Source organism: Deltaproteobacteria bacterium, assembly GCA_020848745.1.
GTDB lineage: Bacteria > Desulfobacterota > Binatia > UTPRO1 > UTPRO1 > UTPRO1.
The window spans coordinates 1-56,125 of record JADLHM010000021.1 but is presented as its reverse complement, the minus strand read 5'-3'; the positions used below and the strand labels follow the sequence as shown (position 1 = coordinate 56,125).

Sequence of the window (56,125 nt, the reverse complement as noted above, 5' to 3'; positions counted from 1 at the left end):
AGAACGTGCAGGAGCGATCCGCGCCGTTCGCCTCCGCCGCCGTCCACGAGGTTCAAATTGCTGCGCGTCGTCTGGTCGAGGATGAGGGTGTCGTGCGGCCGCACGAGCTCCGGCGCGCGGAGGTGGTCGAGCTTGCCGCGGTATGTGGCGCGGAGGTACGCGCGCAATCCCCCGAGCGCCGCCCGACCGCCCGCGCCGACGGCGCTGGCGCCCTCCGCGCTCGCCGCGACCCAGGCACCCCCCTCCTCGGCATCGAACCATTCCGTCGGGACGAGGCTCTGGAATACGCCGGGCGCCTGGGCGGTCAGCCGAGGCAGCACCGCTTGCAGCTCGGGGGCGACGACGAGCTCCTTGGCGCCGAGCCGCGCGAGCTCCTCGGCCGCCGCGTCGAGCGCGTCGTCGGCGGCGACGCGCGTCGGTGCGTCGGTCGTCGCGCCGCGTTCGCGTCCCGCGGCCGGCGAGAACTCCATGACGCGCACCTCGCCCGTCGAAAGGTCGCAGGCCGCGAGCCCGAGGCCGTCGCCGGCCCGCGCGACGACGGCGAGGAAGCTCGCGCTCCGCGGGTCGAGGCTCTCCTCCTCGAGCACCGTGCCCGGCGTGATGACGCGCACGACGTCGCGGTCGACGAGACCCTTGGCGCCACGCGGGTCCTCGACCTGCTCGCAGATCGCCACCTTCAGCCCGGCGGCGAGGAGCTTCTGGATGTAACCGTCGACCGCATGGAAGGGCACGCCGCAGAGGGGGATCGGGTTCGGGTCGTGCTTGTTGCGCGCGGTGAGGGTGATGTCGAGGATGGCCGAGGCGCGCTCCGCGTCCTCGAAGAACATCTCGTAGAAGTCGCCGAGCCGGAACATCAATACGGCGTCCCGGTGCTGCTCCTTCAACCGCAGGTACTGCGCCAGCATCGGCGTGAGCTTCACGCCCGTTCCTTCCACGACCGCCACGCCGACTCCCCTCTCAGACCTTCTTGCGCTTGTGGCTGAGGTAGTCGACGAGGAGGTACTCGCCGAGGCGATCCGGGCGCGTGTAGAGAGCGCGCCCCCGGTTGATGCGGGTCATGCGCTCGACGAACGCCCGCAGGCTCGGGCTGTCGTCGAGCATGAAGGTGTTGATCGTGATGCCGAGCCGCGTCACCCGCTCGACTTCCTTCAGGGTTTCCTGGGCGGCGCGCATGCTGATGCCGCCGAAGCTGAGCGGCCACTCGCAGAAGAGCCGGCCTTTCTGGAAGTACGCCGTCGGTTGGCCGTCCGTGATGACGATGAAGTGCTGATTCGTGCTGCGGTGGCGCGCCAGGAGCTCGGCGCCGAGCCGCAGGCCGTCCTGGAGGTTGGTGAACGGGTCCCCCATGTTCCAGCTCGCCTCGGGGAGATCCTTGAGCTTCAGCTCGACGGCGCGGGTGAAGAAGCCGACGATCGCGAAGTAGTCGCGTGGGTAGCGCGAACGGATGAGGCTCTCCATCGCGAGGGCCACCTTCTTGGCGGCGGCGAAGCGGCCTTCCCAGCTCATCGACCAGCTCATGTCCAGGAGCAGCACCGTGGAGGTGCTGGTCGCGTCGTCGGCGTCGTAGACCCGGAAGTCGTTCGGCGCGAGGCGGAGCGGCGCGCCCGGCCCGCGCGCGAGGGCCTGCTTGAGCGTGCCGACGAGATCGAGGTTCAGGGGGTCGCCGTGCTGGTAGGGCTTGCTCACCTCGGGGCGAAGCGCGGCGGCGCCGCGCGTCTCGTTCGGATGGGAGCCGGGCCGGTCGCGCAGCAGCCCCTGGTAGATGTCGCGGAGCGCCAGCTGGCCGATCTTGCGGACGCCCTTCGGCGAGAGCGCCATCTGGCCCTCGCGGTTCATCAGATACCCGGAGTCCTGCAGCATCGCCATCATCTGGCGGAGGTTCTCGAAGTCCTGCGCGGCCTCGGCGCCGAGGAGCCCCCGCAGGCCGTCGAGGTCGACGCTCGGGAGGTCGGCGTTCATCAGGCTCTGCTCGATCTCCCGCAGGCGCTCGAGCTCGCGCAGCATCTCGAGGGCGCGTTCGTAGTCGAGCGAGTCCGCACCCTGGAACGCCTCGCCGTGCTTGCGCTGGAAGTCCTCGAGGCGGCGGATGTTGTCGAGCTCCTCGAGGAGGTTCTGGAACTCCCCGGCGGCCTGCTCGTCCTCGAAGGCATAGTCGATGAGCTTCGTGATGGCGGCGGAGAGCCCGGGGGGCAGGTCCGCGAGGAATGCCTCCTTGGCGGCGAGCTCCGGGCGGTCCGGACGGCGCTCGGCGAGGGTGTCGCGCTCGAGGTCGAGCAGCTCGTCGAGCTTGCGGCGCATCTCGTCGAGCGCATGGTCGATGTCGTGGTCGCGGTGGCGCTCGCGGATCTGCTTGCGCACCTGCTCGAGGAGCTCGTCGAGCCCGAGCACGCGCATGCCGGAGAGGTCGGCACCCTGGCGGAGGAGCCAATCGAGGGCCTGGCGGATGTCGTCGGTGTAGGAGAGGTACTCGCCGAGCTTGGCGAAGATCTCGTCGGGGTCGAGGCGGATTCGCTGGCGTCCGTCCCAGCGCGTGTAGCGGACGGTCCGCATGGGTCAGCTTTTGTAGACCGCTCGCCCGCCGGCCCGCTCCTTGTTGAGCTTGCGGTGCACATGGAGCCCTTCGAGAACGAGTTCGCTCGCCGCCGCCATGAGCGCCGGGCTTTCGAAGGGCCCGAGCGCGGTGATCGCCTCGCGGAGACCCGGGATGCCGCGGATGCCTTCGAGATAGTCGGCGGCGGGCATGCGGTCGGACACCTCGACCCCTCCCCCGCCCTCGAAGTACTCGACGACCCGCTTCAGCCCTTCGACCGACATGGCCCGATCGAATACCTTGAGCACCGCGCGGTTGGTGAGCCGGTCGATCAGGTCGCTCGCCTTCTTCTCCTCGCCCGCGTACTCGAGCTCGATCTTGCCGGCGGTCGAGGAGAGCACGGCGTGCAGGTCGGTGAGCCGCGGCACGATCTCGCGTTCGCCGCACCGGACGGCGCGCTTCTCGGCGTTCGCGATGACGCTCTCGTAGTTGTTGATGGTGACGCGGACGCTCACGCCCGACGCCTGGTTGATCTCGTTCGAGTCGCGCGCCTCCAGCGTGATCTGCGCGAGGAGCTCCTTGATGAACCCCGGCACCCGCACTTCGCGGCCTGCTCGCGGCCGCGCCGGAACCTCTTGGTCCATGATGGCGATCTCGTCCTCGATCCGCGTCGGGTAGTGGGTGCGGATCTGGGCGTCGAAGCGGTCCTTCAACGGCGTGATGATCCGGCCGCGGCTCGTGTAGTCCTCGGGGTTCGCGCTCGCGATGATCACCACGTCGAGCGGCAGGCGGATCTTGTAACCTTTGATCTGGACGTCTTTCTCCTCCATCACGTTGAAGAGGCCGACCTGCACCTTCTCGGTGAGGTCGGGGAGCTCGTTGATGGCGAAGATACCGCGATGGGTCCGCGGCACGAGTCCGTAGTGGATGGTTTCCTCGTCGGCCAGGTAACGTCCTTCCGCGACCTTGATCGGGTCGATTTCCCCGATCAGGTCCGCCATGGAGACGTCGGGGGTCGCGAGCTTTTCGCTGTAGCGCCGATCGCGCGGCAGCCACACGATGGGCAGCGCCTCGCCCTCGGCGGCGACCCGTTGCCGGCATGGGCCGCAGAGCGGCGCGAACGGGTCGTCGTTGATCTCGCAGCCGGCGACGGCCGGGATCTCGGCGTCGAGGAGCGCCAGTAACCCGCGCATGATCCGCGACTTGCCCTGCCCGCGTTCGCCGAGAAACACCATGTGGTGGCCGGCGAGAATCGCGTTCTCGATCTCCGGGACGACGGAGTCGTCGTAGCCGATGATGCCCGCGAGGATGGGCTCGCCGGCGGCGAGCTTCGCGAGCAGGTTGCGGCGCATCTCTTCGCGCACGGGGAGGGATTGGTATCCCGCTCGTCTCAGCTCGCCGACCGTACGCGCCTGCTCCATCAACCGTGTCCTCCGGGCCGAAAAGGCGCCGGCATTATACGCGCGGCGTCTTCGGAGAGTAAATCGAATCCGGGCGCGCGCGCCGTGAGACGCGCGCTCGGAACGGCCCTTGCTGGCCCTCGGGACCATTGCAACAATGCTCGACGCAATGTCCCTCCACTGGCAGCGGATCACCGTGCCCTTCGACTATCCCGTCTATTTCACGCGGGACGTGCTGGCGGCGGCGAACGGTGATCTCGTGGAGGCGATCGCGCGGCGCGAGCCAGAGCGGCGCCATCGCCTATTGGCCGTGATCGACGACGGCGTGGCGCGGGCATGGCCCGGCATCGTGGGGCGCGTCGCGGCGTACGTCGCCGCGCATGCCGAGCGGCTGACCCTCGCGGCGGAGCCGCTCGTCGTCGCGGGCGGCGAGCGCGTCAAGAACGAGCACGGGGAGCTCGGTCGGCTGCACGCGCGCCTGCATGCCCTCGGCATCGACCGGCAGAGCGTCGTCGTGGCGATCGGCGGCGGCGCGGTGCTCGACATGGCGGGGTACGCGGCGGCGACCGCGCACCGGGGGGTCCGCGTCGTGCGCGTTCCGACCACGGTTCTCGCGCAGGCGGACTCCGGCGTCAACGTGAAGAACGGGATCAATGCTTTCGGCAGCAAGAACTTCCTCGGGACGTTCGCCCCGCCCTTCGCGGTCCTGAACGACCGGGAGTGGCTCGCCACCCTCGAGCGGCGCGACGTCGTCGCGGGCATGGCGGAGGCGGCGAAGGTCGCGGTCGTCCGCGACGCCGGGTTCTTCGCGTGGCTCGAAGCGGCCGTCGACGACCTCGCCGGCGGTGTTCTGGATCGCGTCGCGGCGCTCGTCGAGCGGAGCGCCCGCCTCCACCTGGCGCACATCGCGGGCTCCGGCGATCCTTTCGAGCTCGGCAGCGCGCGTCCGCTGGATTTCGGGCACTGGGCGGCGCACAAGCTCGAGATGCTGACCGCTCATCGGCTGCGACACGGGGAGGCGGTCGCGATCGGCATGGCGCTCGACACGTGCTACGCGGCCGAGATCGGCATGCTGGCGACGAGCGCGCGTGATCGCATCGTACGCCTGCTCCGCGCCCTCGGACTTCCGACGTACGACCGGGCGCTCCGCCTGTGCGGCGCGGGCGAGCGGCCTCGCATTCTCGACGGGCTCGCGGAGTTCCGCGAGCACCTCGGCGGCGAGCTCACGGTCACGCTGCTCACGGACATCGGGCGCGGCGTCGAGGTGCACGAGATGCGCGAGGACCTGATCGGCCGCGCCGTGGACCTGCTCGCACACGGAGCGCTCGCCTCGTGAAGCTCGCCATCCCCGGCGAGCCGCACCTCACGTACTGCACCAACATCCATCCCGGCGAGACCTGGCCGGAGGTGCGCGCGAACCTGGAGCGCCACGTGACCTCGGTGAAGCGTGCAGTCGCCGCCGACCGCTCGTTCGGCATCGGCCTTCGCCTCTCCGCGGCCGCCGCGGACGCGCTCGCGGAGCCGGCGGAGCTCGCGGCGCTGCGGAACTGGCTTGCCGCCGAGGGGATGTACGTCTTCACGGTGAACGGCTTTCCCTACGGCGCGTTTCACGGCACGCGCGTGAAGGAGCGCGTGTACGAGCCGGATTGGCGCGACGAGCGGCGCGTCGCCTACTCGGATCGGCTGGCGACGCTGCTCGCGGCGCTCCTGCCGGAGGATCACGGCCGCTATGGCAGCGTCAGTACGGTTCCCGGAGCCTTTCGACCGAGCGCACCGGGTGCGGCGGATCGCGCCGCGATCGCCGACGCTCTCGTGCGCCACGTCGCGCGGCTCGTCGCGCTCGAGGCGGAGACGGGACGGTGGGTGCGGCTCGCGCTCGAGCCCGAGCCGTGGTGCCTCCTCGAGACGGTCGAGGACGCCGTCGGGTTCTTTCACGCGCACCTCTGGACGGCCGCGGCCGCCGCGCGCCTCGCCGCGCACACGGGGAGAACGCCGGCGGCGAGCGCTGACCTGCTGCGCCGTCATCTCGGTCTCTGCTTCGACGCCTGCCACATGGCGGTCGAGTTCGCCGATCCCGAGGCGGCGATCGATCGGCTGCGCGCGGCGGAGATCGATCTCGTGAAGGTGCAGGTGAGCGCCGGGATGACGGCGACGCTCGGGGGCGACGCGGACGGAGCGACGCGCACCGCGCTGGCGGCGTTCGCGGACGACATCTACCTGCACCAGGTCGTGGAGCGGCGCGGCGCCGAGCTCCGCCGATTTCTCGACCTGCCCGACGCGCTCGCCGCGCCGCCGGCCGATCCGGGCCCGCGCGAATGGCGGGTCCATTTCCACGTGCCCCTCTTCCGCGAGAACCTGGGAGTGCTCCGCAGTACGCGGGCGTGGGCCGCGGCGCTCCTCCGCCGCCTGGCCGCCGACGGCTACGCGGGACACCTCGAGATCGAGACCTACACCTGGGACGTCCTGCCCCCGGGGTTCCGCGACGTATCGGTCGCGACGGCGGTCGCACGCGAACTCTGCTGGACCATGGATCGGCTCGGAGCATGACGCTCGCCGTGGCGCTCCGTCTCGGGCGGGTCTCGAACCTGCCGACGGTCTGGACGAACGTCCTCGCCGCGGCGGCGCTCGCCGGGGTGTCGCTCGCGAGCCCGGCGCTCGGCGCGGTCGTTCTCGCCTGCTCGGTCTTCTACGTCGGCGGCATGTTCCTGAACGACGCCTTCGACCGGGAGAGCGATGCGCGCGAGCGACCGGAGCGGCCCATCCCGGCGGGGCTCGTCCCGGCACACGAGGTGTTCGGCGCGGGATACGGCCTCCTCGCGACGGGGCTCGCGATCATCGCCGTCACGGGCACGGCGGCTCTCGGCACGGCGCTGCCGGGCGTCGCCGCCGCCGTGGCGCTCGCCGCCGGGATCGTACTTTACGACGTCCGGCACAAGGGCAACCCGCTGGCGCCGCTGCTCATGGGAGTCTGTCGAGTGCTCGTCTACGTGACGACGGCGGCCACGCTCACGGGCACCGTCGGCGTCGCGGTCGTCGGCTGGGCGGTCGTGCTGTTCGCGTATCTGGTCGGCCTCACCGCCGTCGCGCGTCACGCGACGCTCGGCGCGCGGCCGGGACTCGTCGCGCGGCTGATCGCGGGAATCGCGCTCGTGGACGGCCTCGCCATCGCGGGCACGGGTCAGCTCGGAGCGGCGGCGGCGTGCGTCGTCGCGTTCGGGCTGACGCTCGCGCTGCAGCGCTGGGTCTCTGGCACCTGACGGTCGACGTGATAGCGAGAGCCATGCCCGACGATCTCGACCGACGACTCCGCGCCACGCTCGCGGACGGCTCCGACGACGCACGCTTTGCCGCGGCCCTTCGGATGATTCAGGAAGACTTCGGTGCGGAGATCGGTACGATCCATCGCCTCGACCCGGACGAGCACCTGCACCTCGTGGCCGCGAGCGCCGGCCTGCCCGCGCCCGTGCTCGCGGCGAGCCGCCGGATTCCGCTCGGCAAGGGCATCGCGGGTGAAGCGGCGCAGACGGCGAGGCCGGTGACGCTCTGCAATCTGCAGACGGACACGAGCGGCGTCGCGCGCCCGGGCGCCAGGGCGACCGGCGCCGGCGGATCGCTCTGCGTTCCGATCCTCGACGGCGCGCGCGTCGTCGGCACCCTCGGCATCGGCTGGATGCGCGAGCGCGCGATCGCCGACGAGGAGGCCGCCCGGCTGACCGCGCTCGGCCGCGTCCTCGGCGCGGCCTTCGTCGACGCGCACCGACCCGGAGTGTAGGCGCGCCGGTGCCGCGCCGCCCGCTCTACGTCGCCCCGGGATCGAAGACGTGGCGGAGGACGAGATCCTTCACGTCGGTTGCGGCCGGGCGCTCGGGAAGGAGGTCGGGCTCGCTCGTCATGACGAGCGGCCCGGCGTCGGGATCGCCGGGCAGCCGCCCGTGCGATCCCCGCACGAGCGTGGTGTCGAGCGGAATCACGTCGAGCAGATAGCGGAAGCCGGCCGCTTTCTTCGCGAGGGTCCAGCCCACCTTGAGCTGCGGTAGCCAGAGGGACGGATCGAGGAAGAGCTCGACGGGGTCGTATCCGGGCTTGCGATGGATGTCGACGGTGCGCGCGTAGTCGGGAGCGCGCGCGTCGTCGAGCCAGAAGTAGTAGCTGAACCAGCGGTCGGCCGCGGCGACCGCGACGAGCTCGCCGGAGCGCGGGTGGTCGAGGCCGGCGGCGCGCTTCCCGTCGGCGTCGAGCACGCGCTCCACGCCATCGAGGCCCGACAGCAGGCGCTCAACCTCGGAGACGCGCTCCGAGCGCCGGACGTAGACGTGGGCGAGCTGGTGATCCGCGACCGCGAAGGCCTCCGACGCGCCGGCGTCGAGCATGTCGTGGCCGAGCTCGTTCTTGATCGCCAGCAGCCCCGCGGCGCGGAGCGCGCGGTTCACGTGGATCGCGTCGCGCACCTCGGTGATGCCGTACTCGGAGAGCACGATCACGCGCGCGCCGTCGCGGCGGACATGCTCGATGAGCTCGCCGCAGACCGCGTCGATCTCGCGGAGGTCCTTCGCGACCCGCGGGTCGTCGGGTCCGAGGCGTTGCAGCACGTAGTCGAGGTGCGGCAGGTAGGCGAGGGTCAAGGTCGGCCGGCGAGTGTCGTAGACGTGGCGCGCGCAGTCGGCGATCCACCGGCTCGCCCCGATGTCGGTGCCCGGGCCCCAGAACGTGAAGAGCGGAAACGTACCGAGCTTCGCCTGCAGCTCGTCACGCAGCTCGATCGGCGTGCTGTAGACGTCGGGAAGCTTGCGCCCGTCGGCGGGATAGAGCGGCCGCGGCGTCACCGACCAGGTCGCGCTGCTGTACATGTTGTACCACCAGAACAGCTTGGCGCAGGTGAAGGCGGGGTCGCGCCGCGCCGCCGTCTCCCAGATCTTCTCGCCGGCGACGAGATGGTTCGACTGCCGCCAGAACCAGATCTCGGCGAGGTCGCGGAAGTACCAGCCGTTGGCGACGGCTCCGTGGTCGCGCGGCGGCGTACCCGTCACCATGCTCGATTGCACCGTGCACGTGACCGCCGGAAGCACGGTCGCGAGCGGCCGCATGCGGCCCGCGGCCGCGAACGCGGTGAGGTTCGGCGTGTCGTCGCCGAGGAGCGCCGGAGTCAGGCCGACGACGTTCAGAACGACGGTACGATGCATACGCGCCGACGCTCCGCGTGTTTCAGCCGCGGCGGACGGTGTTGCCCGCGAACGCGTCCGTCCTCCCGGCGCCGTCGTCGAGGACGAGTCGTCCGCTCTGCGCGAAGAACGCCACCGGGTTCCGCCACGCGATGGTCGCGATCGCGTCCTCGGGGATCCCCTGCGCGCGCATGACCGCCACCGTCTTCGGCACCTTGAGCGGATCGCTGATGCCCCAGTCGGCCGCGCTGTTGATGATGATGCGCTCGCTGCCGTATTGCCGCACCAGGGCCGCCATGCGCGGCTCGTCCATCTTGCTGTTCGGGTAGATGGAATGTCCGGCCCAGCAACCGGTGCGGAGCACGAGCGGCAGCGTCTCCTCGTTGTTGTGATCGATGAGGACGCGCTCCTCGGGAAAGCCGAGGTCACGGACGAGCGCCAGGCTGCGCTCGGTTCCGCGCTTCTTGTCGCGGTGGGGAGTGTGGACGAGCGCGGGAAGCTCGAAGCGGCGGGCGAGCTCGAGCTGCTCGGCGAACCAGTGGTCCTCGGCGGGCGTCTGCTCGTCGTAGCCCACCTCGCCGACGGCGACGACGCCGTCCTTCGCGAGATAGCGCGGCAGGAGCGCCACGACGCCGGCGGCGATGCGCTCGTCGTTCGCCTCCTTCGGGTTCAAGGCGAGCGTGCAGAAATGCCGGATTCCGAACTGGCTCGCGCGGAACGGCTCCCAGCCGACGAGCGCGGCGAAGTAGTCCTCGAAGGTGCCGACGTGGGTGCGCGGTTGCCCGAGCCAGAACGCGGGCTCGACGACGGCGGTGATGCCCGCCGCGGCCATCGCCTCGTAGTCGGCGGTGGTGCGCGACGTCATGTGGATGTGCGGGTCGAAGAGCTTCATGGCGCGCCGAGCAATGCGAGATCGGCCGGAACCGGGCGACCCGTGGCGCGGCGCTCGTCGGCGTAGGCGGCGGCCATGCGCGCGAGGTCGGCGGTTCGCCGCGTCTCGAGGTCCAGGATACGGGCCACGGCGACGCCCGTGAAGACGGCTTTCAGGGCCATCTGATTGAAGCTCGGCTCCGTGAAGCATGCCGCCGGATACGGGTTCTCGCAGGCGATCGCTTCGAAGATCGGCTGCGCGCTGGCGCGGCAGGCGTCGAGGGCGATGGCGCAGAAGCGGGGCGGATCGGGGAGGAGCGCGAGCACGCGGAGGACGGCCCGGCGCTCGCGGAGCGCGCCGGCGCGATAGAGGCCGTCGACCAAGCCCGGGTGCTCGGCCGCCGGGAGCGCGGCGACGCCCCGGAGGACGAGGAGCGCGCGCGCCGCCTCATCGAGGCCCCAGTCGGTGATCGACCACGTCCGACCGGCGCTGCTGACCGTCGTCCCGGCGCCGACGGCGTCGTCACCGAAGCGGCGTCCCGCGCCCGCGAACGCGATCTCGAAGGCGCCGCGGTCGAAGGGCGCGCCCGGTCCGAGCGAGGCGTCGGCGAGCCATGTCGCGAACGCTTCCGGTCGGCGTCGTTCCAGGAGGGCGGCGAGCGTTGCGGCCGGGTCGCTCACGCGTAGTGCGCCCGGATCCGCGCCAGCGTCGCTTCCAGGTGTTCGGACATCACCTTCACGTCACCGATCACCGGCATGAAGTTGGTGTCGCCGTTCCAGCGCGGCAAGAGGTGCCAGTGGCAATGGTCGGCGACGCCGGCGCCGGCGGCACGGCCGAGATTCATCCCGACGTTCATGCCCTCGGGAGCGAACGCGGCCCAGAGCGCCCGCGCCGCGCGCCGGACGGCGCGCATGAGGCCGGCGTACGCCGGGTCGGCGAGATCCTCCGGGAGCGCTACGTGCTCGCGGGGGGCCACCAGGAGGTGGCCATGACCGTAGGGGAACTTGTTGAGCATCGTGACGGCGTGCGCATCGCGCGCGACCACGAGCAGGCTTGTCTCGTCGTCGCCCGCGACGGCGGCGCAGAAGAAGCAGCCCGACGGCGCGGCGTTCTCGAGGTACTGCATCCGCCACGGGGCCCAGAGCCGCTCCATCGACGATCCGGGCGGGGCCGCTGGTCAGGCGCCCTGACTCGCCTCGCGCTCGCTCTCGGGCACCGGCTTGCCGTCGACGCGGAGCTTCAGTTCCTTGCCGACCTTGAAGAACGGCACCCGCTTCGCGGCGACGGGTACGACGGCGCCCGTCTTGGGGTTGCGTCCCTCGCGGGCCTGGCGGTGCTTGACGACGAAGCTTCCGAACCCGCGGATCTCGATGCGCTCGCCGCGCGCCAGGGCCTCGGTCATACTGTCGAACACCGCGTTGACGATGACCTCGGCGTCGCGACCCGAAAAGCGCGGGTAGATCTTGACGACCTCGTCGATGAGATCCCGCTTGGTCATCGAACCGCCTCCAGGTGCCGGATTCGTGGTCATGCTCCCTCCTCGGCTTCAGCGCAGAAACGGGCCCTCGTATACGATTTGGAGTCCGAAAGCGCGATAGGATGAAAACGGCGGAATCGGCGCGAAGTTGAACAGCAGCCGCCACCACCAGGGCTCCTTGCTGGAGCGCGCCTCGGTGACGCGCGGCTCGCCTTCGATGCCCCCCTTCGAGGCGGCGAGCTCGAGCGCGTCCTCGAAGCCTCCGAGCTCGTCGACCAGGCCGGCCACCTTGGCCTGCTCGCCGGAGAAGATGCGGCCGTCGGCGAGCGCTCGCACCTGATCTTTGTTCATCCCCCGCCCGGCCGCGACCGCCGTGATGAACTGCGTGTGCACGCTGTCGAGCATCTCCTGGAAGAGGCCGCGCTCGCCGTCCGTCATCGGACGCACCAGCGAGCCCATGTCCTTGTAGGCCCCCGCCTTGATGATCTCGGGCTGGACGCCGAGCTTCTGCAGCAGGCCTTCGACGTTGCCGAGCTCCATGATGACGCCGATCGAGCCGGTGAGCGTCCCGGGGTTGGCGACGATCGTGTCGCACGCGCTCGCGATGTAGTACCCGCCCGAGGCCGCGACGCCGCCCATCGAGGCGACGACCGGCTTCGACTCCCGCACCTTGCGGATCGCGTCGTAGATCTCCTGCGAGGGGGCGACGCCGCCCCCCGGCGACTCGATGCGGACCACGATCGCCTTGATCGCCGGGCTCTTCTCGAAGCGCTTGAGGGCATCGACGACGTCGTCGCTCTCGCTGATGACCCCCTTCACCTCGACGACGCCCACCTTGCTGCCGAGCGATAGCAGGTTCCCGAGCTTTCCGTCGGTGCCGACCGTCAGCGCGGTCGCCGCGGCGAAGAACATCACGACCGCGATGGAGAGCACCATCAACCCGCGCACGATGGGACGCCCTTGCGCCATGTGACCGCCGTTGGTCCGGGGGCTACTTCTCGAACGTGCCCTTCGCCTTGGCGGGCCGGTCGCCTTCGTCACGGTCGAGGCGCAGCTCTTCGCTCAAGATGTCCTCGAAGGAGAACTTCGAGCTTTCCCGCTCGCGGCGGAGGTAGCTGTCGACCTCTTCGCGCTCCTCGCTGCGCTTGAGCGCCTTGATGCTGAGGCCGATGCGTCGCTCGCGCGGGTCGACGTTGGTGACCTCGGCTTCGACCGTGTCGCCGACCGAGAAGACCTGCGAGGGCTTGTCGACGCGCTCGGTGGAAAGCTGGCTCACGTGGATGAGGCCTTCGAGACCCTCCTCCAGCTCGACGAAGACGCCGAAGTCGGTGACGCTGGTGACGACGCCCTTCACCTTGCCGCCGACGGGGTAGCGCGACGGCATCGCGTTCCAGGGATCCTCCTGGAGCTGCTTGATGCCGAGCGAGATCCGCTCGTTCTCGACGTCGATGCCGAGCACGACCGCCTCGACGTCGTCGCCCTTCTTGAAGAGCTCGGACGGGTGCTTGACCTTCTTCGTCCAGTGCAGGTCGGAGACGTGCACGAGGCCGTCGATCCCCTCGTCGACGCCGACGAAGATCCCGAAGTCCGTGATGCTCTTCACCTTGCCCTGGATGTGGCTCCCGACGGGATGGTTGATCTTCACCATCTCCCAGGGATTCGGCTCGGCCTGCTTCAAGCCGAGCGAGATGCGGCGATTGGCGGGATCGACGTCGAGGACGACCACGTCGATCTCGTCGCCAGGGTTCAGGACCTTCGACGGGTGGCTCACCCGCCGCGTCCAGGACATCTCGGAAACGTGGATCAGGCCCTCGACCCCCTTCTCGAGCTCCACGAACGCACCGTAGTCGGTGAGGCTCACGACTTTGCCGTGCACCTTCATGCCGGGCGCGAAGCGTTCGTGCACGGTGTGCCACGGGTCGGGCATGATCTGCTTCATGCCGAGGGACACGCGCTCGCGCTCGGGGTCGTACTTGAGGACGACGACCCGCACCTTGTCGGCGACGTTCAGCACTTCCGAGGGATGGCCGATGCGGCCCCACGACATGTCGGTGATGTGCAGCAGGCCGTCGATGCCGCCGAGGTCGACGAAGGCGCCGTAGTCGGTGATGTTCTTCACCGTGCCCTCGAGGATCACGCCTTCTTCGAGCACCTTGAGCGTCTCGCCCTTCAGCGACATGCGCTCGCGCTCCATGACGGCGCGGCGCGAGACGACGACGTTGCCGCGTGAGCGGTTGAACTTGAGGATCGAGAAGCGCGTGCGCTGTCCGATGAAGCGATCGAGGTTGCGGGCCGGACGGAGATCCGCATGCGAGCCCGGCAGGAACGCGGCGACGCCGATGTCGACCTTCAGGCCGCCCTTCACCTTGCCGACGATCGTGCCCTCGATCGCGCCCTGCGCCTCGAAGGCTTGCTCGATGTCCTTCCACACCCGCAGCTGCTCGGCCTTCTGCCGCGAGAGGACGATGCCGCCGTCCTCGGACTCCGAGGCTTCGAAATAGACGTCGATCTCGTCGCCTTCCTTGACGCCGATCTGTCCGTCGCGATCGCGGAACTCATGGATGCCGATCTGCCCTTCGCTCTTGTAGCCGATGTCGACGGTGACGTGATCGCGCGCGACCAAGACGACGCGGCCCTTGACGATCTCCCCGGGTCGGACCGCCCGCATGCTCTGCTCGAAGAGGTGGCCGAAATCCTCGCCGCCTCCCGCTGCACCGGCATGCGTTTCGTGATTGTCCTCGGTCATCAACTGCTCACCCCCTGGGATTGTTTGGTCGGCTTGCGCGCGAGAGCCACCCTCCTTAGCGCCCTGCTCTTGGAAGTTCAAGCCTTTGCGCGTTCCGTCACCCGCCCGAGGACCCGCCCGAGGGCCTCCTCGGCGGTGAGCCCCGTGGTGTCGATCGTCTCGGCGTCGGCGGCGGCGCGAAGCGGCGCGTGGACGCGTTCGGCATCGCGCCGATCACGGGCTTCGATGTCGCGCTGGATTCCCGTGAGATCGGCCGCGGGGGCACCGATCTCGCGGGCGCGGCGCCGCGCCCGCTCGGCGGCGCTCGCCGTGACAAAGAACTTGCAGTCTGCATTGGGGAACACGACGGTCCCGATGTCGCGGCCGTCCATGACGACGCCCCCCGCATCGCCGAGTCGGCGCTGGCGCTCGACGAGGCGGCTGCGGACCTCCGGCAGGGCCGCCACCTGCGACGCCCATTCGCCCGCGGCCGGGGTCCGGAGCTCGTCGGTGACGTCGCGGCCTTCGAGGAGCACGCGTTGCCCCCCGGGCTCCGGCCGGAGCGCGAAGTCGAGGCGGTCGATGAGCGCCGCGAGCGCGGCCGCGTCGCCGGGCTCGATGCCGCGGGTCCGCGCTGCGAGGCCGACGACGCGATACATCGCGCCGCTGTCCACGTAGGTGTATCCGAGGGCGCGCGCTAGGCCGCGCGCCAGCGTGCTCTTGCCGGCGCCCGCGGGACCATCGATGGCGACGATCAATCGTCGCGGACCGGCGCTCATGCGCCCGCCGCGTGCGCGAGGGTGGCGTAGAAGCCGGGAAAGGAGACCTCGGCGCAGTCGGGGTCGTCGATCACGACGGGCGCGGCGCCGACCAGGCCGGCCACCGCGCCCGCCATGGCGATGCGGTGATCGCCGCGGGGATCGACGCGGGCGCCGCCGAGGCGCGGCGCGCCCGTGATGACGAGCCCGTCGGGCAGCTCCTCGACGACGACGCCGAGGTCGCGCAGCATCCCGGCCATCACCGCGACGCGGTCGCTTTCCTTGACGCGCAGCTCGGCGGCGTCGCGGATCTCGGTCGTGCCCTCGGCGCATGCCGCGGCGATGCAGAGGACCGGGAACTCGTCGATGCTGCGGACGACCACATCGCCGGCGATGCGGGTCGCGTGCAGCGGTCGGTGGCGGACGACGAGCGTACCGACCGGCTCCGCCCCGCCCGCCTCCGGGACGACCTCGATCGCCGCGCCCATCGCCGCGAGGACGTCGAGCAGCCCGGTGCGGGTCGGATTGATGCCGACGCCGGTCAGGTGCAGCTCGGATCCGGGGATGAGCGCGGCGGCGACCAGGAGGAACGCCGCGGACGAGAAATCGCCGGGCAAGGTGATGGCCGTGCCGCGAAGCCGCTGCGGCCCGTCGAGCTCGACCCAGAGCTCGTCGCCGCGGAGCGCGACGCCGAAGTCGCGCAGAAGGCGCTCGGTGTGATCGCGCGAGCGCGCCGGCTCGCTGACGCGCGTGGTGCCCCGCGCCTGCAGGCCGGCGAGCAGGATCGCCGACTTCACCTGCGCGCTCGCGACCGCGAGCGCGTGCGTCGCGCCGACGAGCGGTCGGCCGTCGATGCGGAGCGGCGCGCGGCCATCCCCGGGCTCGCTCGTGATCGACGCGCCCATGCGGGCGAGCGGCTCGATCACGCGCCGCATCGGCCGCCGCAGCAACGACGCGTCGCCGACGAGCCGGCTCGGGAAGGGACGGCCCGCGAGAAGCCCCGTGAGGAGCCGCATCGTCGTGCCGGAGTTCTCGCAGTCGATGTCCGCGGTCGGCGCGCGCAGGCCGTCGCAACCGCGGCCGGCGATGGTGAGCGTCTGCGCGCGCTCGTCGATGGCGACCCCGAGCGCGCGGCAGGCCGCCATGGTGGCGCGGTTGTCGCGCCCGCCCTGGAAGCCGCGCACCGTGGTCGCGCCCTCGGCGATGGCGCCGAAGAGGAGCGCGCGATGCGCGATCGACTTGTCGCTCGGCACGGTGAGCCGTCCCCGCAGGCCGCGTCCCGCGGGGGTGACGGTGCGCCGCTTCATCGCGCCCGCCTCCGGGCGGCGCGCCGCGGCGCCTCGAGGCGCCGCCGGGCGCGCCGTGCCCGCCCGAGCTCGCGCTCGAGGGCGGCGCCGTCGCCGGCGGCGATCGCGCGCCGCAGCCGCTCGCACGCCGCGCCGAAGCTCGCGAGCGCCGCGAGGACCGGCCTCCGATTGGCCAGGAGGATGTCGCGCCAGACGACGGTCGGGCTGTCCGCGATGCGGGTCACGTCGCGGAAACCGCTCCCGGCGTAGGGGAGCGCCCGACCGCCGTCGCGGGCGGCGGCGTTGACGAGCGCGGTCGCGACCGTGTGCGGCAGGTGGCTCAGCAGCGCGTAGAGGGCGTCGTGCCGCGCGGCCGGCATCGCCTCGACCCGCATGCCGGCGGCCGCCCAGAGCGCGCGCACGCGGCGTCGCGCCGTCGCCGACGTGCGCGCCGTCGGCGTGAGGACGCAACGCCGGTCCCGCAGCAGGTCGCGGAGGGCCGCGGCGGCGCCGGCGCGCTCGGTGCCCGCGATGGGATGGCTGCCGCAGAAGCGCGCGGCCGTCGGGCCGAGAGCGCGCTCGACGGCCGTCACCACGGGGCCCTTCACGCTGCCCGCGTCGGTGACGACGGCCGCCGGCGCAAGCGTGCGGGCGAGCGTTGCGACCAGCGGCGCGATCGTCCCGACCGGCGTGGCGACGACGACGAGGTCGACGTCGCGTGTGGCGCGGGCCGGGTCGCGTTCGGCGCGGTCGATCGCGCCGCGCCGCCGCGCCACGCGCAGGTTCTCCGCGGAACGCCCGAACCCGACGATCTCGCCGACCGCCCTCCGCTCGCGGAGCGCGAGGCCGAGGGAGGCGCCGATCAAGCCGACCCCGGCGATCAGCAGCCGGTCGGCCACCGGCTTCACGACGACGCCATCCCGAGGACGGCGGCGAGCGATGCGGCGAAGCGCTCGTTCTCGGCCGGGGTGCCGACGCTCACGCGCAGGTGGCGCGGGAAGCCGTAGACGTCCATCGGCCGCACGATGACGCCGCGGCGGAGGAGCGCTTCGTAGACGCGCGCGCCCTCCCCGACGTCGATCAAGAGGAAGTTCGCCCAGCTCGGGACGTAGGGGCGGCCGAGCCGCTCGCACGCGCCGCGCAGGTAGGCGAGCCCTTCGAGGTTGTTCCGGCGCGTCCGCTCGACGTGCTCGACGTCGCCGAGCGCCGCGAGCGCCGCCACCTGCGCGAGCGCGTTCACGTTGAAGGGCTGGCGGATCCGGTTCAGCACCTCGATCACCTCGAGAGGGCCGACGCCGTAGCCGACGCGCACGCCGGCGAGGCCATAGATCTTGGAGAACGTCCGCAGCGTCAGCAGCAGGCGATCGCGTCGTTGATAGGCGAGCGAGTCGGGATAGTCGGGATCTTCGACGTAGTCCGCGTACGCGTCGTCGGCGACGACGAGCACGTGCGGCGGCACGTCGGCGAGGAAGTCCTCCCAGGCGTCGCGCCCGTAGATGGTGCCGGTCGGGTTGTTCGGATTGGCGAGGAACACGAGCCGGGTCGCCGGTCCGATGGCCGCCTTGATCGCTTCGAGGTCGTGGGTGAAGCGCCGGAGCGGGACGCGGCGGGGAATGGCCCCGGCCGCCTGCACGACCATCTGGTAGATGACGAAGGCCTGGTCGGCCATGACGGCCTCGTCGCCCGGACGCAGGAACGCGCGCACCGCGAGCTCGATGATGTCGTTCGAGCCGTTGCCGAGGATGATGCCGTCGGCCGGGACGCCGATCCGTTTGGCGAGCGCCTGCCGGAGGTAGAACCCGCTGCCGTCGGGATAGCGGTGCAGCGTCGGCAACGCCTCGGCGATCGCGGCGAGTGCGCGCGGCGATGGCCCGTACGGATTCTCGTTCGACGCGAGCTTGATCGACCCCGTGATGCCGTACTCGCGCTCGAGCTCCTCGAGCGGCATGCCCGGCGGGTACGGCGCGAGCCGCTGGATCCATTCCGGGGCGAGGTCCCTCACGTCGATGGTGGTTTCGCGTGTGCTCATGGAGTCCGGGTATCAGGCGGCCGGATACGATCCGAGGATCTTGAGTGACGTGGTGAGCGGCTGCATGCGCGCGAGTGCGCGCCTCAGGCGGGCGTCGGAGCGGTGCCCGCGCAAGTCGAGGAAGAACACGTACTCCCACGGGCGGCCGCGCAGCGGACGCGACTCGATCTTGTGCAGGCTGACGCCGCTCGCGGCGAGCGGCTGCAGGAGCTTCGCTAGCACGCCGACCTCGTCCTTCACCGTGCAGACCACCGACGTCTTGTCGTCGCCCGACGGCGTCTCGGCGTCGCGGTGGCCGAGGACGAAGAAGCGCGTGGCGTTGCCGCGCTCGTCCTGGATGTCGGCGGCGAGGATGCGCAGGCCCGTGCGCTCGGCGGCGAGGCGGCTCGCGACGGCGGCGGTCGTCGGATCGCCGACCGCGAGCTCGGCGGCGCGGCTCGTGCTCGCGACCGACTCGAGGCTCGCCTGCGGCAGGTTGGTCGCGAGCCAGCGCCGGCACTGGGCGAGCCCTTGCGGATGCGAGAGCACGCGCAGGATCGCCGACCACTCGGGTGCCGTGCCGAGGAGGCACTGCTCCACGTCGAGGCGCACCTCGCCGGTGATCCGGAGCGGCGACTGGACCAGGAGATCGAGCGTCGACGTCACCGCGCCCTCGGTCGAGTTCTCGACCGGCACGACCCCGAAATCGGCGCGCCGGTGCTCGACCTCGGTGAAGGCCTCGGCGATCGACTCGGCCGGCGTGAGGATCGCTCCGGATCCGAACACTTCGCGGGCGGCCTGGTTCGTGAACGTCCCTTCGGGTCCGAGGTAGGCGACCGTCGGGCGCGCTTCGAGGGCGCGCGAGGCGGAGATGATCTCGCGGAAGATGGCGCGGACGTGCTCGTCGGAGAGCGGGCCCCGGTTGAGACCCCGCAGGCGGCGATGGATACGCTGCTCGCGGCTCGGGACCCAGAAACCGTCCGCGCCGCTGGCGTTCGCGCTCCGCCGCCGCGCCTTGCGTTCGCCGATGCGCTGCGCGAGGCGGGCGCGCTCGTTCAGGAGACCGAGGATGCGCTCGTCGATCCGGTCGATCTTGGCGCGCTCACGATCGACCAAGGGATCTCGCGCGCTGGTCCGTGCCACGTCGGTCGCGTCCTTCAAAGCCGGGAGAGCTACCGTACCGCTTTCGGCTTTGCAATTGTGCGCCGCCGGGGCGCGCGCGCACGTGGCGCGGCGGCACGCGTCTCGACGTGCGCCCCGAGGCGGCGGAATTTTTCGTAGCGGCGGCGGCGCAGTACGAGCGGTGAGAGACGGCGGAGCGCGCCGAGGGCGTACAGCACGGCGTGCTCGACGGACTCGAGGGCGCGCCGCGGATTGCGATGGGCGCCGCCCGCCGGCTCGGCCACCAGGGCGTCGACCGCCCCGGCGCGGAGCAGGTCGGCGGCGGTGAGCTTCAGGGCCTCGGCCGCGCGCGCGACGTGCTCGGGCGCGCGATCGCGATACAGGATCGCGGCGCAGCCCTCCGGCGAGATCACGGAGTAGCACGCGTACTGCATCATCAGGACGCGGTCGGCGACGGCGAGCGCGAGGGCGCCGCCGCTCCCGCCCTCGCCGATCACGACGCTCACGATCGGCACCCGAAGCTCCGTCATGGTGCGCATGGTGTGCGCGATGGCCTCGGCCTGACCGCGCTCCTCGGCGCCGACGCCGGGATAGGCGCCCTGCGTGTCGACGAGCGTCAAGACGGGCATGCCGAGCCGCTCCGCGAGGCGGAATACCCGGATGGCCTTGCGGTAGCCTTCGGGGCTCGCCATCCCGAAGTTCCGGTGGACGCGCTCGGTCGTGCCGTGGCCGCGCTGGTGGCCGACGACGGCGAGCGGGTGTCCGTGGCAGGTGCCGATGCCGGCGACGATCGCGGGGTCGTCGGCGAACGCCCGGTCGCCGCGCAGCTCGAAGAACTCGCGACAGAGCCGGCCCACGTAGTCGAGGGTCTGCGGGCGGTCGACGTGGCGCGCCAGTTGTACCCGCTCCCAGGCGGAGAGCGAGTCGTAGACCTCGCGCTCGAGCCGGCGGCGCGCGGCGGCGAGCTGACGGAGCTCGCGTGTCACCGCCGGGCCGCGCGCGCCGCCGCTCTTGAGCGCCGCGACGCGCGCGTCTAGCGCGGCGAGGGGTCGCTCGAAGTCGAGATAGGTGACGGACACGGGGAGGTCAGCCATGCGGCGGCGCGCGTCGGCAGGACGTCGGCGTCGCGGTCGGGGTGGAACCACGTGATCGTCGCGTCGGAGCGCCACCAGGTGAGCTGGCGCTTGGCGAGGCGACGCGTCGCACGGGCGAAGGCGTCGAAGGCGGTCTCGTAATCGAGCTCGCCGCGCAGGTACGCGCCCATCTCGCGATAGCCGACGCTGTCGAGCGGCGCGAGTTCCGGACCGTACCCGCGAGTCCAGAGCTCGCGGATCTCGGCGAGGAGGCCGGCGTCCAGCATCGCGCGGCAGCGCGCGACGATGCGATCGTGCAGCTCCTCGCGCGGGCGGGTGCAGCCGAGCACCAGCATGTCGACGCTCGCATCGCCGAACGCGTGCGCGTTCTGCCAGGCGCTGATCGGACGTCCGGTGACGCGGAGGACCTCGAGCGCGCGCACCAGGCGGACGGCGTCGCGCGGATGCAGACGGGCCGCGGTCGCCGGGTCGACGGCCGCGAGGTCGGCGTGCAGGGTGCCGGGGCCGTGCAGGCGCTCGCGCTCGTAGAGCGCCGCGCGAAGCTCGGGCACCGCCCCGGGTCCGTCGAAGAGGCCGTGGCGGAGCGCGCGGAGGTAGAGTCCCGTCCCGCCGCAGACGATCACCGGCCTGCCGCGCGCCGCCGCGCCGGCGATCGCGTCGAGGGCGAGCGTCCGGAAGCGGGCCGCGTCGAAGCGGTCGTCCGGATCGGCGACGTCGAGAAGATGATGCGGCACGCGGCGGCGCTCGCTCGGGCTCGGCTTCGCCGTGCCGACGTCGAGGCCGCGATAGATCTGGCGCGAGTCGGCGCTCACGATCTCGGCGCCGAGGCGCTCGGCGATGGTCATCGCGACGGCGCTCTTGCCGACCGCGGTCGGTCCGACCACCGCCACGACCCGGGGTCGCCCACTCGGCGGGGCGAGGACGGTCATCGGCCGAACATCCTCTCGATCTGTCCCCGCGTGAACTCGACCGAAACGGGGCGGCCGTGCGGGCAGTTGCTGCCGTAGGCGAGCGCGTCGAGATCGGCGAGGAGCTGCGCGGCCTCCGGTGCGGCGAGCGCGCGGCCGACGCGGATCACGCTGTGGCAGGCGATGCGGCCGAGCACGGTCTCGAAGGCCTCGGCGGCGGAGCAATGGGACCCGACCTCCGCGAGCCCGTCGGCGAGGTCCTCGAGCAGGAGGCGCGGATCGTCGTCGCCGAGGAGCGCCGGGACCGCGCGGACGAGGAACGTGCCTTCTCCGAAGGGCTCGATCTCGAACCCGAGCGCGGTGAGGTCCGCGCCGTACGCGGTGAGCGCCTCGCGCTGCCCGGGGTCGAGGTCGACGGGGAGCGGCAAGAGGAGCGCCTGGCGCTCGATGGCACCCGCCGCGTGCTGGGCCCGGAGCCGCTCGAAGGCCACCCGCTCGTGCGCCGCGTGCTGGTCGATCAGCACGACGCGATCCGCCGCCTCGCAGACGAGGTAGCCGCGGAAGACCTGGCCGACGAAGCGGAGCGCCGCGAAGCCGCCGCGCGGCGCGGCGCGCGCGGCGAGCGCTTCCGGCGGCGCGAACGGGGCCGCGGCGGCGGCCGTCTCCGCGACGTTGGGGGCGTCCGTCGGCGCGCTCGGCGAGGCGCCGGACCGCGTGCCGGTCGGGAAGAAGGGCGGCGCGGAGGCGGGGCGCAGCGCGTAGGTGCGCAGCGCCGCGGCGACCCCGGTCGTCTCTCCCGCCTCACTGCGTCCCGTCGCGCCGGCGAGCGCGCGTCGGACCGCGCCGAGCACGGTGTCGTGCACGACGTGCGCGAGGCGGAAGCGCACCTCGTGCTTCGCGGGATGGACGTTCACGTCGACGTCGGCCGGCGGCATCGCGAGCTTCACGACGGCGCCGGGCCAGCGCCCGCGGGGTACGAGGCTCGCGTACCCTTCCGCGACCGCGTGCTGCAAGGCGCGGTCGCGGATCGGGCGGCCGTTCACATACTGGTACACGTAGCGCGCCGTCGCGAACGAGAGGTGCGGCGAGAAGGCGAATCCCTCGATCGCGAGGCCGAGACGCTCGTCCACGAAGGCGCGCCCGCCGCGGACGCGGTCGGCGCCGAAGATCTGGCGCGCCCGCTCGGCGAGCGTCGCGACCGGCGGGTGCGCCGCGATCTCGCGTCCCTGGTGGACCAGCCGCACGTGCACGTGCGGCACGCCGAGGCTCGCACGGGTGAGCACATCGACGATGTGCCCGAGCTCGGTCTGCAGGCTTTTCAGGAACTTCCGCCGCGCCGGAACGGGCGCGAAGAGGTCGCGCACGGTCACGATCGTGCCGATCGGGGTGCCGGCCTCGCGGACGTCGACCACGCGGCCGCCTTCGGCGCGGACGGTGACGCCGGTCGGCGTGTCCGCGGTCCGGGTCGTGAGCTCGACCGCCGCGACCGCCGCGATGCTCGGCAGCGCCTCGCCGCGGAAGCCGAGCGTGCCGATGCGCCAGAGGTCGTCCTGCTGACGGATCTTGCTGGTCGCGTGGCGGAGGAACGCGAGCGGGGCGTCCTCGGCCGCCATGCCGCGTCCGTCGTCGCTCACGCGGACGAGGCGCGTGCCGCCCTCTTCGAGCTCGACCACGATGCGCTGCGCGCCGGCGTCAAGCGCGTTCTCGACGAGTTCCTTCACGACCGAGGCCGGCCGCTCGACGACCTCGCCGGCGGCGATCTGGTTCGCGAGGATCTCCGGCAGGACGTGGATGCGTCCGGGCGGCACGGGGATCGCCGCGAGGTCGAGGTCACGCACGGGAGCGATGCTCCCGGAGGCCCGCGTCGCCGATCGGCGCGCGCCGCGGCCCGTTGCCGTCGCCGCGCTCTTCCTCGCGCCCACGCTTGCGCCTGAAGCCGCCCGGCATGACCGACCGGCCCTAACACACCGCGCCAGGTCCCGCCACATTTTCCGGGAGGGCCAGGCTTTCGCGGGTCGTGGGCCGGGAGCCTCCCTCCGTGGGGAGGGGCGGCGGGAGGGTACGGGGTGGGTCAGGCCCCGCTGGAGCACCCTCCCGCCGTTTCACAGCACGCTCGCCAACGGGGGGGAGAGGGCGATCGGCCGGAGTGTGGGACTCGAGCACGCGTCATGAGTGGAGTCATGACGCCCAATCGCGTGGGCCGTCAGCGTTCGCGTCGTTCGAAAAAGCGAGAACCATGCCAGCGCGGCGCACGTGAAGCCTGGTGTTCGCCGCGCTTCGCCGGGCGACCCACGTGGCAACCCTGCGCGATGCGCCGCGCGCGCAGCAATCGCGCACGACATGCATGGACGTCGCTATGGCAACGGGCCTCGATTGCTGGCGGCGGCGGCGCGTCGTTGGTAGACGTGCCGCCATGCGTTATCGCGAGAAGGTCGTCGATCGCGCCACGATCGCGGGCCGCGCGGAGGAGGCGCGGCGTGTCGGGAAGCGGGTCGTCTTCACCAACGGGTGTTTCGATCTCATGCACGTCGGTCACGTCCGCTACCTCGCCGCGGCCCGGGAGGCCGGCGACCTGCTCGTGGTCGGCGTCAACTCGGACGCGTCGGTGCGGCGCCTGAGCAAGGGCTCCGAGCGCCCGCTCGTGCCGGAAGCCGCACGCGCCGAGGTCCTGGCGGCACTCGCCGCGGTGGATTGGGTCACGATCTTCGACGAGGACACCCCGGCGGAGCTGGTCGCCGCCGTGCAACCCGACGTCCTCGTGAAGGGAGCCGACTGGGCTCCGGACCGGGTCGTGGGCCGCGAGATCGTGGAGGCTCGTGGCGGCCGGATCCTGCTCGTGCCCCTGGTCGAGGGGTTCTCGACCACGGCGCTCGTCGAGCGTTTGCGCCGCGGTTGATTTGCCGCCCTACCCGTCCTGTGCTACCCAGGCAGGCTTTCGAAAGGGGTCAGGAATGGCACGCACCTGCGAGATCTGCGGCAAGGGACCGTCCACGGGGAACAACGTCAGCCACGCCAACAATCGGACGCGGCGGCGGTGGAAGCCCAACCTGCAATCGGTGCGCGCGAAGGTCGGCGGCGGGGTGAAGAAGCTGCTGGTCTGTACTCGCTGCATTCGCTCCGGCCGTATCGCGAAAGCGGCCTGAGCGACGCCGGCGGCCGATACGGCCGCATCTGCTTCGTTGCTCGGGTCGCTCAGTCGTGCGGCGTAGCTCCGCTACGCCTCCTCCTTCGCTTCCCTCGCGCCTCGCATCTGCAGCCGTCTCGGCCGCCGGCTTCTCGGGTGCCTCGCAGCCTGAGAAGGAGTCGGGGAGACGCTCGCTTCGCTTCGCTAACGGACCGCGATTGCCTCGATCTCTATTCTCGCGCCGCGCGGCAGTGCCGCGACTTGGACCGTGGCTCTGGCGGGGAATGGCTCCGTGAAGAACTCGGCGTAGGTCTGGTTCACTCGCGGGAAGTCTGCCAAATCCGTCAGGTAGACCGTGGTCTTCACGATCGCGGCCAAGCCCAGGCCTTCGCCGGCTAGGACGGCGGCGAGGTTCTGCAGGACTTGTCGCGTTTCGTCCTCGATCGTGCCATCGACGAGTTTGCCGCGGTCGGGGTCGAGCGGAATCTGGCCGGAGAGGAAGATCAGGTGGCCCGTCGCGACCGCCTGCGCGTACGGGCCGATGGCCTGCGGGGCGTTGGTGGTCGCGATCGCGCGCTTCGTCCCCGTCATACGCGGACCCGCTGCACCTTCATGACGCCCTTCACCTTGCCGAGGCCGCGCATGACCCGGTTCAGGCCGTCGACGCTGTCGACCATCACCTCGAAGACGTTGACGGCCTTCTTGTCGATGCCCGTGTGCACCTCGGCGCGCGAGATGTTGATGCCCGCCGAGCTGATCGCCTTGCTCATGGCGGCGAGGAGCCCCGGAGCGTCGACCGCGGTCACCTCGACCTGCACCGGGCGAAAATGGCCGGCGGCGCCGTCCCACGCCACCTCGACCCGGCGCTGCGGATCGCTCTCCATGACCCGCAGGCAGTCGATCGCGTGCACGGTGACGCCGCGGCCGCGGGTGATGAACCCGGTGATGCGCTCGCCGGGGAGCGGATTGCAGCAGCGGCCGAAGCGCACCATGACGTCGTCGATGCCGCTCACCTGGACGCCGCCCTTCCCCTGGCGTCCGACCATGCGGAAGATCTTCTGCAGTGTTCCCTCGCTGCGCTCCTTCCGTTCCTCGTTCGTGCTGTCGGGCACGAGGCGCACGAGCACGTGCTGGCTCGGGAGGCGGCCGTAGCCGACCGCCGCGACCAAGGACTCCTCGTCCTTGAAGCCGAGCTCGTGCGCGACGCGGTCGAGCTCGCCGCTCTTGCGGAGTCTCGCGAGCTCCCGCCGGTAGCGCCGGAGGTCGCGGTCGAGGAGCTCGGTGCCGATCTCGAGGCTGCGGCGTCGCTGCTGCGCCTTGATCCAGTTGCGGATGCGCTCCTTCGCGCGCGTGGTCGTGACGATCTTGAGCCAGTCCTTGCTCGGGGTCTGACGGGTGGTCGTGATGATCTCGACGGTGTCGCCGCTTTGCAGCTGGGACTTGAGCGGGACGAGCTTGCCGTTGACGCGGGCGCCGGCGCAGTGCTCGCCGACCTGCGAGTGGACGCGGTACGCGAAATCGATGACCGTCGCGCCCGCGGGGAAATTGAAGAGGTCGCCCTTCGGCGTGAACGCGAAGACCTCCTCGTCGAAGAGGTCCTCCTTCACCGAGCGCATGAACTCCTGCGGATCCTCCAAGTGCTGCTGCCAGTGCAGCAGCTGGCGTAGCCACGCGAAGCGCTCGATCTCCTGCGGCGAGTCGGTCTGGTTCTGTCCCTTGTACTTCCAGTGCGCCGCGATTCCGGCCTCCGCGACCCGGTGCATCTCGTTGGTGCGGATCTGGACTTCCATGCGCTCGCCGAACGGACCGATCACGGTCGTGTGCAGCGATTGGTACATGTTGGCCTTCGGCATCGCGATGTAGTCCCGGAACCTGCCGGGCACGGGCTTCCAGTTCTGGTGCACGACGCCGAGCGCCTCGTAGCATTCGCGGGTCGAGTCGACGAGGAGACGGAACGCGACGAGATCGTAGATCTGGTCGTACAGGAGCTGCTGGGTCTGCATCTTCTGGTAGATGGAGTAGAAGTGCTTCGGACGGCCGGTCACGGTCGCTTCGATGCCCGCGGCTTCGAGCTTCTTCAGCAGGACGCTCCGTACGTGCTCGATGTACTGCTCGCGCTCGGTCTTCTTCTTCGCGACGTTGCGCTTCAGCTGGTAGTAGATTTCGGGGTGCATGTAGCGGAGCGCCGAGTCCTCGAGCTCGCTCTTGATCCAATAAATGCCGAGGCGATGCGCGAGCGGCGCGTAGATGTCGAGGGTCTCCTGCGCGATCTCCGTCTGCCGCTCGGGCGGGAGGTGCGAGAGCGTCCGCATGTTGTGGGTGCGGTCCGCGAGCTTGATGAGGATGACGCGGATGTCGCGCGCCATCGCGATGATCATCTTGCGGAAGTTCTCGGCCTGCGACTCGGCGCGGCTCGTGAAGTTGATCTGGCCGATCTTGGTCACGCCGTCGACCAGCCCCGCGATCTCGCTTCCGAACAGCGACTCGACCTGGCCGAGCGTGGTGAGCGTGTCCTCGACGGTGTCGTGCAGAAGCCCGGTCGCGATGCTCGGCACGTCGAGGCGGAGGTCGGCGATCAGGCTCGCGACCTCGAGCGGGTGGACCAGGTACGGCTCGCCGGACTTGCGCTTCTGGCCGCGGTGGACCTCCGCGGAGAACCCGTAGGCCCGCTGCACCGTGGCGAGGTCGGCGGCGGGGTTGTACTCGCGGACCTTGTCGAGGAGAGCGGAGAGGTTCACGGCGTCGGCTCCACGACGATCCGGCTGACGCGCGCCCGTTCCGCGAGCACGATCGCGATCGCCTGCGCCACGGCCTCTTCGCGATCCGCGTTGCGGACGAAATAGTCGTACTCGGGGAGGTGATCGGCCTCCTCGCGGGCGCGGGCGAGGCGGCGCGCGATCGCGGCCTCGTCGTCGGTGCGGCGATCGTGGAGGCGGCGCTCGAGCTCGCCCCAGGACGGCGGAAAGACCATCACGGCCACCGCCGAGTCGCGGTAGACGCGCTTGAGTCGTCGGGCCCCTTGCACGTCGATGTCGAGCAGCATGTCGCGCCCTTCGGCGATCGCGTCGTCGAGGGGCGCACGCGGCGTGCCGTAGAGGGCGCCGTGCACCTCGGCCCACTCGGCCAGCTCGCCGGCGTCCCGGCGGCGGGCGAACTCGGCGGCATCGACGAAGTGGTACTCGCGGCCGGCCACCTCGGTGCCGCGCGGGGCGCGGGTCGTGTAGGACACCGACAGGCCGAGCTCCGGGAAGCGCGTCATGAGCCCCTCGACCAGCGTGCTCTTCCCGGCCCCGGAGGGGCCGGAAACGATGAAGACGATCCCGTGACGGTCGAACGTGAAATCGGCACCCATGCGTGATCTTACGGAATCACTCGACGTTCTGCACCTGTTCTCTGAGCCGCTCGATCTCACCCTTCGCTTCCACCACGAGCCGTGTGATCTCGAGCTGATTGACCTTGGAGCCGATCGTGTTCACCTCCCGGTGCGTCTCCTGGAGCAGGAACTCGACCTGCTTGCCGACGGCGCCGCCGGTTCCGAGGAGCGTGCGGAGCTCCTCGAGATGGCTCCTCAGGCGGACCAGCTCCTCGGTGACGTCGCTCCGCTCCGCCAGGTAGGCGACCTCCTGGGCGACGCGCGCCGGATCGACCGTCGAGCCCTTGAGGAGGTTCTGCAGGCGGTCGTTCACCTTGGCCTGCAGCTCGCCCGCGACGGTCGCGGCGTGGGCGCGGATCGCGCGCTCGATCGCCACGAGCCGCGCCCCCCGCTGCAGCATGTCGCGCTGCAGGTTCCTGCCTTCGCGCCGCCGCGCCTGGTCGAGCGTCGCGAGGGCCCGCGCGAGCACCCGGGACGCCGCCGGGAACTCGCTCCGGAGATCGCGTGGTGTCTCGACGGTCTCGAAGATCTCGGCGCCGCGCAGAAGCCCGAGGTCGAGCGCGCTTCGGATGCCGAGCTCCGCAGCGACCTTGCGCCACGCGGCGGCGTAGTCGCGCGCGGCTTCGACGTTGAGGACGACGCGCGTCCGGCCGCGCGTCGGCGCGTTGCGGCTGACGTACACCTCGACCCGCCCGCGCGCGACGTGCTTGCCGACCAGCTCGCGGCAGGCGGCTTCCCAGGGGGCGTACTCGCGCGGCGCGGTGACGCGCACGTCGAGGAAGCGTTGGTTCACGGAGCGGAGCTCGATCGTGAGGCGTCCGCCCGCGAGCGGGGCGGAGGCGCTTCCGAAGCCGGTCATGGACCGGACGCCGCGGGTCGTCTTGCTCATGGGATCCTCATGGGTGGTTGCGGAGGGCGCGCGCGAGCTCGCGGGCGCTCACCGTCGCCGTACCGACCTTGCCGACCGCGACCCCGGCCGCCTGGTTCGCGAGCCGCGCGGCCTCCTCGAAGCTCCCGCCGGCGGCGAGCGCCAGCGCGCACGTCGCCAGCACGGTGTCGCCGGCGCCCGTCACGTCGTAGACCTCCTGGGCCGCGGTCGGGAAATGGTGGGCGCGCGCGCGCGGCTTGAAGAGCGTCATGCCCTCCTCGCCCCGCGAGATCAGGATCGCGTCGGCTTCCCAGCGGCGCAGGAGCTCGCGACCCGCGGCGTCGAGCGACGACCGGTCGGTGATGTCGAGGCCGGCGGCGAGGCTCGCCTCGCCGAGGTTCGGCTTCACGAGGCTCGCGCTGCGGTAGTGGGCGAAGTTCGGGCGCTTCGGATCGATGACGTAGTGGAAGCCGTGGTGCCGCCGGAGAGCGGCGAGGTCGGCCAGCAGCTCGGGCGTGACGACGCCCTTCCCGTAGTCCGAGACGACGATCACGGGGTAGCGGCGGGCGTGGGTCGCGACCCAGGCGCGCAGCCGCCGCGCGAGTCTCGGCGGCACGCCGTCGGCGTCAGGGTCCTGGTCGAAACGCACCACCTGCTGGCTGTGGGCGATGACCCGGGTCTTGGCGGTGGTGCCGACGGCGCGGCTGCGGACGATGCCGGCGAGGCCGCCGCCCGCCTCCACGAGCGCCGTGGAGAGCGCGCGGCCGACGGGATCGTCGCCGACGAAGCCGCACGCGTCGGCGCGTCCGCCGAGAGCGACCACGTTGGTGACGACGTTGCCGGCGCCGCCGGGCCGTCCCTCCTGGCGCCGGACCCGTACGATGGGGACCGGCGCCTCCGGGGAGATGCGGCTCACGTCGCCCCAGACGAACTGGTCCAGCATCAGGTCGCCGATCACGAGCACCCGGGTGCCCGGAAAGCGTCGGATCAGTCCTCGAAGTCGCGTCGTCTCGCTCATGCCTTCCCCTTCGTGCCTGCCGCGGCGAGCCGTCGATACACGGCGAGCGTTCCCTCCGCCATCGCCGCCATGCTGAAACGGGAGGCGACGCGCGCCGCGCCGGCGGCGCCGAGCCGGCGCGCGAGCCCCGGGTCGGCCGCGAGACGAGCGAGGGCGGCGGCGAGCGCGGCCGCGTCGCCGGGCGCTACGAGCAGCCCCGTCTCGCCGTCGACGATCGCCTCGGGGAGACCGCCGACGCGGCTTGCGATCACCGGCAGCCCGGCCGCCATCCCCTCGAGCGCCGCGACGCCGAGCCCTTCATGGCGCGACGGCATCACGAGCACGTCGGCCGCCGCGAGGACGGGCGCGACGTCGTCGACACCACCGAGCAGGCGCACGCCGGCTGTGAGTCCGAGCGCCGTGATCCGCGCCCGGAGCGCACTCGCGCGGGTGCCGTCTCCCGCCACGAGCACGACGCGCCGCGGGTCGGGGTCGCGCGCGAGCGCGTCGAAGAGCACGTCGTGTCCCTTGCGCTCCTCGAGCGCGCCGACGGCGGCGAGCACCCACGCACCGTCGGCGATCGCGAACCGGGCGCGCGCCGCCGTGCGCGCCTCCGGCCCCGCCGCGAAGCGGCTCGCGTCGACGCCGCTCGGGACGAGGTGGATGCGCGCGGGGTCGACGCCGCTCGCCACCAGCGCGGATCGCACGGCTTCCGCGATCGCCACCACCGCGTCGACCTCGCGATTGTAGAGCCGCCGCGCGTACCAGCCGCCGCGGAGCCGATAGTCCATGCGCCGCGTGACGACGCGCGCCGTTCCGGCGGGGGCGCGGAGGAAGAAGCTCATCGCGTGGGCGCGCGCGGTGTGGAAGTGGACGATGTCGCGGTGCTCGCGCGCCAGCAGTCGCGCCAGGCGGCGGGCGGCGCAGACGTCGAGGTGGTTGCGGATGGCGAGCGGGGCGACGGCGATCCCGAGCGCCGCGGCGCGAGCCGCGAGCCCGCCGCGCGGATCGGCCGCGAGCGTCTGGCGATGGCCTTCCGCGTGGAGTCCGGCGAGCAGCCCGAGCACCTGCTGTTCGCCGCCGCCGAGTCCGCGCTCGGGGTCGACGTGGAGGATCGCGAGCGGACGCCCGGCGCTCATGGCGGCGGCATGCGGGAGCGGCTGTGCGTCGCCTCCCAGAGCTTGGCGTACTTCGCGAAGACGTAGAAGGCCGCCGACTGCGCGACGAAGAGCCCGGCGATGCCTTCCATGAACCCGCGCCGCAGGACGTAGAAGCGCAGGAAGCGCCACAGCGGACGCAGGAAGATGTCCGCGAGCGCGGCCTGCCGCCCGCGCAGCTTGAGCTCGCGCGCCGCCATGCCGGTGAAGAAGTTGATGGTCGCGAGATGGGCCGCGATGTCGCGATAGGTGTAGTGCAGCATCGGGCTCCGCAGCCGCGTGCTCCGTCCGTGCAGGATCACCTTCTCGTGCGGGTCGACGCCGCCCCAGACCACCCGGTCTCGGCGGAAGAGTCGCAGGCGATAGTCGGGGTACCATCCGCCCCGCCACCACCACCGCCCCAGATAGTAGACGAGGCGCGGGATGTAATAGCCGTCGGCCGTCGGGTTCTCGAGCACCGCCTGGATCTCGCGGCGGAGCTCGGGCGACACCCGCTCGTCGGCGTCGAGGTTCAGGACCCAGGGATGGCTCGTCCGGGAGAGCGCGAAGGCCTTCTGCTCGACGAACCCGGGCCACGGGCGCTGATGGATCCGGTCGGTGTATTCGCGGCAGATCTCGATCGTGCGATCGTTCGAAAAGGAGTCGACGACGACGATCTCGTCGCACCACTTCACGCTCTCGAGCGCGCCGCGAATGTTCTCTTCCTCGTCGAAGCAGATGATGGTGCAGGAGACGCGGGCGCGCTCGCTCATGACGCGCGCCTCGCGGTCGCGGCCGCGGCGGGCGTGAGCCCGCGGCGGCGCGCGTACTCGGCGTCCTTGCGCTCGCCGAGCGCGGCGATCTCGGCGGCGACCCGGCGCAGCTCCGCCGCGCTCGGATCTCCGAGGTAGCGGCGGAGAAACCGCATGCTCTCGCGGCGGGGCGCGCCGCGGCCGACCGAACGGTGCACCTGCACGACGTTCTTGCGCCGCCGGCGCCAGGAGAGGCGGCGGTAGCGCCGCACGCGATCGAGGTCGACGAGCACGAACACCGGTGGATCCTCGCGCGGCACCAGCACGTTCGCGGCGCGGAGGTCCTGCGGGTAGAGCCCCGCGGCGTGGAGCGTGCGGAGCCAGTCCGCGAAGGCGATGGTGAGGGCGCGGCGCGCGGCGCCCCGGCGCGTGCGCCAGAGCTCGTCGAGTGCGGGACCCGCGACGAAGCGCGCGACGAAGCAGCTGCGGAGCGGCAGACCGAAGCGACGCCGCTCGAGCGCCGCGACGGGCTCGGGCGCGGCGAAGCCGGCGGCGCGCATGAGCGCGGTCGCGCGCCAGACGCGCGCGGCGCTCGGGCCGAGCGCGAGCGCCACGGCGAGCCGCAGGGGCGTGTCGTCGCGGAACCGCTTCAGGACGAGCAGCCCGGCGGACGTCTCGACGGCGGCGACGGTGGCGCGTCGGCCGTCCTTCAGGACGCGCGTCGAGGGGGCGCGCAGCAGTCCCTCGACGTCCCGGAGGGCGTCGCGGGTCGCGCCGTGCCGGAGCGTGTACGTCGCCTCAGACATCCGGACGCTCCCGGGCGGCCGCGGCCCAGCGGCACCACGCCTCCATCCGATCCACCGCGACGCCGAGCCCGTTGGCGCAGCCCGCCGCGCGGGCGGCGGCGACGAGCGTCGCGCGACGCGCCGGGTCGAGCCCGAGGCGGAGCCGCGCCGTGATCGCCCCGACGTCGCGCGGGTCGTCGACGAGGAGGTCGGCGAGCGGCCCGGGGAGGAGCTCGGGGGCGCCGGTCGCGCGCGATGTCACCACCGGCACGCCGGACGCCAGTGCTTCGAGGATGGCGACCGGACAGCCCTCGTGCAGCGACGGTAGCGCGAAGACGTCGGCGGCGGCGTAGAATCGCTCGACGTCCCGTCGCGGGCCCGTGAAGACGACCGGCCCGGGAAGCTCGCGCGCCGCACGTTGGCGGTGGGCGAGGTGTTGGTCGTTGCCGACGACGACGAGCGCCGCTCCGGCCGGCGGGGCGCGTCGCCACACGTCGAGCAGCACGTCGACGCCCTTGCGGCGGAAGCCCGAGCCGACCAGCAGGACGACGGGTTGCGCCGCGCCGATGCCGAGCTCGGCGCGCACCTCCGCGCCTTCGGTCGCGCGCCGCGCCGGATGGAAACGCTCGACGTCGACGCCGTAGTGCAGCACCGACACCTTCGCGGCGGGCATCGCCGGATAGGTCGCGAGGATCTCCTCGCGCGACAGCTCGGAGACCGCGAGCACCATGCCGCGCGTGTCGGCGGCGTACTGGCGACGCTCGATCGCGAGCATGAGGCGGTGGTACGGAGACAGCCGCTGGCGAAGGTCGCGCAGCGCTCCGCGTTCGGCGGCGACGCGGGCGAGCCAGCGCTTGTGGACTCCGCCGCTCGCGCGGAAGAGGTCCCAGCCGACCGTGCGACCGAAGCCGATGACGACGTCGGCACCGACCGCGCGCCACACGCGCGGCGCCGTCACCGCGAACGACGCGAGCTTCGCGAGCTTGCCCGTGCGCAGGACGGGGACGCGGTGCAGGCGCATGCCGTCGGGCGTCGGGACGCGACATTCGCCGACCACCAGGTGCACGTCGTGGCCGCGGGCCGCCAGCTGGTGCGACAGCTCGTAGCAGTCCCATTCGGCGCCGCCCAGGCGATCGTAGCGTTTGTGGACGAGCGCGAGCCTCATGCAGTCATTCGATGTAGCCGAGGTCGCGGAGGCGCGCTTCGACGGCGGCCTCTTCCTCGGCGCCGAGCGCCTCCCCCGCTCCGACGGCGCCCGCCTCGACCGCCGCGATCTTCGCCTTGAAGCCCGCGACGAGGGCGGGCTCGGACCCGGCCACGTTGCGCCGCTCGCGCGGGTCGGCCGCGAGGTCGTAGAGCTCGTCGGCGACGTCGGGGGCGTGGGGCGCCTCGATGAACTTCCAGCGCGCGGTGCGCCACGCGCGGCGGCGGTCGCGTCCGGTGCCCCGCACCCGCCCGCACGCTTCGAGGAACGCCTCGAGGTCGAGCGCGCGCCCCGCGGCGAGCGCCGGCACGAGGCTCACGCCGTCGAGCCCGGGCGGAGCCGGGACGCCGGCGAGATCCAGGACGGTCGGCGTCAGGTCGACCTGGCGGACCAGCTGATCGCTCGTCGCGCCGGCGGGCACGCGGCCTGGCGCCACGATGGCGAGCGGCACGCGGACGAGATCCTCGTAGACGTCGGTCTCGTGGCCCTCGAGCTTGCGGGTCCGGCTCGCGCCGAGCAGGTCGCGGCGCAGGCGATACCAGCGGTACGCGAGCGTGCTGGCCATCACGCGCTCGCCGTGGTCGCCGTGCAGCAGCACGACGGTGTCCGCGGGGAGCGCGGCGAGGAGCGGCGCCAGCGTCGCGTCGAGGCTCGCGAGCGCGCGGTCGTAGCGCGTCTTGCCGAAGCGACGTCCGCGGAACGGCGGCAGAACCTTGCGCGGGGCGTGCAGCTCCCAGAGGTGGAGGAAGAGGAACCACGGCGCTGGGAGCGCGCCGCCGCCGAGACGCGCGACGAGATCGCGGCCCCAGGCGTCGCTCAGGTACACCGAGGCCGGCCGCACGCGGTACTCGGCGAAGCCGCGGTCGAGGCCGCTCTCGGTGCCGAGCGGCCCGGTCATCTCGGCGACCGTGTGGTATCCCGCGGCGGCGAGCGTGGTCGCGAGCGTCGTCGCCTGCGCGTGCAGGCGGTGCGCGCCGATCGAACGGACCCCGTGGCGCGGCGAGTGGAGTCCGGTGAGCATGGTCGCGACGCACGGTGTGGTCGACGACGCGGAGGCGATCGCCTGCGTGAAGCGCCCGCCGCGTGCGGTGAGGGCGTCGAGGTTCGGCGTCGGAACGCCGCGGCTGCCGAGCGCATCGGCGCGCATGCAGTCGACGAGGAGGACGAGGACGTTCGCTCGCGCCGCGCTCACGTCCGCCCTCCCCCGTACGGTCCGTCCGCGCGCATGACCGTCCGGAAGCCCGCGGCGGCCGGGATCCTCGCGCCGCGCTCGGCGCGCCGGCGCGCCAGCGTCTTCGCGACGATCCAGAGGAGCCGGCGGCGCGCGCCGGCGCGCGCCCAGCCGCGGGTCGTGGCATAGGCGCGATACACCCGCAGGCGGTCGGTCGCCGTGATGCCGGCGAGCACGACGCGATTCAGCTGCACGAGGTTCCGCCGCGCCCGCCGCCACGGCGCGGGCGCCCGGCCGGCGCGGGTGCGATCGTGGTCGAGGAACGCGAGGCGCAGCTCCGCGTTCGCGAGCGCGACCCAGAGGTTGGCGGGCACGAGGTCGCCGGCGACGAAGCCCGCGGCGTGCAGGCGCGCCACCTCGCGGCCGATCGCGCCGAGGAGCCCGCGCTTCGCGTGGCGCGTGGTCGCGTCGCCGGCCGCCGCGAGGGCGGCGAGACGCGCGGCGATCGGCTCGCCGGCGAGACCGGCCGTGACGACCACGCTCCGGGACCATCCGAAAGGGCCGCGACGTTCCTCGCCGACCGCCAGCACCGCGGGCGCGAGGAAACCCGCCGCCGCGAGCGCGGCGCTCGCGGCACGCACGTTCGCCGCCTTCGACGGCCGGAACCAGTCCTTGAACGCCGTCCAGCGGCGATATCGGCGATACACCTTGACGTAGACGTCTCCCCCCGGCCGCGCCCAGCGGTACGTATCGGCATGCTTGGAGCGGTGCAACGAGACGCCGGCGGCGAGACGCTCGAGTGCGGCGACCAGATCCTCGGCGGCGAGCGCCGCCGGATCCATCGTCCAGACCCGCCAGGCCCCGATCCGGGCGGGCGACGCGGCGGCGGCGCTCATCGCGTGCCGTCGAGGACGCGCGCGACTTGCGCCAGCACGCGCTCCGTCGTGATGTCCCGCATGCACGCGCGGCCGATCGGACACCGTCGGAGATAGCACGGCACGCACGCGGCCCGTCCGACCAGCACGAGATCCTGCGAGCCGAACGGCGCGGAGCGGGCCGGGGTCGTGGCGCCCCAGAGCGACACGACCGGAGTGCCGGCGGCCGCGGCGAGGTGCATCGGCCCCGAGTCAGGGCCGATCGCGACCTGCGCGCGCGCGAGGACGCCGTAGCTCTCGCGGAGCGAGGTGCGGGCGGTGAGATCGAGCGGCGGCCGGGAGGAGCGGGCGATCGTCGCCGCGGCGAGCGCGCGGACGTCCGTTCCGCCGACGAGGACCGCGTCGAGCCCGCGAGCCGCAAGCCCGTCGATCACCTCGGCGCAGCGGTCGGCGAACCAGAGGCGGCTCTCCCAGGTGGATCCGAGGAAGAGCGCCGCGAAGGGCCGCGTGAGCGGCGCGAGCAGGCGGTCGACGCTCGCCGCCTCCCCGGCGGCCACGGTGACGTCGAAGCGCGGCGCTTGCGGCGGCAGATCGAGCCAGTCGGCGAACCGCTCGTACTGGGCGAGCTTCCAACCGCGCGCTTCGACCGGAGCGATCGTGTGCGTGCTCCAGAGCCAGTTGAGCTCCTTGGCGTTGCGGCGATGGAAGCCGAGGCGGACCGGCGCGCGCGTGGCGGCGCTCACCAGCCCGCTCTTGGCGTGGCCCTGCAGGTCCAGCACGAGGTCGAAGCCTTCGGCGCGGACGCGCCGGAGGAACGCGAAGAAGGCGGGGACCCCGCCAGGACGCTCGAACACGAGCCGGTCGTCGAGCGCGGGATGTCCGACCAGCACCGGAGCGGCGGCCGGCTCGACCGCCCAGGCGAGGTGCGCGCCGGGATAGCCGGCGCGCACGCGGTTCGCGAGGGGCAGCGCGCGCACGACGTCGCCGATCGCGCCGAGCAGGACGATCAGGATCCGCTTGGCGGGGACGCGCACGTCAGGCCCCCGGCACGGCGTCGGCCGCGCCGCCCGCGCCGGCGCGCGCCCGCACCCAGAGCAGCGCGCCGAGCACCACGAGCGCGCCGAGCGTCACCGCCGACATCGTCTCGAGCGTCTGCGCGAGCGGTTTGCCGACGACGCCGCGCACGGTGAGGGTCGTGAGCGCGTAGGAGATGCCGAGGGCCCAGGCGACGCGCCGGCGCGCGGGCTCGTCGAGGCCGTAGCCGCCGCCGAAGGCGGCATGCCAGAGCACGAACTGGCCGAGCAGAAGGAACACGAAGTAGTGCTTCCACGCGAGCGGCGCGAAGAGCACCGTCACGCAGAGGACGATCGCCGCCTCCATGGTGACCCCCACGCTCGCCGGCGCCCGCCCCCCGCGGCGGGTCGCCCGGAGGAACACCAGGGCGACCAGCGCCAGGAGCCCGTAGACGATCGCCGCCACGACCGGATCATTCGAGGCCGTGAGGCGCTTGTGCGCTGCGCTCCACACGATCGCGTCGTGCGTGTAGAGGCGATCGACCATCGCGTAGACGCTCTGGTTCCCCTTGCGTACCGGCCAGCTGCCGGCCGAGAGCGCGAGCCAGTGTCGCGCATAGGCCACGAAGCGCTCCCAGCCGAACACGAGCGCCGGCGCCAGCGACGCGAGCGCGCCGGTGGCGAGGGCGGCGCCGAGGGCGCGCCACCAGCGCTTCCACGCGAAGTACGGCAGGAAGAAGATCGGCAGGACCTTCACCGCGGCGGCCAACCCGACGAGGGCGCCTCCCGCGGCGGCGCGCCCGCGCACGATCCACGCGATCGCGAGCAGGCAGGCGGCGAGGATCACCATGTTGATCTGGAGGCGGTCGAGGTTGCCGAGGAGGAAGCGCGCGGACAGCACGAGCGGTCCGAGGATGGCGCCGGAGACGAGCGCGACCGTGCCCGGTGCCGCGACAAGCACGAGTGGGCGGCGGTGAACGAGGTACGTCGCCAGACGGAAGAGCGCGACGATGCACGCGAAGTTGAGCCCGAGCCACACGGCGCGCGCCAGATAGACGCTCACCCGGGCGAGCAACGCGAACGGGACGCAGGCCACGGCGTAGAGCGGCGGCCAGGTGTTCACGTCGGGTCGCGCCTCGGCGTAGATGTCGGCGCCGCGCAGCACGAGCTCGCCGACCTCCAGGTAGCCCCGGAAGTCGCCGTCCTCCTTGATGTTGCGAACGGCCGAGCCGAGCAGCACGGCGACGAGGATCGCGACCACGGCGCGCGTCGGCCGATTCCACTCGCGGGGGTTCGTCATGCGCGCGCTCCCGCCGCGTACGCCTGCCGGAGCGCCTCGATGTCGCCCTCGGCGAGCGTCATGCCGCCGCGCGCGAGCTTCCGCAGCGAGCGGGCCAGGCGCCGCAGCTCGCGCGCGCGCGTGCCGCCGGCGACCGCGCGCAAGACCTCGGCGCGATCGAAGTCGATGAAGGAGACGTCGATGGCGGCTCCGTGCTCGCGCACGAGGATGTTGTTCGCGTTCAAGTCTCGATGGTGCACGCCGCGGTCGTGGAGCTCGCGGACGGCGCGCCCGACGGCGGCGAGCACGCGGGCGCGCTCCTCGGGCGCGTGGATGCGGCGGAGCACGTCCGCGAAGGTCGCCGCGTCGCGGACCTCACGGGTCACGATGGCGCCGCGGTACCAGCCCCAGGGCAGCCGGTCGACGCGCGCCGCGAGCACCTCGGGCGCCGGCACGCCGCGCTCGATGACCGCGTGCGTGACCGCGAGCTCGCGAATCGGTCGCGGCGTCCAGCCGAAGTAGCGGTCGTAGACGAGATGACGGATCGCGCCGCCGCGGCGGTACCAGCGCAGCACGCCGCGCTCGTGGTCGGTGAGCTCGACGGCCCAGACCGCGCCGCGGCCGCCCGCGAGCGGCATCCCGGCGACGACGGCCGGCGTCGCGTCGAGGAGCGCCGTCCGGAGCGTGGGCGGCGTTCCGTCGCGCAGCGTCAGCGAGCCCCAGGGGGTCCGCCAGAAATGGAAGCCCGCCGGGACGCCGCTCTGGCGCTCGGCGCGGCGCGCGGCGATCCCCTCCCGCTCCCAGGCCTGGGCGGCGCGGAGGACCTCGCCGTAGGTCTCCACGATCGAGAGCACGAAGCCGGGGACGCCCGCCCCGCGCCGATGCCACAGCCGCCGCACCATGGCGGCGAGCGGGCGCCGGAGAAAATCGGCGGCGCCGACGGGGGCGGAGCGCCGCGCCGAGACGGCGAGCGCCTGTAAGCGGCTGATCGTGTCGGTGATCGTCGCGGGCACGGTGGCGACGTGGCCGGGCAGGCGGCGCGGCGCGTCGCCCTGCGGGCGGAGGCCGCGCCACGCGATCGTCGGCGCGCCGGAGGGGATCTCGCGATCGAGGAACGTGACCCGCCGAGCGCTCGCCCAGCATCCGGTCGCTGCGCGGTCGGCGGCAACGTCGGCGAGCGCTGCGCCGAGGGCCTCGGAGGGCCGCTCGTCGTCGAGGAGCACGACCACGAGCTCCGCCGGATCGCGGCGCGCGCCCGCCGCCATGGCGGCCCGGTCGTACTCGCGCCCGACGGTGACCTCGACTCCCGCGGGCGCCGGCAACGTCGCGAGTTCCGGGGGCCGCACGAGCACGCGGCGGGTCGCGGCGAGCGCCGCGAGCGCGGGCGCGGGATCGGCGTCGGGAAGGAACTGCCCGACGACGAGCACGAGACCCGCGATCGGCGTGGCCTCAGGCGGCACGCGCTCGCACCCGCGCGACGGCCGTCCGCACCTCGTCGGCCGTCACGAGCTCCATGCAGTCGTCCGTGCCGCGCGGACAGCGCGCGCCGCCGTGCCGTCCGCACGGACGGCACGCGAGATCGCGCTCCACCACGATCGCGCGTCGGCCGAGGGGACCGTATCCCTGCCCCGGTACCGTCGCGCAGAAGATCGCGACGTGCGGCACGTCGGCCGCGCTCGCGAGATGCATCGGGGCGCTGTCGTTGCTGACGACGACCGCCGCCTCCGCGAGGAGGGCGGCGAGGAGCGGCAGGTCGGTCGCGCCGCCGAGATCGGTCGTCGCGCCGCCCGCCGCCGCGTGCACCTCGGCCGTGAGCCCGCGCTCGTCGGGGCCGCCGAGGAGGAGGCACCGATAGCCGTCGGCGGCGAGCGCACGCGCGAGGGCCGCGAAGGCCCGCGCCGGCCAGCGCTTCGTCCGCCACGCGGATCCGGGGCAGAGCGCGGCGATCGGGCGGCCGTCCCCGGGCGCGGCGAGGAGCGCGCGGGCCCGCGCGCGGGCGGCCGCGTCGATCGCGACCCGCGGGTGCGCCGTCTCGGCGTCGACGTCCGTGATGCCGAAGGGCGCGAGGAGTGCGAGCAGCCGGTCGCGGTCGTGGGCCGTCGCCGGGCGGGCCACGCGCTCGGTGTAGAGCGCCGCCGCCGGCGCGCTCGCGAAGCCGACGCGGCGCGGGATGCCGGCGGCGCGAAGGGCGAGCGCGGTGCGCACCGACTTGTGCGCTGCGAGCGCGATCGTGAAGCCTTCCCCGCGGAGCGTTCGGACGAGGCGGGCGAGCCCGCGGAGACCGCGGCCCGCGCCGCGCTTGTCGTCGACGAGCAGGCGGTCGAGCGCCGGATGGGCCGCGACGAGCGGCGCGCCGGCGGGCGTCACCAGCATCACCAGCTCCGCGTCGGGACGGGCGCGGCGGAGCGCCGCCACGAGCGGCGTCGTCAGGACGACGTCGCCGAGGAAGCCGGTCTGGACGAGGAGGATGCGGTCGCGTGTCATGCGTTGAGGGCGGCGGCGACGGACGCGTCGCCGCGCCGCGGCCGGGGCGACGCGCTACGCGAGCGGCTTGGCCTCGTCGATCAGCATCACGGGGATGTCGTCGATGATGGGGTACTCGAGGCGGCAGGGCTGACAGACGAGCCCGGTTCCGGCGGCGTTCAGCGCCACCGGCTGCTTGCACTTCGGACACGCGAGTATGTCGAGCAACTCCTGGCTGATCGGCATGGCTACCTCCTCGGGCGACGTCGCCCCTCCACGGACGCCCTCGCCCGGGTCGCGGACGCGCGCCGCCGCTCTGCAGACGCGCGCCGGCGCTGCGGGGGCGCGCGTCGCGCGTCCTCTATAATCCAGTCGGCGGCGGCGCGAAAGTTCGCGGCGACGTGCGCGATCGGCACGTCGGGCGGGAGCGCGGTCTCGGTGACGCGGCCGTGCCCGGTTCGCACGAGCACGCCGCGCGTGCGCGTCGCCGCCGCGAGGCCGAGGTCGACCGCGCCGTCGCCGACGCAGTAGCTGCGCGCGAGGTCGAGGCCGAGCTCGCGGGCGGCGCGCTCGACCAGCCCGGGACGCGGCTTGCGGCAGCGGCACCGCCGCCGGAAAGGGGGCGCGCCGACCGTCGGATGGTGCGGGCAGACGTAGATGGCGGTCAACTGCGCGCCGGCGCGTCCGAGACGGCGCACGATCGCGTCGTGGATCCGCGCCAGGGTGCGTGGCGGTACGAGGCCGCGCGCGACGCCGGATTGGTTGGTCACGACGACCACGGCGAAGCCGGCGGCGTCGAGGCGGCGGACGGCGCGCGCGGCGCCGCCGACGAGGCGGAGATCTGCGACGCGACGGAGGTAGTGACGCTCGTGGTTCAAGGTGCCGTCGCGGTCCACGAAGACCGCGGGCATGAGGCGCGCGCGGGGCGCGCCGCGGCGTGGGGCCCTCACGCGGGGTCCACGCCGGCGTCGCCGATCACGTGCGTCACGAGGGCGGCGCCGTCCTCCACCTCGACGCCGAGGCGGAGCGCCACCAGCTTGCCGCGCGCGAAGGGGAACGCCTCGAGCTTCACGAGGTCCTTCTCGGTCGTCACGATCAGGGCGACGTCCTTGGCCGCGGCGGCGATCGCTTGCCAATCGCGCGCGTCGTAGGGATGGTGGTCCGGATACTCGAGCACGTGCACCAGCTCGGCCTCCCAGGCGCGCAGCGCCTCGTAGAGCGGTGCCGGTCGCGCCACCGCGCTCACCGCCAGCACACGCTGCCCGGCGAGCGCGGCGAGCCCGATCTCCTGCCAGTCCGCGCCGACCGGCTGGACGAGGGCCGCCGGCGCGAAGCGGACCCGCAGCACCCGCTGGTCCGGGAATGCGGACGCCGGCAGCGCGGCCGCGTCGTCGCCGTGCTGGCGCACCAGCACCACGTGCGCCCGCCCGAGGGCGCGCAGCGGCTCGCGCAGGGGTCCGACCGGGAGCAGGCGCCCGAGTCCGCCGCGCTCGCCCGCGTCCACGAGGACCAGGTCGAGGTCGCGGCGGAGCGCGCGGTGCTGGAAGGCGTCGTCGCAGACGAGGAGGCGGCTCCCGAAGGTCGCGATCGCGAGCGCCGCGGCCGCCGCCCGATCGGCCCCGGCGACGACCGGGACGCCGCTCGTGCGGGCGAGCATGACCGCCTCGTCGCCGGCGCGCGCCACGTCGCTCGTGACGCGCACGCCGTCGCCGACGACGTGGGCGGCGCGTTCCCTGCCCCCGTAGCCGCGGGTGAGGATCGCGACCGGCACCCCGCGGGCGTGGACGCGACTCGCGAGCCAGCGGGTGAACGGCGTCTTGCCGGTCCCGCCGACGCGGACGTTGCCGACGCTCACCGTGCGCACGGCGGCGGCGTGGCTCCGCAGCACGCCGGCGCGGTACGCGGCGTTGCGGACGCCGATGCCGGCCGCGTAGAGGCCGGCAGCCGGCGCGAGGAGGACGCGACCGAGGCGCGCCGCGATCCCGGTGCCGTCCCAGAGGCGCTCGACGGCGCGTGCGGCGTCGCTCATGCGTTCCGCCCTTGCGCTGCGAGCGTGCCGCGGACGATCGCGAGGGTCACGGCGAGCGGCCCCCGCTGCTCGCCGACGAGCGCGGCTGCGCGCGCGCCCGCGGCCGCCGCGGCCACGGGATCGAGGAAGCGCTCGGGCAGGCGCGCGACGAGGTCGGCGGTGTCGGCGGCGTGCAGGAGCGCGGCGCCCGCCGCGAGGCGCGCCACGTCCGCCGCGACGTTCGCCACGTTCGGACCGACGGCGACGGGCGTGCCGACCGCCGCGGGCTCGAGCACGTTGTGGCCCCCGGTCGCGTCGAGGGTGCCGCCGACGAACGCGAAACGGGCGCCCCGGTAGAGGCCGGCGAGCTCGCCGAGCGTGTCGAGGAGCAGCACGGGCGCGTCGGCGGGCCAGCGCGCGGTCGCGGGCGGGCCGAGCGTCGAGCGCCGGACGAGTCCGCAGCCGCGCGCAGCGACGACGCGTTCGATCTCCGCCAGGCGATCGAGCTTGCGGGGCGCGAGGAGGAGGCGCGCCCGCGGCGCGCGGGCGCGGATGCGCGCGAAGGCGTCGAGCAGAACCTCGTCCTCGCCGGGATGCGTGCTCGCGGCGACGAGCACCGGCGCGTCGTCGACGCCGAGGCTCGCGAGCGTCGGGCCCGCCGCCGTGTCGTCGTCGAGGGGGCCCGCGGTCTTCAAGCTCCCCGTCACGACGACGCGCGTTGCGGGGACGCCGAGCGCCACCAGCCGACGCGCGCTCTCGAGCGTCTGGACGCCGAACCAACGGACGCTCGCGAGCGCGGGGGCGAAGAGCCACCGCCAGCGGCGGTAGCGGGCGAACGCGGCGGCGGAAACGCGGCCGCTCACCATGATCGCCGGAATGCGGCGTGTCGCCAACGCGGCGAGGAAGTTCGGCCAGAGCTCCGTCTCACTGAAGAGGACCAGACGCGGCCGCACCCGGTCGAGGGCGCGGGTGACGACACGCGGGACGTCGAGCGGAAAGAGCACGTACGCGTCGGCGTCGGGCGCCCGCGCCGCGGCGGCGGTACGTCCGCCGAGGGTCATGCTGCTCACCACGAGGCGGTCGTCTGGATGCTCGTGACGGAGCGCGCGGACGACGGGCGCGAGCGCCGTGAGCTCACCGACCGACGCGCCATGGATCCAGATCGCGCGCTGGTCGCTCGGCGTCGCGGGAATGCGCGCGAAGCGCTCGCCGATCCCGGTACGCCACTCGCGGCGGAGGGCCAGCGCGGCCAGCCCCACGGGCGCGAGCGCGACGGCCGCGGTCGTCATGGCGGCGTTCAGCATCCGCAGGCGGCGCTGCCACCCGCGCGCGTCCTCGAGCGCGGCGGTCGGCGCGGCGGTCAGTATTGCCAGCGGCCCTTGGCGTAGCGGAAGATCTCGGTGACGTCGGTCTGCTCGACGATCGTACCCGCCGCACCCATCGCCGCCGACTCGGTCGGCCCTTCCTTGCGGTACTTGATCTCGCGGTAGGTGATCTTGCCGATCGGGTCCTTGCCGGGCTCCTCGCGGGCGATGCACGTCCGCTCGGTGCCGTAGCTGAGGTACTCGCCGGTCACTCCGGCGCCGCCCTTCGCCCAGGTGATGTGGGCCGAGTTGAAGGTGTTCCGTTCCTGGAGCTTCCGCATCCAGGTGTCGCAGAAGGTGCGGAACTCGCGGACGTCCTCCCCTTCCACCATAGCCTGCACGGCTTCCTTCGGGCCGAGCGGCTGGGAGGCGGCCGGCTTCTTCGCGCGGGCGGCCTTCTTGACGGCGGGCTTCGCGTCGGCGGCGCGGGCACCGGCGCCCGTCGCCAGGGCGAGCGCGAGCGCCGTGGTGAGCGCAAGAGCGCGGGACGCGCCGCGTGCCTTCGGCATGGCGCCCGTCATACTAACGACGATCCGGGCTTGCAATTCGCGGCGCCGGGCCCGTTCCCGCCCACGCGCGCCTCCGCTTCGACGCGGGCGCGCTCGAGCTCGTGCTCGAGGCGGGCCCGGGCGGCCTCGAGGTCGGTGTCGCTCGCGTCGCCGGCGACGCGAACCGGGGTGCCGACCACGAACGTGATGCGCGAGCCGGGGTACGGCAGTACCATGCGGTCCCAGCTCCCGAGGCGGCGGTGCCAGCGGGCGGCGGCGCCGACCGGAACGATCGTGGCGCCGGTCGCGCGCGCCGTCTGCACCACGCCGAGCTTCGCGAGCCGGCGCGGGCCGCGCGGGCCGTCCGGCGTCCAGGCGAGGCTCGCGCCTTCGCGGTAGGCGGCGAGGACCCGGCGGAGCGCGCCGCGCCCGCCGCGCGTCGACGAGCCGCGCACCGCCTCGATGCCGAGGGGTCGGACCGCGCGTGCGATCAGCTCGCCGTCGCGGTGCTGGCTGATCATGATGCAGACCCGGGGCCACCAACCGAAGCACGGCATCAGCACCAGGTGCTCGTGCCAGAACGCGACGATGAGGCGCTCGCCGGCGCGCCAGCGGTCGTAGAGGCCGTGGTCGTGGAGGAGCTCCTTGCGCGTCGTCCAACGCAGCAGGAGCAGGACGAGCGCGATCAGCCACGCGCCGAGCGGCACGAGGCGCTGCAGGAAGGCGCGACGCGCCCGGAGCTTCGCCACGCCGGGAGCTTCCCACAAGGTGCCGCCGAGAGCGAGGCGGCACCTCGTGGAAGAGGCTCTAGTGCAGCAGGCGGTCGGGGTCCGTCGCCGCCGGCGCGGGATCCTGGAACTGCAGGTCGTGGAGCTTGCGGTACTCGGCTCCGAGCGCCAGCAGCTCCTCGTGCGTGCCCTCCTCGACGATCTGCCCGCGCACCACGACGACGATGCGATCGGCGCGGCGGATCGTCGACAGCCGGTGCGCGATGACGAGCGTCGTACGGTTCACCATGAGGCGTTCGAGCGCCTGCTGCACCAGCCGCTCCGACTCGGTGTCGAGCGCGGACGTCGCCTCGTCGAGGATCAAGATCGGCGCGTCCTTGAGAAGCGCGCGGGCGATCGCGAGCCGCTGCCGCTGTCCACCCGAGAGCGTGACGCCGAGCTCGCCGATGGGGGTGTCGTAGCCCTGCGGCAGCGCGGTGACGAACTCGTGGGCGTTCGCCGCCTTGGCGGCCGCGACGACGTCGGCCAGGGATTTCCCGGGGTCGCCGTAGGCGACGTTCGCGCGGACGGTGTCGTTGAAGAGGAAGGTGAACTGCGTGACGATCGCGATCTGGGCGCGCAGCGAGCGCAGCGTGTAGTCGCGGACGTCGACGCCGTCGATCGCGATGCGGCCCTCGGTCACGTCGTAGAAGCGCGGGATGAGGTCGGCGAGCGTGCTCTTGCCGCCGCCGCTCATGCCGACGAGGGCGACGACCTCGCCCGCGTGGATCGTGAGGTCCACGTCCTTCAGCACCGGCTCGGCTCCGTAGCGGAACCCGACGCGCTCGAACACGATCCCGCGGCGCATGGCCGAGAGGGCGCGCGCGCCGGGCCGATCCGCCACCTCGGGTTCGGTGTCGAGCAGCTCGAAGACGCGCTCCGCGCCCGCGACGCCTTGCTGGATGGTCGCGTTCGACTTGGCGAGGCGCTTGAACGGCTCGTACAGGAGGAACATCGCGGTCAGGAACGCGAGGAAGGACCCCTGGCTCCGGCCGCCCGCGATGACGGTCGTGCCGCCGTACCAGACGACTCCGCCGATCGCGAAGGCCGCCAGCACCTCGAGCGCGGGCGTCGTGAGCGCTTTGATCATGCTCGCCTTCATGTAGAGGCGGTAGAGCCGGCGGTTCTCGGCCTGGAAGCGCTCGCGTTCGTAGTCCTCCATCCCGAAGGCCTTCACGACCCGGTTGCCCTGCACGGTTTCCTGGAGGAGCGCCGTGAGGAGTCCGAGAGTGCGCTGGCCGCGCTTGCTGAAGCGGCGCAGGCGCTGCGAGAGCTTCACGATGGGCAGCACCGACGCCGGGAACACGAGGAACGCGATCAGGGCGAGCGTCGGGTCCTTGTAGAAGGCGACGACGACGAGCGCGACGAGCGAGGTCGTGTCGCGCATCACCGACGCGACCGCGTCGGTCAGCGCCGTTCGCACGAGCGCCACGTCGTTGCTGACGCGCGACAGGATGTCGCCCGTCGGCGTCCGATTGAAGAACGAGAGGGAGAGGCGCTGGATGTGCTGGTTCAACTCGTCGCGCAGGTCGCAGATGATCCGCTGGCCGACGAGATCCATGAGGTAGCTCTGCGCGAAGCTCGTGATGCCGCGGAACAAGAAGATCAACACGATCGCGACCGGCAGGAGCCGGAGCGCCGTCGTCTTGTGGGCGGCGAAGATGTCGTCGAACACGCGCTCCACGAGGAGCGGCAGCACGCCGGTCGTCGCGCTGAAGAGGAGCATCGCCACCATCGCGCCCGTGAACCACGGCCAGAGGTAGGGACGGAGATAGCGCAGCAGCCGGAGATAGGTAGCGCCGGATCCGCGCGCCGCCGGGGCCGTTTCGGAGCTCACGCGAGCATCTCCGCGGCGATCGCGGCGGCCCGCTCCGCGGCGCCGCCGCCGCCGAGCGCGGGACGGATCTCGGCGAGCGCCTGGCGGGTCGCGGCGGTGTACGCCGGGTCGTCGAGGAAGCGCTCGGCCTCGGCGACCATGCGGTCGGCCGTCGCCGCGTCTTGGATGAGCTCGGGGACGACGCCGCGGCCGGCGATCAGGTTCGGCATGCCGATGAACGGGACCGACACGAGCCGGCGCGCGAGCGCGTAGGTCAGGGGCGCGGTGCGGTACACGATCACCATCGGACGTTCCAAGAGGGCCGTCTCCAGGGTTGCCGTGCCGGATGCCACGATTGCCACGTCGCTCGCGTGCACCAGGTCGTAGGTTTCGCCGCGCGCCACCGGAAACGGCAGCGCGGCGCCGCGCATGCTAACGCCGATGTCGGCCTCGCTCAACGTGTCGGCGAGGGCGAGCATGCACTGGACGTCGCCCCGCGCGGTGAGCCGCGCCGCCGCCTCGGCCATCGCCGGGAGCAGGAGCTGCATCTCCTTGGCGCGGCTTCCCGGGAGGAGCGCGACCAGGCGCTTGGCGGGGTCGAGGCCGTGGGCGGCGACGAACGCGGCGCGGTCCCGGCCGACCCGCACGAGGTCGAGGAGCGGATGGCCGACGAAGTCGGCGCGCGCACCCGAGCCGGCGTAGACCGGCACCTCGAACGGAAACACGACGGCGAGGCGGCTCACGCGCCGCGCGATCTTCCGCACCCGGCCGCGGCGCCACGCCCAGACCTGCGGGCTGATGTAATAGAGGACCGGGACGCCGGCGCGTCTGGCGACTCCCGCCAGCGCCAGGTTGAACTCGGCGAAGTCGATGAGGATCAGGAGGTCGGGGTGCTCCTCGCGGACGATGCGGCGCACGCGGCGGTAGGCCCGCCAGAGCGCGCCGAGCCGTTCGCGCGCCTCGACGAGGCCCATCGTGGCGAGTGTCCCCGCGTCGATCAGCGTGTCCATGCCGGCGGCGCGCAGGCGGGCACCGCCGATCCCGCGCACCCGGACGCCGGGCAGGCGGCGCCGGAGCGCGGCGACCAGGTCCGCGCCGTGCATGTCGCCGGACGCCTCGCCGGCCACGAGCACGACGTCGCGGCCCGCGCCCGCCGAGGCCGGCTGCGCGGTCACGCGGGCGACTCGAGCGCCGCCGCGATGCGCTCGGCGAGCTCGAGGGCGCGCAGGCCCTCGCGGCCGCTCACGAGCGGCGTGGCGCGCGTGCGGACGGCGTCGACGAACGCGGCGATCTCGTCGCGCAGTGGGTCGCCCTGCCCCGCGTCGTGCTCGTCGGCGACGATGCCCGGGAGGCCGCCCGGCGTGGCGCTCGCCTCGCGCCGCACGATGCGCACGCGCCGCTGGTCGTAGTCGATCGCGACGTACGCGTCGGGCTGGAAGAGGCGCAGCATGCGCTCGCGCTTCATCGAGACGCGGCTCGCCGTCACGTTCGCGATGCAGCCGTTCGCGAAGCGGATGCGCGCGTTCGCGATGTCGACCCGCGGCGTCAGGACCGGGACGCCGACGGCCTCGACGCTCTCGACCTCGGCCGCGACGAAGCTCTGGATGACGTCGAGGTCGTGGATCATGAGGTCGCGGATCACGTCGACGTCGGTGCCGCGCTCGACGAAGGGAGCGAGGCGGTGGCATTCGAGGAACTTCGGCTCGGTGATGACGGCCTGTGCGGCGCGGAGCGCCGGATTGAAGCGCTCGAGGTGGCCGACCTGGAGGATGCGCCCGCGCTCGGCCGCGGCGCGCACGAGGGCGGCGCCCTCGGCCGCGGTGGAGGCGAGCGGCTTCTCGACCAGGAGGTCGATGCCGGCGGTGAGCAGGTCGCGGCCGATCTCGGCGTGCGCTCCGGTCGGGACCGCGACACTCGCGCAGTCGACGCGGCCGGCGAGGGCGCGGTGGTCGTCGGCGACGGCGACGCCGAACACGTCCGCGACCTCGCGCGCGCGCGCCGCGTCGCGGTCGACCACGGCGACGAGCGCGACACCCGGGAGCGCCGCGTATTTCTCCGCGTGGAACCGCCCCAGATGCCCCACCCCCACCACGGCCGCGCGCAGTGGATTCGTCGTCGCCGCCGAGTCCAACGCGCCCCGCGTAGCACGATCACGCGCCGCCGACCATCGCGCCCCGGAGGCGGGTAGTGTCTCAGTTCGATCCTCGCGCGGCGGAGCGATCGGTGGCAGCAGGCGGGCGGGTCGGGGACGGGCCCTACGGTCGCGGGGTCGCTGACGCCCAGCGCGTAAGGCCCGCCGGCGCTTCTCCGCTCTGCGGTCAAGCGAGCTGCCGCTCCCCGGGCCCGTCCCCGACCCGCCCGCCTGCTGCATCCTTTCGATCCTCAGGACCCTGTCGATCCGCCTCGATCCGTCGCGACGTGCGCCCTGCGATGCGGGACGAGTCCGCGCGCCGCATCCGCCGAGCCTCGTGTGAGTCGAATCGCCGGCGGGTGGGTCCGGGATCGCTTCGGGGAGCCGCAGCTCGCGTATTGCGCAAGGCGGAGAAACGCCGGCGGGCTTTACGCGCCGGGTGGGAGCGACCCGGCGACCGTAGAAGCGATCCCGGACCCACTCGCCGGCGACACCCAAGACAGCTCGCCGCACACCGACACTCGGGATCACTATCAGACTGCGACACTATCCGGAGCCGCGGTGGGCCGCTCCGGGCGCCGCACGAAGGCGGCCGACGGGACCGCGGCGCGTCGGCTACGCCGCGGCCGTGAGGCCGTGGCGGAGGGCGTACATCACGAGGCCGATCCGATCGCGCACCCCGAGCTTCTGGAAGACGCTGGTCAGGTTCGTGCGCACGGTCCGCTCGCTGATCGAGAGCTGCTCGGCGACCTCCTTGTTCTTCTTGCCGGCGGCTACCAGGCGCACGATCTCGAGCTCCCGGTCGGTCAGGCCGTCGTCGCGGTCGATCGTGATGTTCTCGCCGGCGTCGCCGCTGCGCGCGAGCTCGGCCACCAGGACGCCGCGCATGCGAGGGTCCATCCAGGTCTCGCCGCGACACACGGAGCGGATCGCCTGCACGAGCGTGGTGCGCGCCGAGTCCTTGAGCACGACACCGCGGGCGCCGAGCTTGAAGGCGCGCACGTGTTCCTCCATCTCGTCGCACGCGGTCAGCACGATGACCGTCGTGTTGGGGCTGATCCGGCAGATCGCCGGGATCGCGTCGAGACCGCTTCCCTGCGGCATGCGGATGTCGAGGAGCAACACGTCCGGCTTCGTCTCCCACATCAGCTCGACGATGTCCTCGGCGCTCTCGACGTCGGCGATGACCTCGAAGTCGTCCTCCATGCCGAGGATGGTGCGGAGCCCGTCGCGGAACAGCGTGTGGTCGTCGACGATGACGACGCGGCGGCGTCGTGGCTGGATGTTCATGCGGTCCTCCTGCTTCGCGTCGATGCCGATTCCGTCGATGTGGCCGGGACGACGACGTGGATCTCGACCCCGCGGCCGGCCGGACTGCGGACGCGCAGCGTGCCCCCGAGCGACGCGGTGCGCTCGCGGATGGACCAGGGCACCACGTGCGGCTGCACGACCCCGTCGGCGCCGACCGACCCGGAGGACGGCTTGAAGCCGCGCCCGTTGTCCTGGATGAGCAGCGAGCAGTGCGGCCCGTAGACGGTGAGCTTCACCGTCGCCTCCTTGGCCGAGCCGTGACGAACGGCGTTGCGCAAAGCCTCGCGCACGATCTGCGTGAGCTCGTATGCGGTCGAGGGCGGCAGCTCCGCCTCGTCGGCCGGCAGCTCGAGCGCGACCCGCAAGCGCTCCCGGATCGAGAACTCCGCCGCCACTTGCTCGAGCGTCGTCCGCAGGTCGTGGGCCTCGCGGCTCGAGCTCCGCAGCACGTTCAGGTAGTGCCGGACCTCGCGATACCCGCGTTCGACCGTCTGCTGCAGCTCGGCGAGCTCGCGCGGGACCCGGGCGGGATCCTTCTCGATCATCTTGAGGCAGGCCTCGGCGCGGAGATCGATGCCGGCGAGCGACTGGATGAAGCCGTCGTGCAGGTCGCGCGCGATGCGGGCGCGCTCTTCCAGCACGGCGACCTCCTCGGCCTTCGCCTGCAGGCGGGCCGCCTCGAAGGCCGCCGCCGCCTGGCCGACGACGAGCAGCAGGAACTCCATGTCTTCGCGCGCGAACTTCGGCCGCCGCTTGCGCAGCACCATGGCCCGGCCGCGGAGCTCGCGCTGAATCAGGATCGGCACCATGAGGAGCGCCTGATCCGAGCCGCTCGCCGGCAGGCGCGCGTCGCCGGCCACGACCTTCCGCTGGGTGGCACCGCTCACGACGTCGTAGCAGAGCGCGCTGAGCCCGCGCGGGTCGGAGGTGTTGCAGAAGAACGCCTCGGTCGAGCTCGCGAACGGCAAGGGATAGGGATCGGTTTCGGAGATGCGGAGCCCGACCTTCAGGCGCCCGCCCGTCCGGTCCATGTCCCACGTGAAGTAGCGCCGGCTTTCGGGGTCGCGCAGGACGACGACGCCGCGCGGGGCGTCGTAGTGGCGCAGGATGCGCCGCATGATGTGGGTGAGCGCCCAGCCTGGCGGGCGTCCCGGCCGGATGGCGGTGGTGAGATCGAGCATCACGCCGAGCTTCTGCTTCGAGCGCCGCTCGTGTTCGCCGAGATACGCGATCAGGTACCCGAGCGCCACCAGGTAGATCGGCCGGAAGAAGTGCGCGCGCTGCACGCTGAAGAAGTCGGGCTCGAGCCAGCGGCTCGCGACGAAGATCAACACCGGGTAGAGGCCGGCGAGGAAGATCGTGACCGGCGCCGACGCCCGGAAGCCCCAGCGCACGCTGACGCTGGCGATCACGAAGAGATTCAGGAGGAAGAACGGGGTCGCGCCGCGCTCGGTGAACAGCGTGATCAGTACGCCGTACACCATGTCGAGTACGACCGAGTACGGCCCGACCTTGCGGCCGCGGACGACCTCGCTCCGGACGAGGAGGAAGAGCACGAGGCTCACGGCGACGTACGAGCCGACGAGCGGATAGGCGACCACCGGCCAGAGGGGCGCCTTCGGATCGACGATCATGATCGCGAAGGTCGCGGTTGCGAGCAGGACCCGGCAGAACGCGATGACCTTCTCGGTCGGCGAGATGCCGCCGAGGGTCAGCGTGGCGTCGGTGTCGAGAAACCTATGTTGGAACACGGGTCGCATGCGTCCGGACCTGAAGCCGCCAACGGTGGGGGCAGCAAGCGACATGCCAGATTGCACCGTGACGGATATGCGAGATCTCCCCGCGGCATCCTGCAAATGCGCACGATACGGAAAATCGGCATGCCCGGCGAGTTGCCGCCGCCGAAGAGCCCGAAGCTAGTCGATCGCAGCGCCCGGGTCTACACGAGGCGGGTCACTCGACGGCGACGATGGCGATCCCGGCCGCGTCGGCCGCGCGAATCATTTCTTCGCGGTCGATCATGAGGGTGCGGCCGGCTTCGAGCGCGAGGACGCGCGCGCCGACCTCGCGCATCACCTCGATCGTTGTCATGCCGACCGCCGGTACGTCGAAGCGCAGATCCTGGCCCGGCTTGCTGACCTTCACCACCACGATGCCGCCCCGCCCGAGCTCGCCGCCGCGCCGGATGGCGGCGTCGGTGCCCTCGATGCCCTCGACGGCGATCACGGTCCGCCGCTTCACCACCACGCTCTGCCCGACCTCGAACCGCCCCACCTCCCGCGCCACCTCGAGCCCGAAGCGGATGTCGTCCCACTCGCGGCTCTTCGGCGCCTTGCGGGTGAGGGTGCCGACCTGCGGCACCAGGTCGCCGAGAAAAAGCGTGGACGCGACGATCGTGATGCCGTCGTGCTCGAGTTCGCCCGCCACGCCGCGCAGCAGCACGTCGTCGCGCAGGCTCCGCGTCTTGGCGATGAAGGCGGCGCCGCGGAAGTCCGGCCGGAAGTCCGAGAGCTGTCGGGGCTTCCCGATGCCGCCCGCCATGACGGCGCGCTCGACGCCGGCGTGCTTGAAGGTGCGGATGATCTTGCCGAGCTCGCCGACGCGCACCCAGGTGAGGTGGCTCACGAGGTTCGCGATCTCGTCCGGCGTCTCGTGCTGGTGCGCGACGGCGACGACGTCTATCCCCGCGCGGCGGGCGGCCGCCGCGAAGAGCAGCGGAAAGCGCCCGTTGCCGGCGATGAGCCCGATGCGCTCAGTCGGCGCCATCGTCGTCACCGCCGGCCCGTCCCGCCGGACAGAGGCCGCGCTTGGATGCCGCGATGAACGCCAGCATGCGCGCGACGTCGGGGTACGCCCCGAGCTCCCGGGCGGTACGGGTCCGGGCCTCGGCGAGCGGCAGCCCGGCGTCGAAGAGGAGGCGATAGGCCTGCTTCACCACCCGGATGCGGGCGGCGTCGAAGCCGCGGCGGCGGAGCCCGACGACGTTCAGCCCCCGCAGCCGCGCGCGGTCGCCCGAGGCGTTGCAGAACGGCGGGACGTCGTGCGTGACCATGGCGCCGCCGCCGAGCAGCGCCGACTCCCCGATGTGGCAGAACTGGTGCACCGCCGCGAGGCCGCCCACGAACACGAAGTCCTCGAGCGTGACGTGGCCCGCGAGCGCCGAGCTGTTGGCGAGGATGCAGCGGCTCCCGATGCGCGAATCGTGGCCGACGTGGGCGTAGTTCATCACCAGGTTGTCGTCGCCGAGCTGCGTGAGCATCCCGCCTCCGGTCGTCCCCGGATTCAGGGTCGCGAACTCGCGGATGATGTTGCGGTCGCCGAGGACGAGCCGGCTCGGCTCGCCGCGGTACTTCAGATCTTGGGGCTCGGCGCCGACGCTCGCGAACTGGAAGATCCGGTTGGCGGCGCCGATCGTGGTGTGTCCGTCGAGGACCGCGTGCGGGCCGACCGAGGTCCGGTCGCCGAGCCGGACGTGCGCGCCGATCACCGCGTACGGTCCGATCCGCACGCCGACGCCGAGCGCCGCGCCGGGCGCGAGCACCGCGGTCGGATGGATGGCCGGTCCGGCGGGCGCGCGCACCGCGAGGTCGAAATCGGTCTCCGCGACGACCGCGGCGCCAACGCGGACGCGGCCCCGCAAGCGCCACTGCTCGGCGGTGCGCGTGGCGACGGCGACCTCGATCTCGAGCACGTCGCCGGGAACCACCGGCTGCCGGAAGCGGACGCGCTCGAGGCCGGTGACCGTGAGGCTCGTGCCATCGTCTGGCGGCGGGTCGGTGCGAGCCACGAGCAGCGCGCTCGCCTGGGCCATGGCCTCGCACATCAGGACGCCCGGCATGACCGGCCACCCCGGGAAGTGGCCGGCGAAGAAGGGCTCGCCCGCCGTCACGCCCTTGTGGGCGACGAGGCGGCGTCCCGCCTCGCAGACGACGACCCGGTCGATCAGACGGTGCGGGTAGCTCTGCGGAAGCAGGCGCGCGACGGCGGCGAAATCGACCGACTCGCCTTCCACCGCGGCCGCGCCGCCCTCGTCGTCACCCATGGCCGGACGGGCCGAGCGGGCTCCGTCAGCGCTTCGCGTCGAAGGCCTTGATCACCGATTCGGTGATGTCGATCGACTTCGACCCGTAGAGCACGGAGCTGCTCGAGTTCTCGAGAATGAGGGTGTAGCCCTCGCGCTCGCCGATCTCCTGGATCACGACGGCGAGATCCTTGAGGATGCTGCCGGTGAGCTCCTGGTCCTTCTTGCGGAGCTCGGCATCGGAGTCCTCGAGTTTGCGGCGGAGGTCGCGACGGCGGCGCTCGAAGTCCTCCAGCTTGGTCTTCTTCTGGTCCTCGCTGAGGACCGTGCTTTTCTTGTCGAGGTCGTCCTTCACGCGGTCGAGGGAGTCCTTCTCGGACTTCAAGCCGTTCTGCATCTTCTCGAACTCGCCCTTGAACTGATCCTTTGCCTTCTTGCCGGCGGTAGACTCGTTGAGCGCGCGCTGCAGGTCGACGATCCCGACCTTCATGTCGGCTGCGATCGCGCGGGCCGCGGGCAACGCGACCGCGAGCGGCGCGCCGAGGATGATGAGGAGGATGAGGGTGAAGCGTCGCATGAACGTATTCTCCTTGCCGCCTAGAGGGGGGCACCGAAGGAGAAGAGCACGACGCTCGTCTTGTCGTTGCTCTTCTTGTTCAAAGGAAAGCCGAACTCGATGCGGATCGGACCCATCGGCGATTGCCAGCGGACGCCGCCGCCGGCGGCGTAGCGCAGGTCGCCGATGTCCCACCCGTCCGAGTCGAGCCACGAGTTGCCGGCGTCGAAGAAGACGACGCCCTTCAGTCCGAGCGGCTCGACGATGGGGAAGATGATCTCGTTGTTCACGATGAACTGGCGGCTGCCGCCGACCGGGTCGGTGTTGATCTCCTCCGCTTGGGGGTTGAAGACGGCCTCGCGCGGGCCGAGCGTGCGGGTCTTGAAGCCGCGCACGGAATTGATGCCGCCCGGGAAGTAGCGCTCGTAGAGCGGCAGCTCGTGTCCGATCACGCCCGCGAAGCCGCGTCCGTAGCCGACCTGACCGGCGATCGAGTAGACGAAGGTGCCGAGCGACGGCGACTTGTAGATCGGCCAGTAGTGGCGTGTCCGGGCGTCGACCTTGACGAACTCGCTCTCGCCGCCGAGGCCCGCGTACTCGACGGAGAACTCCTGCGCGGACCCGCGCGTCGGATCGAAGAAGCTGTTCAGCGTGTTGCGGGTGATGAGCGGGCGGATCGAGCTCGTGATGCTCTGGCCCTCGGAGGCGACCACGGTCGGCGGCGAGTAGCGGTCCACGTCGCTGATCTCGGCCTGCTCGAAGCGGTACTCGGCGCCGATGCGGATCTCCTCGAGCGAGAGGACGTCGAAGAGTTTCTCGTAGCCGAGCGCGGTCAGCGGATAGAGGAAGCGCAGCCCGACGCCCGTGCCGCCGCGCGTGAAGTCGTCGTAGTCGAGGAGCCAGCGGAAGCCGTCGATGGTGCTGTTCAATGGGATGTCGAAGAGCCACGGCTCGGTGAAGCTCGCGATGAAGTTCTGGCGGCGGCTGCCGAAGTCGGCGTTCAGCACGGCGCGCTGGCCGCGCCCGAAGAGGTTGTTCTCCTGGATGCGGGCGTTGAAGAGCAGGCTGTCGGCGGAGCTGAATCCGGCGCCCGCGGTCAGCGAGCCGGTCTGTCCCTCCTTCACGTCGACCTGGAGGTTCAGCTTCTCCTCGCTGCGTCCGCGCTGGGTGGTGAGGTTCACCTCCTGGAAGAAGCCGAGGCGGTTCAGCGCGTCGCGGCTCTTCTTGAGCTTGGTGCCGGAGAAGCGCTCCTGCTCCTCGACCTTGAGCTCGCGCCGCAGCACCT

54 protein-coding genes (1 of these 54 cut by a window edge) are annotated in these 56,125 nt (G+C 72.4%); 6 read left to right on the top strand and 48 right to left on the bottom strand.

Translation table 11 applies throughout. From position 1 onward, the window contains the following. The 3 genes in view from mutS to IT293_02840 are tightly spaced (at most 52 nt apart) and all read right to left on the bottom strand, a layout consistent with a single transcriptional unit that may run on beyond the window. Nucleotides 1-905, bottom strand: partial view of a DNA mismatch repair protein MutS gene (gene mutS / locus IT293_02850; protein ID MCC6763578.1) — the 5' portion only. It extends 1,744 nt beyond the left edge of the window; only the first 905 of its 2,649 coding nucleotides appear in the window; its start codon is at nucleotides 903-905; its stop codon lies off the left edge, out of view. 52 nt (nucleotides 906-957) lie between these two features. After that, the gene (locus IT293_02845) at nucleotides 958-2,550 is read right to left on the bottom strand and encodes a hypothetical protein (protein MCC6763577.1); all 1,593 of its coding nucleotides are present in this window, start codon (nucleotides 2,548-2,550) and stop codon (nucleotides 958-960) included. A gap of 3 nt (nucleotides 2,551-2,553) precedes the next feature. Further along, nucleotides 2,554-3,951 (bottom strand): sigma 54-interacting transcriptional regulator, encoded by a 1,398-nt coding sequence (locus tag IT293_02840; GenBank protein MCC6763576.1) that lies wholly within the window; start codon nucleotides 3,949-3,951, stop codon nucleotides 2,554-2,556. Between the two features lie 148 nt (nucleotides 3,952-4,099). On the opposite strand from IT293_02840, the gene IT293_02835 reads away from it, so the two are divergent. Genes IT293_02835 through IT293_02820 form a run of 4 tightly spaced genes read left to right on the top strand, consistent with a single transcriptional unit; the run spans nucleotide 4,100 to nucleotide 7,702 of the window. Beyond that, nucleotides 4,100-5,266, top strand: a complete 1,167-nt coding sequence (locus IT293_02835; protein MCC6763575.1) for a 3-dehydroquinate synthase — start codon at nucleotides 4,100-4,102, stop codon at nucleotides 5,264-5,266. After that, on the top strand, nucleotides 5,263-6,477 hold the full coding sequence (eboE, locus tag IT293_02830; GenBank protein ID MCC6763574.1) for a metabolite traffic protein EboE: 1,215 nt from the start codon (nucleotides 5,263-5,265) through the stop codon (nucleotides 6,475-6,477). The genes IT293_02835 and eboE overlap by 4 nt, the downstream gene beginning before the upstream one ends. Further along, nucleotides 6,474-7,187, top strand: coding sequence for a UbiA family prenyltransferase (locus tag IT293_02825; GenBank protein MCC6763573.1), 714 nt, complete (start codon nucleotides 6,474-6,476; stop codon nucleotides 7,185-7,187). Before eboE ends, IT293_02825 begins: the two co-directional genes overlap by 4 nt. A 23-nt stretch (nucleotides 7,188-7,210) precedes the next feature. After that, the gene (locus IT293_02820) at nucleotides 7,211-7,702 is read left to right on the top strand and encodes a GAF domain-containing protein (GenBank protein MCC6763572.1); all 492 of its coding nucleotides are present in this window, start codon (nucleotides 7,211-7,213) and stop codon (nucleotides 7,700-7,702) included. A 25-nt stretch (nucleotides 7,703-7,727) separates the two neighbouring features. Here the strand turns inward: IT293_02820 and IT293_02815 are convergent, their stop codons facing one another. The 15 genes from IT293_02815 to mutL all read right to left on the bottom strand — a co-directional run bounded on the left by IT293_02815 (nucleotide 7,728) and on the right by mutL (nucleotide 23,176). Further along, nucleotides 7,728-9,110, bottom strand: coding sequence for an alkaline phosphatase family protein (locus IT293_02815; GenBank protein MCC6763571.1), 1,383 nt, complete (start codon nucleotides 9,108-9,110; stop codon nucleotides 7,728-7,730). Nucleotides 9,111-9,132: 22 nt separating this feature from the next. Further along, nucleotides 9,133-9,981, bottom strand: coding sequence for a TatD family hydrolase (locus IT293_02810; protein ID MCC6763570.1), 849 nt, complete (start codon nucleotides 9,979-9,981; stop codon nucleotides 9,133-9,135). Then, the gene (locus IT293_02805) at nucleotides 9,978-10,607 is read right to left on the bottom strand and encodes an EboA domain-containing protein (GenBank protein ID MCC6763569.1); all 630 of its coding nucleotides are present in this window, start codon (nucleotides 10,605-10,607) and stop codon (nucleotides 9,978-9,980) included. The genes IT293_02810 and IT293_02805 overlap by 4 nt, the downstream gene beginning before the upstream one ends. Nucleotides 10,608-10,636: 29 nt before the next feature. Further along, a complete protein-coding gene (locus tag IT293_02800) occupies nucleotides 10,637-11,113 on the bottom strand; it encodes an HIT domain-containing protein (protein MCC6763568.1) in 477 nt (158 codons plus the stop codon). 24 nt (nucleotides 11,114-11,137) lie between these two features. Continuing rightward, nucleotides 11,138-11,458 carry an integration host factor subunit beta gene (locus IT293_02795; GenBank protein ID MCC6763567.1) on the bottom strand — a complete coding sequence of 107 codons (321 nt, stop codon included), beginning with the start codon at nucleotides 11,456-11,458 and terminating at the stop codon, nucleotides 11,138-11,140. A gap of 48 nt (nucleotides 11,459-11,506) precedes the next feature. Continuing rightward, on the bottom strand, nucleotides 11,507-12,406 hold the full coding sequence (gene sppA, locus IT293_02790; protein ID MCC6763566.1) for a signal peptide peptidase SppA: 900 nt from the start codon (nucleotides 12,404-12,406) through the stop codon (nucleotides 11,507-11,509). 22 nt (nucleotides 12,407-12,428) lie between these two features. After that, on the bottom strand, nucleotides 12,429-14,183 hold the full coding sequence (locus IT293_02785; protein ID MCC6763565.1) for a 30S ribosomal protein S1: 1,755 nt from the start codon (nucleotides 14,181-14,183) through the stop codon (nucleotides 12,429-12,431). Nucleotides 14,184-14,260: 77 nt separating this feature from the next. Further along, nucleotides 14,261-14,941 carry a (d)CMP kinase gene (locus IT293_02780; GenBank protein MCC6763564.1) on the bottom strand — a complete coding sequence of 227 codons (681 nt, stop codon included), beginning with the start codon at nucleotides 14,939-14,941 and terminating at the stop codon, nucleotides 14,261-14,263. Beyond that, nucleotides 14,938-16,227, bottom strand: a complete 1,290-nt coding sequence (gene aroA, locus IT293_02775) for a 3-phosphoshikimate 1-carboxyvinyltransferase (GenBank protein MCC6763563.1) — start codon at nucleotides 16,225-16,227, stop codon at nucleotides 14,938-14,940. Before aroA ends, IT293_02780 begins: the two co-directional genes overlap by 4 nt. Then, nucleotides 16,224-17,105, bottom strand: a complete 882-nt coding sequence (locus IT293_02770) for a prephenate dehydrogenase/arogenate dehydrogenase family protein (GenBank protein MCC6763562.1) — start codon at nucleotides 17,103-17,105, stop codon at nucleotides 16,224-16,226. Before IT293_02770 ends, aroA begins: the two co-directional genes overlap by 4 nt. A gap of 5 nt (nucleotides 17,106-17,110) precedes the next feature. Continuing rightward, nucleotides 17,111-18,235, bottom strand: coding sequence for a histidinol-phosphate transaminase (locus IT293_02765; protein ID MCC6763561.1), 1,125 nt, complete (start codon nucleotides 18,233-18,235; stop codon nucleotides 17,111-17,113). Between the two features lie 12 nt (nucleotides 18,236-18,247). Continuing rightward, a complete protein-coding gene (gene pheA / locus IT293_02760; GenBank protein MCC6763560.1) occupies nucleotides 18,248-19,330 on the bottom strand; it encodes a prephenate dehydratase in 1,083 nt (360 codons plus the stop codon). A gap of 56 nt (nucleotides 19,331-19,386) precedes the next feature. Then, a complete protein-coding gene (locus IT293_02755) occupies nucleotides 19,387-20,430 on the bottom strand; it encodes an acetyl-CoA carboxylase carboxyltransferase subunit alpha (GenBank protein MCC6763559.1) in 1,044 nt (347 codons plus the stop codon). After that, nucleotides 20,370-21,359, bottom strand: a complete 990-nt coding sequence (gene miaA / locus IT293_02750; protein ID MCC6763558.1) for a tRNA (adenosine(37)-N6)-dimethylallyltransferase MiaA — start codon at nucleotides 21,357-21,359, stop codon at nucleotides 20,370-20,372. The genes IT293_02755 and miaA overlap by 61 nt, the downstream gene beginning before the upstream one ends. After that, complete coding sequence (gene mutL / locus IT293_02745) at nucleotides 21,356-23,176, bottom strand: DNA mismatch repair endonuclease MutL (protein MCC6763557.1); 1,821 nt, start codon at nucleotides 23,174-23,176, stop codon at nucleotides 21,356-21,358. The genes miaA and mutL overlap by 4 nt, the downstream gene beginning before the upstream one ends. A 506-nt stretch (nucleotides 23,177-23,682) precedes the next feature. On the opposite strand from mutL, the gene rfaE2 reads away from it, so the two are divergent. Next, nucleotides 23,683-24,234, top strand: a complete 552-nt coding sequence (gene rfaE2 / locus IT293_02740; GenBank protein ID MCC6763556.1) for a D-glycero-beta-D-manno-heptose 1-phosphate adenylyltransferase — start codon at nucleotides 23,683-23,685, stop codon at nucleotides 24,232-24,234. 55 nt (nucleotides 24,235-24,289) lie between these two features. Beyond that, on the top strand, nucleotides 24,290-24,481 hold the full coding sequence (locus IT293_02735) for a 50S ribosomal protein L28 (protein MCC6763555.1): 192 nt from the start codon (nucleotides 24,290-24,292) through the stop codon (nucleotides 24,479-24,481). Between the two features lie 185 nt (nucleotides 24,482-24,666). Here IT293_02735 and IT293_02730 read toward each other — a convergent pair whose 3' ends face one another. The 30 genes from IT293_02730 to bamA form a co-directional block, all read right to left on the bottom strand. Beyond that, nucleotides 24,667-25,053, bottom strand: a complete 387-nt coding sequence (locus IT293_02730; GenBank protein ID MCC6763554.1) for a RidA family protein — start codon at nucleotides 25,051-25,053, stop codon at nucleotides 24,667-24,669. After that, complete coding sequence (locus IT293_02725) at nucleotides 25,050-27,200, bottom strand: bifunctional (p)ppGpp synthetase/guanosine-3',5'-bis(diphosphate) 3'-pyrophosphohydrolase (GenBank protein MCC6763553.1); 2,151 nt, start codon at nucleotides 27,198-27,200, stop codon at nucleotides 25,050-25,052. Before IT293_02725 ends, IT293_02730 begins: the two co-directional genes overlap by 4 nt. Next, complete coding sequence (gene gmk / locus IT293_02720) at nucleotides 27,197-27,814, bottom strand: guanylate kinase (protein MCC6763552.1); 618 nt, start codon at nucleotides 27,812-27,814, stop codon at nucleotides 27,197-27,199. Before gmk ends, IT293_02725 begins: the two co-directional genes overlap by 4 nt. Before the next feature lie 16 nt (nucleotides 27,815-27,830). After that, nucleotides 27,831-28,724, bottom strand: a complete 894-nt coding sequence (locus IT293_02715; protein MCC6763551.1) for a YicC family protein — start codon at nucleotides 28,722-28,724, stop codon at nucleotides 27,831-27,833. 7 nt (nucleotides 28,725-28,731) lie between these two features. Beyond that, nucleotides 28,732-29,721: a D-glycero-beta-D-manno-heptose-7-phosphate kinase gene (gene rfaE1 / locus IT293_02710; protein MCC6763550.1), complete on the bottom strand. Its 990-nt coding sequence runs from the start codon at nucleotides 29,719-29,721 to the stop codon at nucleotides 28,732-28,734. Next, on the bottom strand, nucleotides 29,718-30,839 hold the full coding sequence (locus IT293_02705; GenBank protein MCC6763549.1) for a glycosyltransferase: 1,122 nt from the start codon (nucleotides 30,837-30,839) through the stop codon (nucleotides 29,718-29,720). Before IT293_02705 ends, rfaE1 begins: the two co-directional genes overlap by 4 nt. Beyond that, nucleotides 30,836-31,609, bottom strand: coding sequence for a glycosyltransferase family 2 protein (locus IT293_02700; GenBank protein ID MCC6763548.1), 774 nt, complete (start codon nucleotides 31,607-31,609; stop codon nucleotides 30,836-30,838). The genes IT293_02705 and IT293_02700 overlap by 4 nt, the downstream gene beginning before the upstream one ends. Further along, the gene (locus IT293_02695) at nucleotides 31,606-32,394 is read right to left on the bottom strand and encodes a hypothetical protein (protein MCC6763547.1); all 789 of its coding nucleotides are present in this window, start codon (nucleotides 32,392-32,394) and stop codon (nucleotides 31,606-31,608) included. Before IT293_02695 ends, IT293_02700 begins: the two co-directional genes overlap by 4 nt. After that, entirely contained in the window at nucleotides 32,387-33,538 is a 1,152-nt protein-coding gene (locus tag IT293_02690; GenBank protein ID MCC6763546.1) for a glycosyltransferase family 4 protein, read from the bottom strand. The genes IT293_02695 and IT293_02690 overlap by 8 nt, the downstream gene beginning before the upstream one ends. A 4-nt stretch (nucleotides 33,539-33,542) precedes the next feature. Then, nucleotides 33,543-34,769, bottom strand: a complete 1,227-nt coding sequence (locus tag IT293_02685) for a sulfatase-like hydrolase/transferase (GenBank protein MCC6763545.1) — start codon at nucleotides 34,767-34,769, stop codon at nucleotides 33,543-33,545. Further along, nucleotides 34,766-35,644: a hypothetical protein gene (locus tag IT293_02680; GenBank protein ID MCC6763544.1), complete on the bottom strand. Its 879-nt coding sequence runs from the start codon at nucleotides 35,642-35,644 to the stop codon at nucleotides 34,766-34,768. Before IT293_02680 ends, IT293_02685 begins: the two co-directional genes overlap by 4 nt. Then, nucleotides 35,641-36,657 (bottom strand): glycosyltransferase family 9 protein, encoded by a 1,017-nt coding sequence (locus tag IT293_02675; protein ID MCC6763543.1) that lies wholly within the window; start codon nucleotides 36,655-36,657, stop codon nucleotides 35,641-35,643. The genes IT293_02680 and IT293_02675 overlap by 4 nt, the downstream gene beginning before the upstream one ends. Nucleotide 36,658: 1 nt before the next feature. Beyond that, nucleotides 36,659-37,936: a DUF2029 domain-containing protein gene (locus IT293_02670; protein ID MCC6763542.1), complete on the bottom strand. Its 1,278-nt coding sequence runs from the start codon at nucleotides 37,934-37,936 to the stop codon at nucleotides 36,659-36,661. Next, nucleotides 37,933-39,375 (bottom strand): hypothetical protein, encoded by a 1,443-nt coding sequence (locus IT293_02665; GenBank protein ID MCC6763541.1) that lies wholly within the window; start codon nucleotides 39,373-39,375, stop codon nucleotides 37,933-37,935. The genes IT293_02670 and IT293_02665 overlap by 4 nt, the downstream gene beginning before the upstream one ends. Then, on the bottom strand, nucleotides 39,365-40,399 hold the full coding sequence (gene waaF, locus IT293_02660) for a lipopolysaccharide heptosyltransferase II (GenBank protein ID MCC6763540.1): 1,035 nt from the start codon (nucleotides 40,397-40,399) through the stop codon (nucleotides 39,365-39,367). Before waaF ends, IT293_02665 begins: the two co-directional genes overlap by 11 nt. Before the next feature lie 54 nt (nucleotides 40,400-40,453). Next, nucleotides 40,454-40,624 carry a Trm112 family protein gene (locus IT293_02655; GenBank protein MCC6763539.1) on the bottom strand — a complete coding sequence of 57 codons (171 nt, stop codon included), beginning with the start codon at nucleotides 40,622-40,624 and terminating at the stop codon, nucleotides 40,454-40,456. 2 nt (nucleotides 40,625-40,626) lie between these two features. Beyond that, a complete protein-coding gene (locus IT293_02650; GenBank protein MCC6763538.1) occupies nucleotides 40,627-41,328 on the bottom strand; it encodes an HAD-IIIA family hydrolase in 702 nt (233 codons plus the stop codon). Continuing rightward, entirely contained in the window at nucleotides 41,325-42,407 is a 1,083-nt protein-coding gene (gene lpxK / locus IT293_02645) for a tetraacyldisaccharide 4'-kinase (GenBank protein ID MCC6763537.1), read from the bottom strand. Before lpxK ends, IT293_02650 begins: the two co-directional genes overlap by 4 nt. Beyond that, nucleotides 42,404-43,675, bottom strand: coding sequence for a 3-deoxy-D-manno-octulosonic acid transferase (locus IT293_02640; protein MCC6763536.1), 1,272 nt, complete (start codon nucleotides 43,673-43,675; stop codon nucleotides 42,404-42,406). The genes lpxK and IT293_02640 overlap by 4 nt, the downstream gene beginning before the upstream one ends. A gap of 71 nt (nucleotides 43,676-43,746) precedes the next feature. Then, entirely contained in the window at nucleotides 43,747-44,259 is a 513-nt protein-coding gene (locus IT293_02635) for a hypothetical protein (protein MCC6763535.1), read from the bottom strand. An 8-nt stretch (nucleotides 44,260-44,267) separates the two neighbouring features. Next, complete coding sequence (locus tag IT293_02630; GenBank protein ID MCC6763534.1) at nucleotides 44,268-44,987, bottom strand: lysophospholipid acyltransferase family protein; 720 nt, start codon at nucleotides 44,985-44,987, stop codon at nucleotides 44,268-44,270. A gap of 58 nt (nucleotides 44,988-45,045) precedes the next feature. Next, nucleotides 45,046-46,842, bottom strand: coding sequence for a lipid A export permease/ATP-binding protein MsbA (gene msbA / locus IT293_02625; protein ID MCC6763533.1), 1,797 nt, complete (start codon nucleotides 46,840-46,842; stop codon nucleotides 45,046-45,048). After that, the gene (lpxB, locus tag IT293_02620) at nucleotides 46,839-47,924 is read right to left on the bottom strand and encodes a lipid-A-disaccharide synthase (protein ID MCC6763532.1); all 1,086 of its coding nucleotides are present in this window, start codon (nucleotides 47,922-47,924) and stop codon (nucleotides 46,839-46,841) included. Before lpxB ends, msbA begins: the two co-directional genes overlap by 4 nt. 68 nt (nucleotides 47,925-47,992) lie before the next feature. After that, a complete protein-coding gene (locus tag IT293_02615) occupies nucleotides 47,993-49,192 on the bottom strand; it encodes a Gfo/Idh/MocA family oxidoreductase (GenBank protein ID MCC6763531.1) in 1,200 nt (399 codons plus the stop codon). Between the two features lie 375 nt (nucleotides 49,193-49,567). Next, on the bottom strand, nucleotides 49,568-50,242 hold the full coding sequence (locus tag IT293_02610) for a response regulator transcription factor (GenBank protein ID MCC6763530.1): 675 nt from the start codon (nucleotides 50,240-50,242) through the stop codon (nucleotides 49,568-49,570). After that, a complete protein-coding gene (locus IT293_02605) occupies nucleotides 50,239-52,014 on the bottom strand; it encodes a sensor histidine kinase (GenBank protein ID MCC6763529.1) in 1,776 nt (591 codons plus the stop codon). Before IT293_02605 ends, IT293_02610 begins: the two co-directional genes overlap by 4 nt. A gap of 202 nt (nucleotides 52,015-52,216) precedes the next feature. Beyond that, nucleotides 52,217-53,029 carry a UDP-2,3-diacylglucosamine diphosphatase LpxI gene (gene lpxI, locus IT293_02600; GenBank protein MCC6763528.1) on the bottom strand — a complete coding sequence of 271 codons (813 nt, stop codon included), beginning with the start codon at nucleotides 53,027-53,029 and terminating at the stop codon, nucleotides 52,217-52,219. Then, a complete protein-coding gene (lpxA, locus tag IT293_02595; protein ID MCC6763527.1) occupies nucleotides 53,016-54,305 on the bottom strand; it encodes an acyl-ACP--UDP-N-acetylglucosamine O-acyltransferase in 1,290 nt (429 codons plus the stop codon). The genes lpxI and lpxA overlap by 14 nt, the downstream gene beginning before the upstream one ends. A 25-nt stretch (nucleotides 54,306-54,330) precedes the next feature. Then, nucleotides 54,331-54,861 (bottom strand): OmpH family outer membrane protein, encoded by a 531-nt coding sequence (locus tag IT293_02590; GenBank protein ID MCC6763526.1) that lies wholly within the window; start codon nucleotides 54,859-54,861, stop codon nucleotides 54,331-54,333. 20 nt (nucleotides 54,862-54,881) lie between these two features. Beyond that, nucleotides 54,882-56,125, bottom strand: a 1,244-nt coding sequence (gene bamA, locus IT293_02585) for an outer membrane protein assembly factor BamA (GenBank protein MCC6763525.1), incomplete at its 5' end; no start/stop codon positions are given.

Excerpts from the sequence above, each read along its gene's own strand:
- rfaE2 (MCC6763556.1), top strand. The coding sequence starts at position 23,683 with ATGGACGTCGCTATGGCAACGGGCCTCGATTGCTGGCGGCGGCGGCGC.
- IT293_02765 (MCC6763561.1), bottom strand. The coding sequence starts at position 18,235 with ATGAGCACACGCGAAACCACCATCGACGTGAGGGACCTCGCCCCGGAA.
- aroA (MCC6763563.1), bottom strand. The coding sequence starts at position 16,227 with ATGAAGCGGCGCACCGTCACCCCCGCGGGACGCGGCCTGCGGGGACGG.
- IT293_02840 (MCC6763576.1), bottom strand. The coding sequence starts at position 3,951 with ATGGAGCAGGCGCGTACGGTCGGCGAGCTGAGACGAGCGGGATACCAA.
- IT293_02780 (MCC6763564.1), bottom strand. The coding sequence starts at position 14,941 with ATGAGCGCCGGTCCGCGACGATTGATCGTCGCCATCGATGGTCCCGCG.
- IT293_02590 (MCC6763526.1), bottom strand. The coding sequence starts at position 54,861 with ATGCGACGCTTCACCCTCATCCTCCTCATCATCCTCGGCGCGCCGCTC.
- IT293_02610 (MCC6763530.1), bottom strand. The coding sequence starts at position 50,242 with ATGAACATCCAGCCACGACGCCGCCGCGTCGTCATCGTCGACGACCAC.
- IT293_02670 (MCC6763542.1), bottom strand. The coding sequence starts at position 37,936 with ATGACGAACCCCCGCGAGTGGAATCGGCCGACGCGCGCCGTGGTCGCG.
- IT293_02845 (MCC6763577.1), bottom strand. The coding sequence starts at position 2,550 with ATGCGGACCGTCCGCTACACGCGCTGGGACGGACGCCAGCGAATCCGC.
- IT293_02640 (MCC6763536.1), bottom strand. The coding sequence starts at position 43,675 with ATGACGACCGCGGCCGTCGCGCTCGCGCCCGTGGGGCTGGCCGCGCTG.
- IT293_02800 (MCC6763568.1), bottom strand. The coding sequence starts at position 11,113 with ATGGAGCGGCTCTGGGCCCCGTGGCGGATGCAGTACCTCGAGAACGCC.
- lpxK (MCC6763537.1), bottom strand. The coding sequence starts at position 42,407 with ATGAGCGACGCCGCACGCGCCGTCGAGCGCCTCTGGGACGGCACCGGG.
- lpxI (MCC6763528.1), bottom strand. The coding sequence starts at position 53,029 with ATGGCGCCGACTGAGCGCATCGGGCTCATCGCCGGCAACGGGCGCTTT.
- IT293_02785 (MCC6763565.1), bottom strand. The coding sequence starts at position 14,183 with ATGACCGAGGACAATCACGAAACGCATGCCGGTGCAGCGGGAGGCGGC.
- IT293_02615 (MCC6763531.1), bottom strand. The coding sequence starts at position 49,192 with ATGCAGCAGGCGGGCGGGTCGGGGACGGGCCCGGGGAGCGGCAGCTCG.
- sppA (MCC6763566.1), bottom strand. The coding sequence starts at position 12,406 with ATGGCGCAAGGGCGTCCCATCGTGCGCGGGTTGATGGTGCTCTCCATC.
- miaA (MCC6763558.1), bottom strand. The coding sequence starts at position 21,359 with ATGACCGTCCTCGCCCCGCCGAGTGGGCGACCCCGGGTCGTGGCGGTG.
- IT293_02820 (MCC6763572.1), top strand. The coding sequence starts at position 7,211 with ATGCCCGACGATCTCGACCGACGACTCCGCGCCACGCTCGCGGACGGC.
- IT293_02730 (MCC6763554.1), bottom strand. The coding sequence starts at position 25,053 with ATGACGGGGACGAAGCGCGCGATCGCGACCACCAACGCCCCGCAGGCC.
- IT293_02705 (MCC6763549.1), bottom strand. The coding sequence starts at position 30,839 with ATGAGCGCCGGGCGTCCGCTCGCGATCCTCCACGTCGACCCCGAGCGC.
- waaF (MCC6763540.1), bottom strand. The coding sequence starts at position 40,399 with ATGACACGCGACCGCATCCTCCTCGTCCAGACCGGCTTCCTCGGCGAC.
- IT293_02715 (MCC6763551.1), bottom strand. The coding sequence starts at position 28,724 with ATGAGCAAGACGACCCGCGGCGTCCGGTCCATGACCGGCTTCGGAAGC.
- IT293_02695 (MCC6763547.1), bottom strand. The coding sequence starts at position 32,394 with ATGTCTGAGGCGACGTACACGCTCCGGCACGGCGCGACCCGCGACGCC.
- IT293_02815 (MCC6763571.1), bottom strand. The coding sequence starts at position 9,110 with ATGCATCGTACCGTCGTTCTGAACGTCGTCGGCCTGACTCCGGCGCTC.
- IT293_02735 (MCC6763555.1), top strand. The coding sequence starts at position 24,290 with ATGGCACGCACCTGCGAGATCTGCGGCAAGGGACCGTCCACGGGGAAC.
- IT293_02835 (MCC6763575.1), top strand. The coding sequence starts at position 4,100 with ATGTCCCTCCACTGGCAGCGGATCACCGTGCCCTTCGACTATCCCGTC.
- IT293_02655 (MCC6763539.1), bottom strand. The coding sequence starts at position 40,624 with ATGCCGATCAGCCAGGAGTTGCTCGACATACTCGCGTGTCCGAAGTGC.
- IT293_02700 (MCC6763548.1), bottom strand. The coding sequence starts at position 31,609 with ATGAGCGAGCGCGCCCGCGTCTCCTGCACCATCATCTGCTTCGACGAG.
- IT293_02755 (MCC6763559.1), bottom strand. The coding sequence starts at position 20,430 with ATGGCTGACCTCCCCGTGTCCGTCACCTATCTCGACTTCGAGCGACCC.
- rfaE1 (MCC6763550.1), bottom strand. The coding sequence starts at position 29,721 with ATGAGCGAGACGACGCGACTTCGAGGACTGATCCGACGCTTTCCGGGC.
- IT293_02635 (MCC6763535.1), bottom strand. The coding sequence starts at position 44,259 with ATGCCGAAGGCACGCGGCGCGTCCCGCGCTCTTGCGCTCACCACGGCG.
- gmk (MCC6763552.1), bottom strand. The coding sequence starts at position 27,814 with ATGGGTGCCGATTTCACGTTCGACCGTCACGGGATCGTCTTCATCGTT.
- IT293_02810 (MCC6763570.1), bottom strand. The coding sequence starts at position 9,981 with ATGAAGCTCTTCGACCCGCACATCCACATGACGTCGCGCACCACCGCC.
- lpxA (MCC6763527.1), bottom strand. The coding sequence starts at position 54,305 with ATGGGTGACGACGAGGGCGGCGCGGCCGCGGTGGAAGGCGAGTCGGTC.
- IT293_02825 (MCC6763573.1), top strand. The coding sequence starts at position 6,474 with ATGACGCTCGCCGTGGCGCTCCGTCTCGGGCGGGTCTCGAACCTGCCG.
- IT293_02795 (MCC6763567.1), bottom strand. The coding sequence starts at position 11,458 with ATGACCAAGCGGGATCTCATCGACGAGGTCGTCAAGATCTACCCGCGC.
- IT293_02680 (MCC6763544.1), bottom strand. The coding sequence starts at position 35,644 with ATGAGCGCCGCCGCCGCGTCGCCCGCCCGGATCGGGGCCTGGCGGGTC.
- IT293_02690 (MCC6763546.1), bottom strand. The coding sequence starts at position 33,538 with ATGAGGCTCGCGCTCGTCCACAAACGCTACGATCGCCTGGGCGGCGCC.
- lpxB (MCC6763532.1), bottom strand. The coding sequence starts at position 47,924 with ATGCACGGCGCGGACCTGGTCGCCGCGCTCCGGCGCCGCCTGCCCGGC.